Below are 53,124 nucleotides of genomic sequence, written 5' to 3'. Positions count from 1 at the left end.
CTTAGCTTTCCACTGGGCGATAGCGTCCTCATCAATCCAGAAGGTAAGTGAGCCACGATTAATTAAGGCTTGATTGTATTGCTTCCAGTTAGTTGTTTTATAGCGAGGTTTTGACACGATTGATGGGTGAGTTGATAGGCTATGCCGATCAGATCACCAGCTATGGTTTTAGTTCAACTGATTTAGGAAACAAAGCCAGTATAACACTGAATTCATGAAGCATACATTGACATACGTTCTCTATGTATGAGATATCAATGTAAACTGACTTCAATCTAGTCGTTCATGTTAAAAATGAGCATTCCTTCATTAGGTTTGCGGTATAGGAACTTAAGAACTAGAACTCTAAACATCGGTTTAAGCTTAAGATTCAATTTTACAACGTAACAAGCTATTAGATTAATACAGAGGAAAGAGTATGCAAAGAATAAATTGTAACGAATCCACCTCAGTAAGGGTTGGAATGAGAGCTGCCTTGCTGATATTGGAAAAATGGAACTGCAACCAGCAGCAAATTCAGACTTTGCTAAAGTTACCTGAAAAGTATAACAACCTTGATATTGAAAAGGTGAACTTCAGTCAAGACCAAATAGTACGGATCAGCTATATACTGAATATTCACGCTGGGTTAAGTGCGTTTTTTAGTAACCCTGAAAATATTTATGGGTTTATGAACATGGTCAACCATAATGAACCTTTTAATGGCACAAGGCCAATAGATGTCATTTTCAACGGAAATATCAATGACTTCAAGATAGTTATGAGCCATATAGATCAGTTTGTTATACGCTAAATTTACCCTTTCTTCTTTAGCGTTTTCACGAAAACCTAGTCCATCTCAACACTATTAGGCATTTTACATTTAATGTTCTTTAAAATTTCAGAGTGACACTTTAAATCCTACAATCTTAAAAATTTTTTTTGTAACCTTGAAAAACTTTATTCTGTAACCATAGAAAACTTTATTCTGTAACCATAGAAAACTTTATTTTGTAACCTTAAAAAACTTCATCTCACAAAAGCCACAACAAAATAGATAACAGTCCAATTTAATTTTCACAAAGAGTAGAATTCAATGTTAGCAAATTGCCTCTGTAGTTCTAACCAATAAACGCACTCCAACCTATTCCCAAGATAGAACTGATGATTTAAGATGCACAAATACGCTTACCAAAGCCGTACTTATCATCTTATTCTTCTGATGGGCAGGATTTTATGGAATAACGGGATAAATAGTCACCTTACAACCAGAATATAAATAATAAATAGTGTCAACAACTGGAAGCAACATGATTAATGCAACTGCTTAAATGCACTCAATAGGCCAATTAAAAAACTTAAAATTAAAAAAACATAAATAAAAAACTATTCCTGTGACAAAACTAGCTCATGAATTGAAGATATTTACCATTTTTTTGTGATTTAATCTAAAGGCTTGGACGTTGGAGCTTGGTTATGAGTATCGAGAAATCTAAAAAAGTACTGCCCAATTTATTTTCACAGCACCAACACCCAGCACTTGTGAGACTGCGGGCAAATGAAAAGGTTAAACAGTGTGTCCCGCAGAACCGCACCTCCGCCTCTTTTGTTGCACTTCAAGTAGCGTTAAATGAAAGCACTATTCCACATGTCATCAGCACATTAAACACGCTTACACCTTCATTATCTTACCCAAAGTCTGCACGATGCCGTATTACGCAGGCTCATCAAATTCAAGCTGCAAAACAAGCAGAATCCCCAGTTGTATCTAAAATGCAACTAGCTCACTTAACGCAACTCTCTCCCAGTGCGATTCATACCTCAGATATCGGAAAAGGATATGAGTAATGGGAAAGCTACAAGCTAATGCTAAAAGTAATAGACTAAAAAATTCCGGCGGTGTCATGCCCGATAGACTCGGTACTAACACAGCGTTAATGAAGATGTTTTACCAAGCCGAAAAACAGAGTCATGAAACCAACTCAGGCAAATTATTAGTTGTTTTGTTGTATTTGTGGCTTACTCAGCAGTTAGATGACTTTCTCCTGCACGCCAATGAAAAGCCTCTCACAGTAGATGATATTCCCGACTGCCACAAAGTGAAAAACAGTGATACATGCGAAGCACATCGATTCAAAAATCATAAGTTTGAGGATGGCAAGTCCTGGACCTATTACGCGCGTGCAACCATTACTCAAAACGGCGAGAAAAAATTCGAATGGCAACCCATCCCTAATAGCTTAATCCACATTTTCAAACCCTTCGTTAGCAATCACAGCTATAACGTTTCATGGCTAACGGCAGCTGAAAAACAACAATTGCTTAATCTGCTCATGGCCAAATGGCGAAAACCTGCTGAGATCGAACACTTTCCAGCAATAAGAAAGCAATTGTTTTTTAAGTACATAACAAGTTGTATTCGCACAGATAATAAACTGTCTAGTTTAACTAAATCATTATTATTACCTACTGATATACGGCACCATCGCCATGCCGCGGTTTATCAGCAAAAAAACAGTGAACAAGTTCGCGCTGAGCTATTTCACGCACAAGATCGGTATCTCAGTCGATTATTCACTCATGCAAACTCTCTAGGTGTGAGCAAACTGCTGACACTCACATTCTCGTCGAGTTCAAAAGTAGGTAAAGCCACACTTCCCAACATTTCGCTATTAAATGATAACGCCAAAAGAAACATTCCTGCTGACATTACAAGCTCAAAAGTGGGTGTGAGTTTTCATAGTAAATGGGTTGGTGACGACTTAGAAAAATACGCAGACGAGTCTGTGTGCTACGGCAGTAGTCGACTTATACCCGAGAGTGAGATTGTTGCGATTTTTCGTCATCTTCATGACGAGATAACTTCATCTAAGCCTGAAAACAAAGCTGGTCAAGCCGCTTTAATTCATTATCACAATCTCTGCGCTAACCATACTGCGCTGTTATTTATACTGCTTACGGGCATGCGCCCTACCCATGCTATCTCTATCAATAAACAATCACACTATGATTACCGCCGCACGACAGTATCTGATAAAGGCTTTCAACGCGAAATCAGAATTTGTGACTATCTGAGACAACAAATTCTGCATTACACCACGCTGCAACAAAAACTCAGTTTGAAGCTGAATTTGAGCAATGCTCTTCCCTGGGCATGGAGTTTATATGATGCAAATAATCAAGCGACTGCAATATCAGCAAAATCGCTGCGACAATTTTTACATCAAAGAGCCAATGGCATTGTCCCCTATGTGTTGCGTCATCAATTTGCGCAAAGTGCCGCTACCAGCATTATACATAAACTGACAACACACCAAATTGATCGCTTAATGGGACACGCGGAGTACGGTGAACATCTGGGCAGTGACCATACATTTCCAGCAAGCATAAAACAACAAGACTTATTTCTTGATAGTCTGCCGGCTCGATACGGGTTAAAGGAGTTGAAATATGTCTAGTTTATTCAACAAATTAAACCCTGTTGAGATTTACAATTATCACCAACGTCAGGGCTTGTCAAACGCTGGCATAGATGCCATTAGCTGGGTGATCAGCCAGTGGCCGAACCCAACACTCAAAGCCTCAAACCTTTCAGCTCAAAAGCCGACTAACATATCAATCTGCCAACCCCAAAGGCGTGAAATCACTCTTCAAGATTTACAAGTCATCAATAAAATCATTAGCTCGGTTCCTACAGGCAAGCAACGTCACTATAAAAGTGCGCTAGAAGCCATTATTGTCTACCTCAAAGAAGTACTGAAGTGGCAAACTCCTGGAGTTGAAAAGCTGCCTTGGCCAGATCCTGATTTAAGATGGTATGAACGCATCACCGCTCAAGCAAATGATGCATTTAAACTGCAAGCAGAGTATGAAAACGTCAAAGCTCAGTTCTTGCAACAGCGCTCCGCACTGTCAGCTGAGTTTATGGCATTGATTATTGCACTTGAAATTGCGCCACTAACCATTGCACATCTCGTCAACATCATTAACGACAAAGAAAGTATTCAGCATATTGAAAGACAAACATATCTGAATATCAAACACTTAGACAAGTCATCAAACCAAGACGATCTACCGCAATCAAGCCGGTATCACCTGCCCTTATTTGTCTATCAATCATTGATGGAATATCAGGCATATTCGCATAGCAAGCTAACTGAAAAGCAGTTGCTAAAAAGATTAGAAACCTTATTAACGTCATTCTCCATATCAACTCAGGTCTCTCGTCATTACCAGCACCTTTTTCAAGCCGTTTGGCACTATCGCGATCATGTCGTTCCTACATTCTTAAAAGATATTAGTTACCCAGAACGTCATGTCGCAACCCCTTTAGTCTCGGTTGACAAGAAGGACCAACAACGACAATTAGTGAGAATTTATGGCATCGATTATGACGAAATGGCAGTTACCGCAATACCTAAAGCCAATCAAGCCTCGAAGAAATGGCCGCACCTCGAACTGCAAAATAATCGCAATAAGATTACAGAATGTGTCCATGACCTTAGTCATTGGCCTGTAGACAATATCCTGCCAACAATGCTCTATCGATACACGTTAGAACTCATCAATTTCGGTGGGGTAAAAAAGCAAAAACTCGCAGACAGCACCATCAAAAAATACTGCAATATTCAATTAAAACTCACGAGCCCGCTCAGTTATGACCAAGCAATAGACCAAGAACTACTACAACAATGGAGCCACAACATTTATGACAATTTAGCGACTGAAACAGAGCAACTGATCATGCTGTATTTTTTTCGCTTTATGCGTCACCAATCACTCACAGACCATTTAGACATTAGCCAGTTCGAACCACCACTCAGCCCTCCAGGTGTTGATCCATTTCGGATCTCAATAGAACAGTTGCATGAAATCGTCGCAAAGCTCATCGCGCCGCCCTCCGGGGGGTTATTGCAGAGGTTATTTTGCGCAGTCACTGTCATTATCAGCTATTTCGCAATGTTGCGCCGAGGAGAGTTACTGCGTCTTCGTTTAAAGGATGTATTTGTTGATCCAGCGAATAAACAATTGTTTCGTTTCAATATCACAAATACTAAGGAGGGGACGACCAAAAGCAGACATTCACGCGTTGTCTATACCGTCATACCGGAAGAATTCGCAATTCTAGTCAGAATTGTGATAAAAAACAGTGAACTTTGTGAACCTCACCAGCATTTGATCGGCTTCACAGAAGAGCCATACCATTCACGGCAGTTGCAATACTTATTACCTGTCACTAAATGCATCAAAGCAATATGCGGCCAGCAAGCGCGGTTTCATCACCTGCGTCATAGCGGTGTACATTTATTTATGCTGCAAGCACTACACCTTGCATACAATCTGCCGCCAGAGCAAACCACGAATACAGAGCAAATGAAACGCTTACTCCATGATGACGTGCTTGCTGCGCGATTTGACTATTGGCTTGAAGGGCAACCATTTTCACTGTGCAATGATGGGATTTTGTTAGATGAAATGACTCGTCAAATCGGACACGAGTACTATGCAACAACTCGATGGTCCTATCTGCACGATATAGACTGGCTTTACCCATTCTATCGGCCAGGCTTTGGTGAATCACAGCCTCGAGAATTCTCGCATAGTGAATTGCGATATTTGCTGGGGTTAAAAAACGACTCAAATGATCTATCACGTCAACTCGCTTTAATCAGCCCTGATTACCAAGCAAAAGACATTAACCAGAAGCGTCAAAACCACGTCTTACTCACAGAGACAGCACTGAGACAACATCTATTTAAGACGAATAAAAATAGTGTCGCCCAAAAGCCGCTCAGCGATTTTCATACAGTCTCGATTGCACAAGACACCGTCAAGTATCATCAAAAATGGCTTGGTAACGCCAACAAAATTTCTCATGACTTTCTTCAATATCTATTTCTTGAAATGCGAAAAGTAAAAGAGGTTAACTGGCCGTTATTAAGCCAAATCTCGCAATCTCCAGGCAAATATCAATTCTTGCCAATGACCAAAGCGCAAATCACAGCACTCAGTAATTTGCCAGCAATCGTGCTAAGCAACGGCATACATCCAGCATTAACATTAACCTTGGCGTGTAATGTCAAAAATGCACGACATTTTGCAGCAGTATTTCGTCAGCCACTGTGGCGCTGGTTAGCGCCCAGCTTTGTGTTAACCGTGAATAGAAAAACAAAAATCGACATTCTATTAAACAGGTTAAAAGACCATTTTGCTCAATCGGGTGAAACAATAACGCTTCAAAAACAACCTGTTGGTCAAAGCGAACTGACCATCACTCTGACGCCCAAATTGAGTGAAACCAAACTAAACCCTCATAAGCAGCACGCTAAGTTAGTGGATCTGCAATTTGTCATTCAACAAACACAGCTGTTTCTCTCACATTTTCAACAGACTAACTAGGAGTATTATGTCAAAATTAATAATTTCGAAAAGCAAATCCCCCTTGTTTATCAACATGATAAATGCACTAGACAAACATCATTCGGATGCATGTATCAGTGTGTTTATCGACAGCGATAACAGCCGTATGCTCCTTATTGGTGGTGCCCCTGGTCAATACGGACAAATCGAAATACCTCTCGAAAAAGGCCATGGTTTGAAGAACGCCGAATTTTCGATCCCTTTCGATTTTTTCATGTGCATGAAAGAGCAGCAGCAAGAGTTTAATACCCTAGCCAATCAGTATATTTTTGAACTCAGGTACAAAAATGGTAAATACATCAATATCGAGTATTGTTTATTACTCAGAGACGACAAAAAGATTGATGATTCGATACATTTCCCAATGTCCCGTTTTGAATTAGACGATGCTCATGAAAATCATATTCAATATCAGGTGGCCAATACTCAACGTGCTTATCATGAGCTGAACAGACGCTCGATTGTTGACATTATCAATTCAACCAATTCACTCATACCCTTTGATTTTGTTGAATTTAGAAAAAATGAAAAAGAGATCCGCTTTCAGAAAAATGGTGAAGTCACGACCAAACGATTACAAGACAATATCGACTTACCTCATACCCTCCCCTTGACTGAGGCCGCGAGCCAAACACTTAAAACGCTGTATATGAACTCTGAAACAGGCAGCATAGCGTTTTGTTTAGAGGGTGAACTACTCACGTTTAAAACTGACCAACACACGCAAAGTATTTCTCTGGAAGGCATAGATCAATTTCATCAAAAAATAACGCAGGAGAGCAGGTTACTCCTTGAATTTGCGTCTAATTTATACGATTTCAAACAGTTAAATAACATGATCTTAAAAGAAACCAGCGTTAGATCGCTCAATACTGCGATGCTACTGTTTGACAAAAACAAACTATTCTCATGCATGCTCCCAGGTCGTCGGGAATTCATACGAGAAGTGAGTGTCAAGCACCTCCATAATCACAACGCATTATTGTTTTCTTATTCGCCTCGCACTCTCAAAGACATGAAATTGAAAATTTTTGCTAAAGGAGGCGAGATCCGCATTACGTTAACGCAAAATCAAACCGGTGAACTGAAACTTAATTTCTTTGATAAGCCAGAGGATACCTCACCGTTTGATAGCCTTAACTTAGTATCAGAACAATCACTGTTAGCAGATTATCTAAAATTAAAAAACGAATACCTAAACACTTACGATGACCGGTACATTTTGCCGCCATCGCGCCAAGGAGAATTTGATTTATTTGCCGAACAACCAAGCGATGTGCCAGCAGAAATTGATGCCCCTGTTAATGAAATGGAGTCGCATGCGCAATACACCGACACGACAGAAACCCAAACAGAAGATAAACTCAAGAACGCTCGTGTTTATTCGCCAACGACTCATCCTGATTTAGCACCTAAACCGCACAATAAGCATTCTGAAAACATCACAGATAAAAGTAGCAATTTAGCCAATATCGATGAATATGGGTTTGCCGATGATTAAGTAAGCTCTCAAACAGTAAACTGAATACGGTTACGTGTGGTTGTGTGTGTGGTGGGGTAAATGACGGCAACAAACTTACGCTAAATTGCCCAACAATTTTCATTGGCAAATGGTCAATTTAAAAAGCGGAGCAATTTAAAACAAAGTACTGGACAAATAAACAGTATTAGTTATATTGATAGGTGTGTTTTTAACCAATAGTTGGCAAGCTGCAACTATTGGGAAAGGGACATTTCAGGTTGAGTTGCGCGATGTAAAAGTGCAGTTAACCTAATAAATAAGCAGTTGGGAGAGAGCGGCGGCAACCACTCTCCCCCGTACCGGCTGCGAACCGCTATTAACAGACCCCCAGCCGATGGCGAAATTCTAACGAATTCCATCGGATAGGGACAGTGCTATTTGATGGAGGCCACCTATGGCTCATATTCGTGTACGTCCAAATGGGCGTATTCAGTTCGACATGCATCTTTATGGCTGCCGTTTTCGTGAAGGCACAAAAATGCTGGCCACACCTAAAAACCTTGCTACTGCCAAAACTACGCTCAAAAAAATGAACGCTGAGATAGATTTAGGCTGCTTTCAATACCGTGACTATTTTCCCAAAAGTAAAAAAGTCGCTCAATTTGAGCAGTTGCAGCGTGACAAACATCCTGATCGTGAATATCCATTTTTCAATGATTTTGCTTATCAGTGGTTTGAACGCAAAAAGGCGACGTGGAAAAATAGCTATAGAAACACCATGCAAAACGTTTTAGATAAGTATCTGATCCCACAATTTGGCAATACATTGATGAATGAGATCACCCTATCGCAGGTTGATTTTTATCGCCAGCAGTTAATGCAAATGCTGAAAGCAGATAATACCCGTCAATTATCTAATCGACGCATTAATAACTTACTGTGGCCCATCGTCTCAATGGTGAGCCTCGCTGCAGAAGAATATAAATTTGAATACCCATTGAGACGCTATCGCTCACTTAAAGAAGAAAAGGCTGAGTCTCATCCCATGACCATAAAGGAGGTTAAACTTTTTCTATCCCACATTCCTCAGGAATGGAAAGATTACTTCATCATTCGCTTTTGGACCGGCATGCGCAGCTGTGAAATACATGGATTAGAGTGGCAACATGTTGATTTTAGTCACCGCTTAATTCGCATACGGCAAAACTGGGTGAATGGGGAAGTGTGTGATGTGAAAACACCAAAATCTCGGCGTGATCTTAAGATGTGTGACACGGTATACGATGCCTTTAAACGCATTAAAAATTTGGCACTGTCAGAATCAGGCTTTGTGTTTACGGGCAAATCAGATGCGCCACTGGATACCCATTTTGTTAGCAAAAAATTATGGTACCCGACACTCATTAAAGCGGGACTGAAACGTCGACGAGCTTATGAAACTCGCCACACCGCGGCAGTGCTGCATATCGCAGCGCTAGAAAATCCACTGTATATCTCACAAATGCTTGGCCACAGTGATACACGGTTATTATTTGATGTCTACGCACCTTATGTTGCAAACGCATCCCGAAACGATGGCAGCGCGTTTGATAAACTCATGCGCAACGAAAACATGCTGTAAAACATTCTGAGCCATAAGTAAGTATTCACATGTTGGATGAAATCCCGAAATCATCGGTAGCAGTCGGTGATCACAACGCTAAAATCGATTAACAGATGTGGTCACCGAAATACCAGAAAAGCAATTTGAATTGACGCCAAGACGATTATTTTACATCAAATGAGTAACAGCGTTACCGCTCCACAGAGCTAAACCAAATTACCAGATAAGTAACTTAGTGAAGACCTAAGGCTGAACTCGTACAAGGCATAGGTCTTCAGATGATTACCTTATAAGTAACAATCTGTAGACCTATTAGTTCGAGTAACCGTCGATCTCGTCTATTGTAAGCTGGCCAGATAGCGAACGATCGTATGGTCAATGTTGTGCCACACAAAATCTGACATTCCCCCTCAGTGGTAATCAAATGCAGGAGATAGAACACTTGATAAAGAAGAGTACAGGTGCTGTCATCGATGCGGGGATCCCACTTTTATACCGTCATTCGTAAACTGTGAGTTACGTAGTGACGCCCCATAGCCGCTTTTAACCTGCTGTAATCCTTAGCAAAGCGGCATCCAAAGGACACTAGAGCACTTCGCCGCTAGAGTCTAGTTCCTAGAGCCACGTAGTGGCGTTCTAGAGCGATTGTGTGCGTCCTGAAGCGTTTTTTGCAGCGGCATAGCCGTTACGAAGCAGCCCCCTTGCGCTATTTGTATTGCCAAAATTCATCAAAAGTTTCGTCATTAAACATAGCAAGATCAAAAATGTCGTTAAAACTCCCCCGTCGGCTACGTTGGTTTAATTCCTTTTGTATCGCTTGTACTGTTTTGATCTTAGTCACTTTTGCGAGTAACTCTTCAGTTTCAATCGTGAGATGATCACCATATTGGGCCAACTCCCTAGCGCGTGATGCTTTTGAACCACTACCAAAACGTTGCCAAATCATACTTTTAATATCATTACCATTCTGCATTGATTGATAATCTTGATTTAATAAACTAATTTTAACCTGCAACGCAGCCTCAATACGTTTAACCATATCTGCATCGGCTTCAAGCTTATACTCTGGTAGATATTCAAGGGCCAACATCAGCAAAGCGACAGCATCCTTGCTTTTCTTGGCTTGAGACAGTTGCTGCATCAACTCTTTTTTCAGCGCCTTTTTAGCGGGCTCAGGCTCTTTATCGGGATGAAATTGATTCGCCAATTGTCGATACAATTTGGTCATGGTTTTATCGCTAAATAACTCAAGGCTTAATGCTTGCTCTGGTTGACTCGATTCAAAGAAAAAATCATCCTCTTGGGCATCATACTCAGCCTCATCTTGCTCAAACGCATTGTCAGCGTCGCCGTCATCAAAAGCTTTATTGTGCTGCTCAGCCAATTTTTGCTCAAAAAATGCCTGGAACTTCGCCGGTTCATCAATGAGTTCAGACAGTTGCGCATCGTCTATATCCAACTCAAAGCCAAACATAGATTCTAACTCTTCACGAAAAGCATCAAGCTCGTGCTGACCAATGTCTTGCTTAGGCAAGGTTGCTTGATAAGCCATAAGCAAGCTAGTGAAGCTATCGCGTATTTCGTGAGTATTGATAGGATTAAACGGGTTCGATTCAATAATACTTATTTCTTCGTCAATCCATTCTAGCAGCGCCTCCCTTTGGCGACCTTTAATGGATTTACGCGGCACAAAAGTCAATAAATGACGCACCCATTGGGCTGAGGCATCACATACGGCCTGCTCTTTTTCAAGTAATTGTGAGGTGAACTCGCGATAAAAACCCTCTAATTTTGTTTGATAACGTTTATTTCTTAATTGTTTTTTTTCGTAGTCTTGCCACAATTTTTCGAGTGTTTGCGAGCGGTTACGTGATTGACTTGAAGCCGAAGTATTGATGATGCTCATTAATGACATAAATATTTTCTTTTGATGAAATGTTTACAAACCCGAGTGACCCAAAGTACAAAACTCGCATACCAAAATAGCGAAAAACGTGACGACATCCTTAGCAAAGCGACGTTCGAAGAACGCTAGAGCGCTTCGCAGCTAGAGTCTAAAGCCAGCTTGTGAGTATCCTAGATTCTCGTGACTAAAGACCGTCCTCGATTCTCACTGCCGCAAGCAATTACTTATAAACCAAGCAATGATTGATCAGTTGATTCTGTATGCTTTGTCGTTGGTTCAAAAAAAGTAGCACAGTAACAAGAGACTCATCATTAATGTAGCTAACCTCGTACAGTATTCTAAAATCCTCTTTTATCGCGTGCCTTACTTGAGTAATGCCAAGTTCAACTAACTCTTGACATAATGCATGGCTCAAAGGATTTTGCGTCACAGATGCTTCAAATGCCTCAATAACTGCCTCAACTCTCTCAATAATAGTGATCTCGTCATGCCATTGGGAATAGTGAGATATAGCACTATCTACGGTATCTTCAAATGTCTTGGTATATTCAAGTTTTACCACAGACATACTACTTATTATCCTTTAAAGCCATTTTACGACCCGCCAAGCGTTCCTTGAATGCACTTGATGACATAGTGCGGCCATTTTGTTGATCGCTTTTTGCAAAACTGACTAGCTTGAGTAAAGCTATCGCCTCATCACGTCGATTTCTATCCGCTACCGACTCGATAACGTAAGCAGGTACACCATTTTGAGTAATAATCATCGGTTCATCGAGGGTTAAGCTCGCGGCATTTTTCTTCAAAAAACTGATTGTTTCTATGTTCATAGGTTGATGCCTAGTTGATTAATTGAAAATAAGAAAACCCATTCACTAAGCCAAAATCATATCATGCGATAGATTAAAGACCAAAAAAAGACTAAAAAAAGACTATAAAAAAGACTAAAAAAAGACTAAAGACATCAAAACGCTCAACGCCGTGCTGACGGTTGACAGATTACGAATTACGGAACGCTCCAAGCTCAACTCACCGTCAGGGCACAGCCCGTTCCGTAACCTGTAATCGCAAAAAGCGGCATTCCTAGCCCCTAGCAGCGAGCTTGCGAGCGTCCTAGCAGTTGCGCAGCAACGTCCTAAATTCTCGCGCCACGCAGTGACGTTCCGTAGCCGCAAAGGGGCGTAGAAGCTAGAGCGAGCTTGCGAGCGTCCTAGGGCCGAAGGCCTCCTAGCAGCAGCGCTTTTTGCTGCGTTCTAGCAGTTGCGAAGCAACGCCCTAGAGTCTTGCGGCCGAAGGCCGTCCTAAATTCTCGCTCCTCGCTTATGCCGCTTTGACTGCCTGTGCGATATATTCAGCTTGTTGTTGGGTCAAGGCAATGTCCGTGGATTCAACCATCACTCGAATTAAGGGTTCAGTGCCAGATTTACGTAATAATACTCGCCCTTTATCTTCTAAAACTTCCTCAGCGGTTAGCACAGCTTGTTTAACACTGTCTTTAGCCAAAATGCTATCGGCACTGCCAGATGATAAACGCACATTAATAAGTACCTGTGGCAACTTTGTCATGCCCGCTTTAATGTCGGCTAAACGTTTGCCTGACTCTAAAATGGCTTTAAGTACCTGCAGGGACGCCACAATACCATCACCCGTTGAAGCATGCTTTAAACTCAAAATATGCCCAGAACCTTCGCCGCCCAGTTGCCAACCCGTTTCTTTAAGCTGCTCAACCACATAACGATCGCCCACCTTTGCACGTACAAAGGGAATGTCCATTTGCTTAAGGGCCAGTTCTAAACCAAGGTTTGACATTAAAGTACCAACCACACCGCCGACCATTTCACCTTTTTGGAACGCAGCTTGTGCCAGAATAAATAAAATTTCATCACCATCAACCACATGGCCATTATGATCAACAAACATGACTCGGTCGGCATCACCATCGAGCGCAATACCTAAATCCGCTTCATTGATCATTACCGCAGATTGCAAGCTATCTAAATGTGTTGCACCACAATGATCGTTAATGTTCACGCCGTTGGGTTTGTCGTTAATGCTAATCACCTCGGCCCCTAACTCGCGATACACATTGGGTGCAATATGGTAGGCCGCGCCATGGGCGCTATCGACGACAATCTTTAGTCCCGCCAAGCTTAAATGATTCGGGAAGGTGCCTTTACAAAACTCAATATAACGACCGGCAGCATCATCAATGCGACGCACTTTACCCAGTTTTTCAGAAGCTACACATTGCAATGCATTATGCTTAAGCGCTTGCTCTAATAGCGCTTCAATTTCAAGCTCTTGCGCATCATTTAACTTAGTACCCGTGTTTGAAAAAAACTTAATACCGTTATCATAAAAAGGATTATGGGAAGCACTGATCACCACGCCAGCATCGGCCCTAAAAGTAGATGCTAAATATGCCACCGCAGGCGTTGGCATAGGGCCAATCAAAGCCACATTGACACCAGCGGCTGAAAAACCCGCTTCCATAGCAGATTCCAGCATATAACCACTAATGCGGGTATCTTTACCAATCAACACTTCTTTAGTGCCAGTGGACGCCAGCACAGTGCCAGCCGCCCAACCTAACTTCATCGCAAAATCAGGCGTTATAGGGAATGTACCCACCTTGCCACGCACACCATCGGTACCAAAATACTTCCTAGACATACAGCATCCTTAAAAAGTCTTAAAAACAAAAATGCCAATTCAGTTGAATTGGCATTTAAAAATAGAATTAAATCAATTAGCTAAAAGCTAGTCCTTACGTACCCAAGTCAAAATTTGCCATACGTTCGATAAAGCCCAATTATAACTGATAAATATAGCCAAAAAAGCGGTAAACATTATCCATTCAGGAACTTGTACCATCTCAGCACCCACACCAATGATGGCAAGCAAAAACGAGGCTATGGAAATTCTAATCAAGGTTTGCTTACGGTTATAACCCGCACGCTCAAAAATATGGTGTAAATGATCACGGTCAGGCTTAAAAGGTGACATGCCCTTTTTCACCCTTCTATACATAATTGCCGCCATATCCATAAGTGGAATAGCAATTAAATACAATGCAGTAACAGGGGAAAATACTGCGCCACCTTGCATAAGATGACTCCCTGTTTGTGTGCCAATCACTAGCAACCAAACAACGGTTAAGCCAATCAACATACTGCCAGCATCACCCATAAAGATCTTATCGAAAGACTGAAATGGCCATCTCAAGTTGAACAATAAATATCCAACAATTGCACCAATAAACAACAAAGGCAGCATAAACCAATCATTACCAGCCCAATAAAACAGGATGGCTAAAGCTGCAAAAGTCACTAGGCTTAACATACCCGCTAGGCCATCAATTCCATCGACCATATTAAATGCATTTATCGCACCGATAACGGCTAAAACCGTAACAAAAATACCAACATAGCCAAGCTTAAATTCAAAAAAGTATAAAATGTTACCAAAGGACGTTAAGTAAAGACCTGCACCGAAAATTAAAATAGATGCGGTAATCACCTGCGCCGCCATTCGAACGCGAACGGACAGATCATACTTATCATCGAGTACACCAAGAAAAAGGATTAAAGCTGCGGATATCAAATAAAGGTTAAAGATTTGGCTTTGCTCTATCACAATGCTCGAAACCAATAGCACACTGCAATAGATAGAAACGCCACCAATCAAAGGGATAGCACCGACATGCAACTTACGTTCATTGGGTAAATCGACTAAACCAACACGTTGAGCGATAGGATTTAAGACTTTAATTGCAACACAAGTTAAACAAAAAACACTCAAAAGCGGTATGAGGTATTCCATCACTCTCTTCCTTTACTAGCAACTGATGCCAAACGACTTTAAAAAAAGTCTATTTCAAAAATATGACAATGGAGTATAGCAGGAGGCGATTTGCTAGATAAGCAGTAAATCAACATTTTTTAACCGCCCGAAAAGTCTAAACTGAACGCATAAACTTAACATGACGATTTAAAAAAGCTGTAATACGCCAAATATTACTCAATACAGTAAAATACGCTGCAAAACTCAATAAAAATGCAAAAAACATAATATATTCATCAACTTTAGCCAGCTCAGACCAAATGCCAACTCCCGCCATCAAGGTGGCAGCAGCACAAATAGCCAATAAGGATTGAAAAGATGACAAACCTATACGTTGGCAGATATGGTGTAAATGCTCGCGATCCGGCTTAAATGGCGATTGGCCCTTACGAATACGACGGATCATAATGCACGCCATATCCATCAGCGGTAGTGCAATCAACCATAGCGCAGTCACAGGGCGGATCGCTGTTGCTCTCTCACCTTGGCTTGCAACAATCAGCAACCAAATTACCGTAAAACCGATAAAAATACTCCCAGCATCGCCCATAAACACCTTAAAACGCCGCCCAAACGGAAAACCTAAATTGAGCATGATATAAGGCAACATGGCGGTGACTAACAGGGCACAAAACAAGGCAAAGTTAGCCATGCCATGCCAATAAAACAGCAAACCCAAGCCGCCAAAAGTGACGGATGCTAAGCCGCCCAATAAGCCATCAATCCCATCGACCATATTAAAGGCATTAATAGCACCAATAACCGCCACCACGGTTAGCACATAGCTAGCAAGTTCAGGTATTTGTAACGCCTCGCTCCCCATCAAATACCCAAGATTATGTAAACTACGTTCACCCAGCACTATCATTGCAATTGACACCAAGGCTTGTATCACCAAACGCAGCTTAAAACTGATGTCATAGCGGTCATCAATGGCCCCCACTATCACCAGCGCCAACGCACACCCCATATACAAATATGGCAAAGTCAACAATTCAGGTAACCACAGTAAGGCAAGCAGCATAGTCACAAAAACCGAAATCCCACCTACTAAGGGAATTTGTCCAGTGTGTTGCTTACGTTCATTAGGTTTATCAACTAAGCCAGTACGTTGAGCAACCTTACGAAATACAAACAAACAGATAAAAGAAAAGAAAAAAACGAATAAAACAACGAAAATTACAGACATAAAACTACTCAATAATTATTCAGTATAAAAAATACTAAAGTACTAAAGTACTAAAGTACTAAAGTACTAAAGTACTAAAGTACTAAAGTACTAAAGTACTAAAGTACTAAAGTACTAAAGTACTAAGAGCCTCATAATTGAACTGCCATGCCTGACTCAAGGCATTTAGTAAACATCACTTGCAGCTAATCATGTGACAACCACTAATCAGAATGCAAGCAAGACTTAATTGATAACAGAATGTAACAAAAAAACAAACCAGCTTAAAACAGATATTATAAGTTACTTATTCAAAAAATGAGAACATCGCGTGAAATAATTCTGACTAAGGAGTCGCACCACAATAACAGCGATAAATTTTATGCGCTCATTAATTCAAATCCGAAGTGCACCATTCAGTAAATTAAGCAGCACAGCGTATTTCATTTTGGCATACTAACTAAACCTTTTATTCGATAAAAAGTCAAAAATCGTAAATAATATTTGCCACAACAGGAGGTATATAAATTCAAAGTAAAATGGAATGATACACATTAAGAAAAAACATTTTAGGAAAATCCCACTGCATATTACCTTACAAAACGAATTAGGCCATTGCAAACCGAATTTCTTTACAAAATAAAAAGGTATATATGACAAAGCATATAAAGATGAAAAAATTATAATTACCAGTACGTGTTCCAGATTATGAATAAACAGAAATGGTTTAAGAAAATATAATAAAAAATACGTCACAACCCTATACTTCTCAGATAACCGATTGTGTAAATAAAAAGTTACTGCAATAAAAATACAGGCTCCAATGGTATAGTTGAAAGTGAGTCCAAAAATAAAAAAACCTAACAAAGAAAGTAAAATAGCATAGAAGAAAACTTGTCCTAACGTTACAAATCTACCGTCTCTTTTTGTTACAGCTCCAGGTTCATTATCGTTTACACAACAAAAGTAATCATATATTGAGAAGTAAAGTAGCATACTAATAAGATAAAATAAAATAAAATAGCAAGCCGTATATTCTAAATCAAAATATATTTGATTAAAAATTATTATTGTACCCCAGTATTTTGCAAGGTATATAATAAAAGATGAAAAATTTGAGTTATAACGACTTGTGAAATAATACTCGCCAGGAAACGTCATGACACCACTCTTCCTTCCTTTACAAACCTTGAGCTTATTGCGTATTCAACAAGATCGCGATCAGCATCAAAGTCATCAGTGAAAAACTCGTCTATAACAATATTAGGAAAATTTTCTAGCAGCACTTTAACCTTGCCCTTATCTGGGATATACAAACTATACCGCCCTAAAGTTTCAAAGTTATTTACGAGTAAACTTGAACCTATCACTGTATATTTAAGACCTTTGAAGTCAAGAAAATCTTGTATGACAAACTGAAGAGAGTTAGATACTATTATGGCTTGTCCGGTTGGCGAAGAAATCAGCTCTCCAAATATCTCCTCATTTATATTATCATTTAAAATAGATGCAAATTCACGCGAAAAACTCTTCAAGTCGACCAAACAAAAACCTTTCAAGACCGAAATTCTAAGCTTAGAGTGTTTATTGTTATCAATAAATTTCAGTTTTAATAAGATTTTTGAAAAAAATTTTATTAAAAACAACTTAATCTTTTGAACAACTCCACTTTTATATACACAATAATCTACAAAACTGTATGTAGTATTCATATTGACAAGTGTAAAACAAAAATCAAAACAACGCATTATAGATATACCTTAAAATAAAAATAGGATACTTTGTAATAACCTTCTTGCGAACATGTTTCGCAAAAACTAGTCTATAAAGCCACCTTAGCTCAAGCTTATCTATAAGCTTAGGATAATAATCATTACTTTGATGTTGCGAGAAAAAACCTCCACAGGTTATAGCAAGTTTTAGCTGACTAAATTCTGTATGGGATTTCTTTAAATGTAACAAAAATTCTTCCTGGAGAGGAAACCCCATACCAGCAATTAAAATATCGCTTAATAAAGAATCCTCTATTATCTGCTGCCTATTTCCGTCATTAATGAAACCTGTTGATACAAATGAAAGATTAATGTTAGGGAATTTTCTTTTTATAAATTGAGAAAAATTTTTTATTTCATCCTCAGTGGCACCAACCAAAGCTACATTAAGTTGCTTATCAGCGCAGAAATTAAAAAAAGGATAAGCTAAAGAGGTAGAGTCAAAACTAATTCTATCTACCTTACTAGAGTGAAAAAAATTATTCAACTTAGTAAGTAAAATTCCATCTGAAAAAAAATAATCAATTTCATTAATCATCTCATCAGAAAGATCGTAATATGAAAATGCATTAACAAAAGTACTTAAGATAAGCTTATTTCCATTTTCAATATGGTTATATAGCTCATCAACATGTCGAGTTGTTGATAATTCAATCAAAGCGAATCCACCTTAAATATAAATCAAATCAATAGGTTCCTATCGAGCCATTAACTTTAAGCCTTGCATCTTTAAATGCTTTTAAAATTAGTTTAACTCTAATTAAACGTTCTGGAAATAATATTAAATATATAAAAGGCTCAATTAGCCATGTAAATATAAATCTTAACCTATATTTAAAAGGTACGTAGCTTGCTTTAAATAGCTTCAAAGAATCTCTGATTCTATAATATTCTCTTATAGGGGAGTATTTAGGGAAAGATAACTTTCCAATATTAACAGCAGAATCCCCTAAAGCGTGTTCTAAAGTAACTCTAGTATCTAAAACCAAAATATAATTTCTTTGTTGTATTCTCCAACATATATCCCAATCAGCATAATCAAGAAAAATGAATTCATTCCACCCATCTATCTCCTCAATTACATCATATTTTACCAACAAAGATGATGTAATAAGAGTCTTAACTGAATATAAGTTATCATTTAGAGAAACTCTATCTTTATTTTTAATGAGTTTTTTAGAATTTTTATCATAATATGAAGGACCAATGCATCCTACTTTATATTTTTTAGATAAAACCTCGAAATCTTCAATCAATCTTTCTATATGTCCGTTAGATATAGTTGAATCTTGATCAAAGAAGATCACAAACTCACTAGGTTTATCTCGAACATAACGAAGACCTACGTTAAATGCAGATGAAAGCCCAAGATTACCATCATTAAATATATACTCAACATTCAATCCTGAAAACAATTCTGAATTATCTTTGATTGGAGTGTTGTCCAATAAAATAACCCGATCTACTTGAAGTAGCAACTTTCTAACATTGTCAACAATTGACAGCCTTGGGTGGAATAATGTAACAAGTGCAGTAACTTTCATTGGGGATTAATTCGCCTTATTATTACATGGAAACTTACTATTTTGATGTGATAACATATTTATTGCAGATGAGAAAAAAAACAATGCACAAAACCCTATACTGCCAAGTAAAAAAGGATTTGTACTAGCCACTAAAATGTATATAAGCAAACCAACGCCTAAAAACACAGTGTCAATTTTTAATCTCCCATAAAAAGATCTAAAAATTGGTGGTAACCAAATAAAAAATAATATTAAAATTGTTGCTGTTAGCCCATATCTTCGAACAGTCTCATATAGGGTCAACTCTGTGAGCATAGTAAATTCATTAAAACCTTGAGTGAAGAATGAAGACCCAGCGGCCCAACCAAATACTATCATCCTAAAATAATCTGAACTAAATTCATTAAGATATGATTCTTTATGTAAAGCTTTAACAGCTAAGGAACCTTCAGTCACATCAGATAAAAGTAGATACATGATTATGATGCTACCTATTGATGATAAAAAAGCAAAAAAAATACTGACAATTATTCGACCGCGTAGATAATTAATAGCCATGACATATAAGAAAACTAATATAGATGCAGCTAACATATTTGCTCTGGCCGCAGTAAAAACAAGCCCTAAAAAAAGAATAACACAAGTGCCTTTGTTGATATTCGAGTTTTTACGAATCGAATTAGATAAATAATATGCTAACGCAGGAATTAAACAGGGCGCAGTTGAATAATATACACCAGGGACCCACCAATCCAATATTTTCCTATCCCTAATCATAAAAATAAAAGCTACCTTGTCATTTTCTATAGACTCAAAAAATGTAATCAAAATCCATTTAACATCATTCCAAATAAAACATACAATCCAAACAACTATAATGAACAAAGCAACTATTTTTGCTGAAATTAAATACGCATCAATAGTTACATTTCTATAGCGCTGATTATCAAAGACAAGAAGAAGTAAATATAAAAAACCTAAAGAAAAAAACAAACCATGGAAAACATCTACATTGCTTCCCGGAAAAATGAGATTAAATAAAAGACTAGAAAAATAAATAATAAGCATCATAAGTAATTGTGCTATTTTTTTATAATCACCAAAAACAAAGCCCGTAAATATAAGCAATATAAAAAAAATCTCTTTAGTTCTAAAGAAATTACCACCATTAACATTGATAGATAAAATCAAAAGTACCAAAAACACTTTTGATAAATTTAATAGGTTAAACTTATTTTTAAAAATCAAACCATCACCTATATTATTAATATATCACATATTTATTATATTTAAACTATAAAAAAACGAACTAAAAACTTAACTCCAAAATAATGGCAACAGGCTTCCAGTGTCCCTTAATGATGCAAATAATCACAGTCTAGCCTACTGTAAATAGACTATATAATCATCTAAGTTGAATGCGCTTACGCAAGAAAAAGCTTCTCATCCATTACGAGCACAAGCATCAGAAAACCAGTATTCGCTCCAAGGTTTAACCCCATATCGAATATTTAAATGTCAATTAGATTGGTAAAAGCTAGATATAATGAACTAGCTAAAAACGATGGTCAGTTAGCGCTGTTAACCACCTCGTCAACCTAGATCGAGTCTAACAAATGATATGGGCAGGCAAGATCTACCTAATATAAGAAAATTGGGCTGAAACAGAGTTTAAATTAACAACGAAGAGCATCAATAGCTTATAAGCTGCCCTATGTAAATCATCGAAGACAACTGCAAGTTGTTGCATTCCCAGACAATCCCTTGGTCGTGCATTTAGTGCTCGTTCAATGTTAGCAATCTTCTTATCCGTTATCATGCATAAATCTGTTCCCTTGTTTATGTACTGCAACAACAAGCCATTAAATGCTTATATAACCCAGGCTCAAAGGATACAAATTTTTTAGCACACACTGAACTAATTACACTAGATATCCCTCTTACCAATAAACCGTATCGGCTTCCCAACCAATAGCTTATCTCTATTTTTCATCAACGCTCGATGAATCCAGGCTGATGTATACCCCCTCAGTGATAAGCAGTGTGCAAGCTTTGGCAGGATGACATTTGTTAAGCAAAATCGATAAATTATTTTGTTCTATTTCTAATCACGTATATTACGCAATCAATACCCAACTTAAAGCATCACCAATTTTTACACTCCAGCGACAACTTGCTCACCCAAAAAAGCATTGGAGCTAAAACCAAAAATTAACACCACAATCTAAAAAGACTTATAACTTAATGTGAGTTTTTTGTACATTTTTTTAAATAGATAAATTGAAATCGCTTTGGAACTACACACTTTGCAAAGAGATAGTGTAAGATGCATTTTTATTGGTATGCTAGTGACTCTCCAATTTGGTTTTAGTTCTGGCAATATAGAATCACCATTATTGTAACTACAACTTGAAAATGATTTTACAAAATTTAATTTTACAGCATTATAACCATGTTTTTTTTCAACATTCTCTTTCATTAGTTGAATGTCTTTCTCGCATAATGAATCGATCATACTCAAAACATCTTTAACGTTATCCTTTTTAAAGGATTCAAGGGGTGTATAACCAGAATATTTACTTTTTAAGCCAACGCATAACCTGCCTTGCAGAAATTGTTCAGCAAAAGCTGTTCCTCCGGGGAAAGGATGACTATCTATATATAATTTTGCAGAACTTGTTACTTTTAGATACTCCTCATATGGCAAAGAATTTGATAAATTTAACCGCTTCCAGTATTTTAATTTCATCTTCCACCACCAATAATTGGTAGTCAAATTCACGCCTATGACCTGAAGCTTTGACTTATCATATTTATCTAACAAAGCGCTAATCAATGGCATAATACTCTGCTTATGTTCTGGTCTGTATTTGAAGGCAGAAGCAGCTGTCAGAATTAAATCTCCATTTTTAAATTTATAGTTCTCTATTAGTGTTGGCTTAGGAATTTCTATTGGTATTCCTAAAAAACATTTTTTTGAATTTAATCCGCGCATCGCATCAACTGCAATTCCATACGCACTAATTTCATACCATACATCTGAAATTGAACTCCCATAGCTAAACGTATGATCTGCATGATTAACATAATGAATTTTAATATTTTTATTTATTTTTCTTGCTAAACCACATGCCACAATTGCATATATGTCTTCTTGGTGTGTATTTAAGATAATAACTTTGTATCGCAATAAAACCTTTACGATGATGAATATCATTTCTAAAACTGAAGAGTAACTTTTACGGCTACACATTACAGTAGAAAAAAACTTTTTTTCTCTTTGTATAATATCGTCAGGAGAATTCTTAGTTATAAATAAATCAGGCACAGAATCTAGAAAAGTGGCAAGCCTTTCCATCAATCTCGTATGCCCCCCTGAATGATAAAGTTCTGAGGCTAAAAATATAATTCCTTGTTGCTCGATGCTTTCAAATAACTCCCCCCCCTTTAACAACTCTGCATAAACTATGTCTATTAAATATTCCTCTATGTCATTTAGAGAATATATACCTACATCATTGTCTCGCAGAAACAAACCCAATAGTTCAGCTTGCTCTAATGCTTTATCAAGAGGAAAATGATAGATAGTAGTCTTAAAATTGTTAATATACTCTTCTATCTTAGGGTTGACAGTCATTTGCATATTTAAAAGCTCAACTAATTGAAAAACTGGATATCCGCTTAATATTAAAAAAAACCAATATAAAATAAAGCATATAATTTATTGCATAAGCAATCGTTACTCCTACAACCCCATACTGTTTTACTAGTACATAGGTTAAAACTATTAGACTTATAGAGAAGAATATTTCAGAGCTAACAAACCATTTAGTGGCGCCACGAGATAACATAGGATAAGCGTACAACCAGCTAGCAATTTTAATCACATCTCCTGTTAATTGAATTGCAAATAGTTCACGAGCGCTACGAAATTCTTCAGTGAACAACAGTGAAATCGCCACATCCCGTAATAAATATACACAGAGCGCCATAGCTGCGACAATCGGGAGAATCACACGTACAGTTTTATTAACTTCACTGACTATAGCATCAACACTAGTTAATGATGCCAAGCGCGGCAGATAATAGCTACCCAACGCCATGGTAATCACCCCTAAATAGACTTCTGAAATTTTATACACCGCCTGCCACTGGCCTGCGGCATCCCAGCCAACTTGGTCAATTAAGATACTCCGCACAAAAATTAATGAGATCGGCACGGTTAAGGCACTGGTGATCGCCATCAGCATATACCCACTAATTTGTTTGCGCGCCTTAGGCTCTACCGCGCCCCACCAATAACGCAACTTAAACCAAGGCTGGCGAATGTTGGCAAATAGCATAACTAAGCCAATCAAGGCAGATTGTACAGACGCAGCTAGTAACGCCCCCTCAATATTATGCAGAACTATCATAACCAGCATCACGCTGCCCGAAATAAGCGCCGAGAGCATCCCAAGGCCGACATAACGCCGATATAACTGTTGGCCATTAATGACGGAATTGCAAAGAGTGCCAATTGCAGCAAAGGGCAATACGCACACTATCACCATCACTACCCAATCAAGATTTGCATCTTTAAATAAACTGTTGGCAATGGGTTTAGCTAATATAAACCCGAGTGGAATGGCAATTGCCGAAATGATTAATATCCATTGTAAGGCCGCGCGCCACCAAGGAGTGCACGCGTCAAACCCTTGTTCCTTATGCTCTGCAGTAAAACGCACCACACCGCTACCAGCGGGCGCGTTAATAATGCCGTTCAAACTGCTGACTAAGCTTTGTACTTGGCCAAGTATCGCCAAACCAGTAGGGCCAGTATAGATGGCAATTACCTTAGCAATCACAAATCCCATCGCCATGCGTAGTAGGGTTAATAACCCGGTCATGGCGGTGACTTTGAGCAAACGCTTCATCCAGCAAACTCATTCATTGCGACAATGACTTGCTTAACCGCCGCATCACTCATGGTAGGATCAAGCGGAATAGAAAGCACCTGTTGATGAATTTGCTCAGTCAAAGGCAAATGCATCTCGGCATATTGCTGATAAGCCAGCTGTTTATGCGGCGGAATAGGATAATGAATTAACGTTTGAATGCCTCTATCAGCCAAATGCTGCTGCAAAGCTTCGCGGTTTTGACAACGCACAACAAACAAATGCCAAACATGAGCAAGTTCTTCAGTCACTTGTGGCAGTATAATCAATGGGTTACTGATATGATCGCGGTAAGTTTGAGCAATATGCTGACGACGAGCGGTTTCTGCCTCTAAATGGCGCAACTTAACGCGCAACATTGCAGCTTGAATTTCATCGAGGCGGCTATTTACGCCTTGATACAGATTTTCATACTTTTTATGAGAACCATAGTTGCGCAAGGCTTTGAGGGTTTGTGCCAATTCGTCATTGTTGGTGGTAATAGCACCGGCATCGCCAAGGGCTCCGAGGTTTTTGCCCGGATAAAAGCTAAAAGCAGCAGCATCACCCCAGTTACCGGCACGTTTGCCGTTAATCTCTGCGCCATGCGCTTGGGCGCAATCTTCCAACACCAATAAGTTATGCGCTTTGGCAATCGCCATAATGTCTGACATCGGGCACAACTGGCCATATAAATGCACTGGCAGAATGGCTTTGGTTTTCGGGGTAATGGCAGCAACCAGCGTGGCAGGGTCGAGGTTATAGCTGGCTGGGTTTGGCTCAACCAACACTGGCACCAAGTCATTTTCTGTAATGGCCAGCACAGAAGCGATATAAGTGTTGGCCTGAACAATCACTTCGTCACCGGCTTGCAGTTTACCCAGTTCCTTCCAAGCGCGCAGGGTGAGAATTAATGCATCCAGCCCATTGGCCACGCCAATCGCATGTTTGGTACCACAATAAGCAGCAAACTCGGTTTCAAATTGGGTCAATTCATTACCCATAATATACCAGCCGGAATCAATGACACGGGCACAGGCATCTTTGAGTTCTTGTTGGTATTGGTTGTTGATGGCTTTTAAATCTAAGAAGTTGATCATTTTCGTTCCAAAAAATTATGATAAATACAAACCGCCATTAATTTCGTAATTTGCGCCCGTCACATAAGCAGCATGCTCGCTAGTCAAATAAAGAGTTAGATCTGCGATTTCTTCTGGCTTACATAATCGTTTTAACGGTATTGCATCAATTATTTTATCTAAAATCTCAGGCTTAATTTCTTTCATCATTTTTGTATCTGTATATCCTGGAGAAATGGTATTAACTGTCACTCCATATCTAGCACCTTCTAAGGCAAGCGCTTTTGTAAACCCCTGTATCCCAGCCTTAGCCGCACAGTAATTTACTTGACCGATCTGCCCCTTATTTGCGTTAACTGATGATATGTTGACTATTCGACCATAGCCCTGAATTTTCATCATATTAAAAACTGGTTGAGTCAGGTTAAATAGTGACAGTAAATTTACATTTATTACATGATACCAATCTTCATATTTCATCTTATGGAACATACTGTCACGCACAATGCCAGCATTATTAATTAAAATATCTGGCTTTATGTTTAACCCTGCCAATTCTTCAAGAAAATTATGACACGCTAAATGATCTGTTACATCTAATTTTCTATAAATAACATCTGCATGTTCATATGTAGGGCTTGAAGAATTGTAAGTAGCTATGACCTTTATCCCAGAACCACTTAAAAGCTTGACTATTTCAAGACCAATCCCAGTTGAGCTGCCAGTGACAAGTGCTATTCTATGCATAATAATCCTTAAACTTTTCTTTGAAATGTTCTACAGATTCTTTTGAGATTTCAAAGTAATAATTTTGTTCATCCTCACCTGTTTGTATTGCTCCAAATTTCTTATGGAAATTAATTACTTTTTCATTACCCTTCATTACATCAAAGTGACTTTTATTATATTTCATTTCGTTAAATCCAAAATCATAAACTAATAAAGCACTTTCTATCGCAGCATATCTAGTTTTATCTTCGTTAAGTATCCAACTACCCCAACAAAATGAATCATTTCTAATATCGTAAATTCTTACGGTGCCACAAGGTACGCCATCATTTCTTACAATTATAAAATAAAATTGTTTTTTATTATGCTCATCAATTTTATAGTTTCTAATCCACTTCTTTTGACCATTTAGATCAGCATCGACTTTAGATAAAAAGTTGTTATATCTAGGATCTAATCGCAGTCTTAAGACAAATTCCGCATCTGACTCTTCGATTAGGCGCATGCTTATTGTTTTAGATTTCAACATTTTCAACCTCTGCTTTGAACAGCCCATAATCCCTAATATAATCCGACTCATCATAAAGCTGATCAGCCAACACCATCAGCACGCAATCCTCAGAAAAGTCGTACATCTCCCGCCACATAAAAGATTCAATCAACAAACCTTGGGCGGGATTATCAAGCAACACTTCAACTCGTTCACAACCGTCATCAAGCACAAAGCGGCAAGAGCCACGCACAGCAATAGCAACTTGCTTTAGTGTTTTATGGGCATGAAAACCACGGCTCACACCTTCTTTGGTTTTAAAAAGGTAGTAGACCCGCTTAACTGAAAATGGAATGTTTTTCCCCTCTTCTAAGGCAATAAGCGAGCCACGATCATCGCCATGAGCTTGAAGAGGGATAAGCTTAATTTGCATGTTCAACTGCCTGTTTGAATTGTAAAAATGATTGAGCATTTTGATCTTTTTCCGAAAGCAATACACTCTCAACAGGCCATTGAATATTAATATCGAGATCATTCCATGCAATTGCACCTTCACTTTCGCGATGATAATAATAAGTGGTCTTATACAAAAACTCTGCCGTATCACTTAAGGTCACAAAGCCATGTGCAAAGCCTTCCGGGATCCACAGTTGGCGCTTGTTTTCAGCAGATAGATGCACGCCCACCCATTGGCCAAAGTTAGGCGAATTTTTGCGAATATCTACCGCCACGTCGAATACTTCACCGACCACGCAGCGCACTAATTTGCCCTGGGCATGGGGGGCGAGCTGGTAATGCAAGCCGCGCAACACGCCTTTGCTCGATTTAGAGTGGTTGTCTTGCACAAAGTTAACCGGGTAGCCGACGGCGGCTTCAAATTGCTGTTGGTTAAAACTTTCAAAGAAAAAGCCGCGCTCATCGCCGAAGACTTTAGGTTCGATGATTTTTACGGCGGGGATTTTGGTGTCGATTATCATCATATTAATGTTGAGTGCATAGAGTTGAATGTTGAATTTATTTACTGGTAGCTTGCCAATTGGTTTAGTGCAGCCAGCCAATCGCTAGGCTTAATACCGAAGGTTTGCTCAATCTTACTACAATCCAGTTTGGAGTTTGCAGGACGCTTAGCTGGAGTTGGGTATTGATCCGAGGTTATGGCGTTTACCTGGATATCTTTACTAAACAGCTTCTGTGCCTTGGCCTGCTTAAAGATCTGACTGGCAAATTGATACCAACTAACATGGGGTTTACCTGCAAAATGATAAATCCCGAAGTAGGTATTGCCGGCATGCAACGCTTTGGCTATTTCAATAAGCGCATGGGCTATATCACCAGCGTAGGTTGGGCCACCAAATTGATCAGCTACAACGCCAAGTTCATCACGGGATTGCGCTAATCGAAGCATGGTTTTTACAAAGTTATTGCCCGTTTCACAAAACACCCAAGCAGTACGCAGAATAATATGCCTCGGGCAGGCCGCAGCAACGGCCTGTTCGCCCGCAAGCTTACTGTGACCATACACCCCTTGAGGTGCAACAGCATCGGTTTCAACATACGCCCCCTCTTTATCACCTGCAAACACATAGTCAGTGGAGATATGCAGTATGCTTGCACCAACACTGTTAGCCGCTTGTGCTAAATATTCAGGCCCATAGCGATTAATGGCGTAAGAAAGCTCAACCTCTTGTTCGGCTTTATCTACTGCGGTATGGGCTGCTGCGTTGATAATGGCATCCGGCTTAAATTCATTAACGAGCTTATTGACTGCATCACGATCAGTAATATCCAATTGGTCGCGATCAACTGCCAAACATTCAATTTCAGACAGTTCAGTTAATTGCTTTACCAGGCAACTGCCTACTTGGCCATTACTTCCAGTAACAAGGATTTTCATTTTTTATCCGCCAATTGTGCCAGATACTGACCGTACTCATTTTTAAGCATCGGCTTGGCAATATTTTTAAGCTCATCAGCGCTTAGCCAGCCATTGCGAAAAGCGATTTCTTCCAAACAGGCCACTTTCAAGCCTTGTACATGCTCAATGGTTTGGACAAAGGATGAGGCTTCATGCAGGCTCTCATGGGTGCCGGTATCAAGCCAAGCAAAGCCACGGCCTAATAATTCGACATTAAGTTCACCGGCTTTTAAGTACATGTCATTAAGGGTGGTGATCTCAAGCTCGCCACGATGTGACGGTTTAACTTCTTTTGCCAGTTCCACCACCTTGCTATCGTAAAAATACAGACCCGTGACTGCATAGTTAGACTTAGGCTTAGCTGGCTTTTCTTCAATAGAAACAGCCTTCATGTCTGCATCAAACTCCACAACGCCAAAACGCTCAGGGTCTTTTACTTGATAGCCAAATACAGTAGCGCCCGTCGGGCGGCTCGCTGCATTTTTAAGAGTCTTGGAAAAAGATTGCCCATAAAAAATATTGTCACCAAGCACTAAGCAAACATTTGAGTCACCGATAAATTCTTCACCAATTATAAAGGCTTGAGCTAAGCCATCTGGTGAAGGTTGTACTGCATAGCTTAAGTTGATACCAAAATCTGAGCCATTACCTAATAACCGTTTAAAGCTATCGTTATCTTCAGGAGTTGTAATAACCAATATATCTCGAATTCCGGCTAGCATGAGCGTAGATAAAGGATAGTAAATCATTGGTTTATCATAAATTGGTAATAGTTGTTTTGACACACCTCGAGTAAGTGGATACAACCGTGTACCAGAGCCGCCAGCGAGAATAATTCCTTTCATTTAAATCAAGTTCCTAGATAAATAGGCCCTAGGTAAAAACTAGGACTTTAAAATAAAGTTGTTACAGAGATTAAATGCCTAAACGCTCTCGCTGATAGGTGCCATCTTGAACATGCTGACACCATTCTTGGTTTGCTAAGTACCACTCAACTGTTTTACGTAGGCCAGTTTCAAAGGTTTCTTGTGGTTGCCAATCAAGCTCAGCACTCATTTTGCTTGCATCAATGGCATAACGGCGATCGTGGCCAGGTCTATCGGTTACATAGGTAATTTGCTCAGCATAAGGCGTATCTTTAGGTACTAATGAGTCCAATATGCTACAAATAGTTTGTACCACTTCTAGGTTTTGTTTCTCGTTATGCCCACCAATATTGTAGGTTTCGCCAACATTCCCCTCTGTAACCACTTTGTATAGTGCACGAGCATGGTCTTCAACATAGAGCCAATCGCGGATCTGATCGCCTTTGCCATAAATTGGTAATGGCTTGCCTTCAAGGGCATTGAGGATAACCAGAGGGATTAACTTTTCAGGGAAGTGAAACGGGCCGTAGTTGTTGGAACAATTAGTCACAATCGTCGGTAAACCATAGGTACGTAGCCATGCACGTACTAGATGGTCGCTCGAAGCTTTAGACGCTGAATAAGGGCTGCTTGGTGCATAAAGCGTGGTTTCGGTAAACAGTGGCAAGAGCTGGTTACTTGTTAATGGTGAATCGTGATTAGCGTCCACCATGACTTCGTCTGGGTGAGGTAAATCACCATACACTTCATCAGTTGAAATATGGTGGAAACGAAAAGCTGATTTACGCTCAGCATCGAGCTCGGTCCAATATTGACGGGCGGCTTCGAGTAGCGTGTAAGTCCCTACTATATTCGTTTGAATAAAATCAGCTGGGCCAGTAATTGAACGGTCTACATGGGATTCTGCCGCCAAATGCATAACGACATCAGGTTGATGCTTAGCAAATACTCTATCTAATTCAGCTCGGTCGCAAATATCTACTTGCTCAAATGCATAACGCTCACTTGCCGCCACGCTTACAAGTGATTCTAAATTGCCTGCATAAGTCAGTTTATCAAGGTTAACAACGCTATCTTGAGTATTGTTGATAATATGACGAACGACTGCTGAGCCAATAAAACCAGCGCCGCCAGTAACGAGTATTTTCATTATTTACTACCAATAATTGTTGAACGTAACCATTTTGATGGTCAATTAAGGGGGACAAACACAAAAATTTTCACTTTTTTCATCTCAGCCTTCCAAACCAGACTGAGACACTTTTCATCCATTTTGAGACAGCTGTATCTTTGCTATCCCACGTAAAGCCTAGGTTTTACTGTTTTTCTAAAAACTGTCCCAATAGGCAACGAAAAAAAGCAAATTTAAAACCTAACACCCTCGTAAAAAATCTGTTGCTTTATCGCAAAATCCGCTTAGGGTTTGATAGCGGCCTTGCGCCACTATTAAGCGGATGATATTCACATCGATGTTTAAATAATCGTGTACCAAGCCATTACGCATCCCGATGATCTGCCGCCATTGGGCTAATTCATCTGCAGTGATAAATCCATGCTGATGCAATTGACTAAACGTCTGGTAAGCATCAGCAGCGGCATTAAGTTGGTATTTCTTTAAACAATGCTTAGCTAAACCGATGCATAGCTCGGTTAAAACTTGCAATAAACGTTCAATCGCCAAATAATCACGTCGACGTAGTTCACCTTGTGATAAATCGTGACGTAATTCATCAAGCTGTTGGCAATAATCTTGTTTATGTTTGGTTGCTTCAGTTAAGTACAACTGCAACCCCGCAGCTTGCTCATTATTCATTCTTTTGCCTCACGCTGCTGGTATTCAAATAAGCTATTGATACGCGATATTTCTTGCCACGCTCTAGCGCTACCATCGCTATAAATTAGCTGTCCAGTGTCGATAATTTGATACGCCAAATAGATTGGGGCTTGGTTAATATCTACCAAAGAGACTTGCTGCTCCGGCAACTGTAATTTGCCAGCCCAATCGAGCGCCAAACTATGTGGGCGCACATAACGTGCTAAGGCATCGAGCGAAAAATCATTAAACGCAATAGCTAAGTCATAATCGCTATCTTGCCTAGCTCGCCCTTGCGCTCGTGAACCATACAACCAAACAGCAGAAATGTCAGAATTTTGCTCGGCGAGTTGTTTAATGTAAGGCAGTAAATCGTTCGAAGCCATTATGAATTTATCTTATTGTTGATAGGGCTTAGAGCATGCGGTTATAGATTCTAGGTCCTAGAGCGAGCTTGCGAGCGTCCTAGCAGCGCTTTTTGCTGCCTCCTAGAGGCCGAAGGCCGTTCTAGATTCTAGTTTTGCTCTTTTCTCATAAAATGCCTTACCAGCACTAACATCACCCCTAACATACCGCCGAGCATGGTGCCTAAAACACAAATTAATGCGCGTTTGGGTTTGGCCTTTTCTTCAGGCGCTAATGCGGGATCAATGGTTTTAAATACGTATTCATCGCGTACTTCGGCAAACATAATGGTTTTTGCCTGCTCTTCAATCAATTTGTAAAGTACGGTTTTAATATCGGCGACATTGGTTAAAGCGATTTGTTGATTTAAAAACTCAGTACTGCGGTGTGCTTCAGCGACATCGCGATCTTTCATCACTTTATTAATATCTTGGATTAACCAAGTGACCCATTGCTGAGCAACGGTTGGCGATAAATGCTCTACTGAAATGGTTACCATGCCAGATTCTTTATCTTTATTAGCTGCAAAAATCTTACTGAATTCTTTATAGGCTTCCTGCATTGAAGGTTCAGGCTTAAATGGTGGTTCGACATCGCGCACCCAAGTATTGGTTTGTTCGTTATATAGCTCAGAGTCATAAATAATTTTATCCGTATCCCTATCCCATTTTTTTGCGGCCATTAAATCAGTAAGGATGTTGTGCTTTTGAATAAATTCACTGGTAAATTGGCGGGATTTTAATACTTCAATCGCCAGCTGGGTTTTATCAATACCACCTTTACCACCGAGATTAACCCCTGCAAGGCTGGCTAAACCACCAAACTGCGATGCCAAGGCACTTAAGCCACCGCCCTGCTCCTCTGATGCTGGCGCCAACAACGCTTCGGATTTATAGATATTGGGTTGCAAAATAGCAAAGGCCACAGAGGCAATCGCAAAAACAGCGGTTATGGCAATAATGAGCCATTTGCCTTGCCAGATAACGGCAAAAAGCTCACGAAGATCGATTTCGTCGTCTTGCACTTGAGGAAACCTGGCGTCGGATTGGTATGTATTTGGATTTTGAGTAATTTGTGTATTCATTGATTCTTCAGATTCTAGATTCTAGTACGCTGCGCGGCGAGAGCGCTGCGCTTCTATAAAGGCAAAAAGCTTAAAGCAGAGCGGGCTGCGCCCTTATAGAAAGAGCAGAGCGTCGCTTCGCGACTTCTAGATTCTAAAGCCACGTAGTGGCGTTCTAGAGGCCGAAGGCCATTCTAGAGCAGTGCTCTTTGCTGCGTTCTTCTTAGCTTTTACTCTTACTTTGCTTTTGTTTGATAATTGCACCTAAGATTTTGGCTAATTCTTTTGCTTCTTGAACCATAAGTAACGTGGGTTCCTTTGCCAAATATCCAACTTCAATACCTATATAAAGTTGGGTGACTAGCTCTCCTAGAGAGCCTTTGGCATAGTACAAAAAGCGAATTTGATCTTTTAGTGTTTCACGCTCTTCACCCTCAGCAATATTTGAAGGGACAGATAATCCTGAACGGGTTATTTGATCTTTAAAACCCCAATTACTTACTGATTCTGTCACTTGATATATTTGACAAGATAATCTCGAAGCTCGTTTCCAAACATCCAGTTGTTCGAATCGCATGAGAGCTCCTTTCAGTCGCGAGAATAGAGGAAAAGCAGAGCGGCGCTACGCGACTTCTAGATTCTAGAGCCACGCAGTGGCGTTCTAGAGGCCGAAGGCCGTCCTAGATTCTAGGGCCTATGGCCTGCGTTCTATCTCTTAAATCCCCGATATCGCGGCTACAGCCACAGCGGTGTTATAGATAATGCCAGTCACTTGCGTCCATAGCGTGAGGTTATCTTTGTATTCAGTATTTAATGGCACGACGATTGTGTCGCCTGGCTCCATTGAGCTGCCACCAGTAAACCACATTGAAGATTCTGGCACTTGTACTGAACCATCCGCTTTTAGTATGTAAGTACGTGATTCATCAGCACGTTTACGCGGGCCACCAGATAAGGCCAAATACTGCTCATAGGTTAAACCCGGTTTAAAGCGATGAGTACTTGGGTGTTGTACTTGGCCCATAACTGATACGGTTTGATTAGTTGCCGGAATATAAAGAGCATCGGCGTCTTCTAACATCAAATTGGCACTTTCGATGCCTAATTCAATAGCATTAATATCAACCACTAAGCGGCCAACAGTTTTCACATTTTCCAACTGATTTAACATCATTTGTGCATCGTTATACCCCACCGTTGGAGTATCTTTAGTCAAGGCTTTTGCGGCTATCTCACGGCGCAATTCGTCAGCAAGTTTTGAAAGCTCTTGCTGTTCTTTTTGTTGAATAGATTTACGTAAAAAGACTGCACTGCGAGGTGCTGCATCATGCGTCATGCCACCGGCACGATCCAACACCTGTTTTAAGGTTTCGCCGCGCTGGATACTGTAAGTACCAGGGAATTTAACTTCTCCCTTGATAGTCACCCAGCGAGTTTCTTGCCAGTCAGGTAACGTACGTACCGTTAAGATGTCACGGCTTTGCAGTTTGATATTGGCAGCAGGATCATTTTGCATCACGCGATCTAAGCTCAACTGCACATGCTCAACTTTAACCCCATTTTGCTCAGACACTTGTTGGCGAGTCAGTTCCGCAGATAAGGTGTATGCGCCTTCTTCTAGTCCACCAGCTGCAATGAGTAATTCTTTAACATCGGCATTAACCGTTATTGGATACTGCCCAGGGAAACGAACATTACCATTGATATTGACCAGTTTGGCTGCATCACCAAAACGGCTTTGCTCTTTTAGCTTTTTAATAATGGGTTTAAGCAACTCTTCACGATCGGCATAGTCAAATACAATCACGGAATCACGAGGCTTTAGCTTAGGATTGTAATGTGATTTTGGCTCACCAATGGCACGGCCAAGATTAATGCGCTCGACTTCAATATCACCCCGTTGGTTGATTTCTCGAACGAGTAAGCTGTAATCCAAGTCGGCGGAGATGGTTAAATCCCCCCAAATTGAAGGCAATAAGTCGGCAACGGTTAAGCCGTTAGTCCATTGATATTTACCAGGGCGAATTACCGCACCAGCAAGGGTGATAGCATTATCAATACGGCTTGAGGCTGAGCGCACATTGAGTAGATCGCCATTTTTAGCCAGCGTGCTTAGGCCAGAGTTTTCAGTTAAATCAACGGTAACAACAGTTTTTACCGCGTCACGACTATAGCGCTCAATAGTACTGGCTTTAGGATAAGCACCAGGATTTAAGCCACTGGCCATGTTAATCACATCTGCCATGGTCTCGTTATTTTTAAGCTCGTAAATCGCAGGGCGACGCACTTCACCAATCACGCTAACTGTGCCACCCGCTGATGGAATAAAAACCACATCGCCAGATTGCAAGCGCATATCACCCGAAGCATCGCCGCGGAGCAATAAATCATACAAGTCTAAACGGCCAATAGTTTTACCGGAGCGCTTTAGTTGAATATCACGCAAACTACCGATTTGGTTTACACCGCCGGAGATAAACAAGGCTTGAGTAATAGTTGATAGACTCGATACGGTGTAAGAACCTGGTTTGTATGCGTCACCGGCCACAAAAATTCGGATTGAACGCAATTCACCCATAGTGATATTGGACTCAATACCTATCATACTTTGGCTGATTTTTTGTTGTAATAACTCACGTGTTTCAGCAAAGGTTAACCCGACCAGTGAAATTGGGCCCAGATTCGGGAATTGCACTGCGCCATCGCGGCCAACAGTTAATGTAAACTGATTGTTTTCTTTGCCAAAAAGTTGCACGTTTAAGGTATCACCAGGGCCCATCATATATTCGGCGGGCACTGGCACATCTGAAACAGGGGCAAAGGTGCTTGGCGAGCCCGCAAAAAGATCATACCCGAAACGCTTGAGTTGATTTACTTTTTTATCTTCAATTGCTTCAACTTTCGCTTCAGTTTTAGTTGCCTGATTAAGCTTATCGTCTTCAGATTGATCAACCACATTATTTGTTGCTGCACGTGGGGTAACCACCACTGGGTTTTCAATAACTGTCGAGGTCGCCGAGGCTCCCGTGATCATTGACGGATCGATACCGTACTGGCGAGCTAAACGTTCTTGCTCTGACTTAGGTAATTGCTTGAATTGTTCAATCATCTGCGGAGAGGGCGTAACGGCTTGCGCCTGCGCGCCCATCAATATCGTGGCGCTAAGGCCAACTATGATGAATTTTTTGATTTGTTGTAACACCAGATATCTCCGATTGGGTTAAAGATGGAAAACAATGATACAGCAGAGCGTCGCTACGCTCCTTCTAGATTCTAGATTCTAGGGCCTAGGTCCTAGAGCAGCGCTCTTTGCTGCGTCCTATCAGTTGCGAAGCAACGTCCTTCTTTTCTTTCAGACACGCTACCGCCCATAGATTGCGGCCTCTATATTGCCCTTCGCGCTGCGAATATTCTAATTTTTCAAAAGGTTAAATATTTTAGAATGACGAGATTTTTACCTGCCATCAATCTAAAGTCATTAAAGTCTAAAGCCATCAAAGTTTACGATTTACACATCTAGAACCCTATGTGCTTCGATGAACCAATGACCAATACTTAATGAAAATCTAAAACCTCATACTTCTGCTACATATAAACCAAGTAAAACTTTAGTTGTACAATCAGGTTTTGGCGACTTAAATGATCCGCAAATTGTACTGCTAAACCACTACATTGCTTGTTTAATAAACGGGCACATAAATTATTTTTGATTACTTATTGTGCAAAATTTATTTTGATAAACAATGTAATAACAAAAAATCATGTAACACACTGAAATACTATAAAGTTTTTCTTTAAGCTTAATATTGCTTAAAATCAAAAAACTCAATCTATAGCAAATGTCCTACACGTCTCTAAGCAAAGATCCTACTTAGCAAAGTGAACTCATTAACAAATCACACTCGTTCAACTGAGTGTTCAGGTACAGATAAGGTATTGATCTGCCCCATAATATTAAATAAAACATGGCAACGTTTGTTTGGGCATTTTTCTTGAAAAATACCTTCTAAATCAACAAATGGGCCGTCTTTAAAGCGGATTTTTTCCCCTGTTTTTAGTTCAAATTCGCTGTCTAAAACAGATTGGGAAGGGGTTAATTCTTTCATGCGAATGGCGTGAATGACTCGGTCATCAATGGGTGTCATTCTTTCCTGACAATTGACAATACGACTCACACCGCGAGTAGAGTGGACTTGCTTAACGCTAGTTTGGCTTGGGTCAAAATTGATAAACAAATAATTTGGAAATAAAGGCACACGACAGATCCGCTTCTGACCGCGTTGAGATTTTTCTTCAGAGACCATTGGCAAATATGTCTCTAAATTTTGAAGAGCTAAATTTTGTTGTGCCCTCGCTTCACTACGAGGTTTACAGTACAAAAGGTACCATGCCTTCATCGATTAATCTCACTACCCTATGTTAAGTGACGTCCATTCACGGGTCGCAATCATAACAGAGTTGTCAAGACGGATGGAAGCAGTTTTTTGCCTTAAAACCCTTGCTGTTCGGTATCTAAACAAAGTGCCGATATATTAGGAAAATCAACATAAATCGATATTTGGTGGCGAGTTGCAGATAATCTCACCAGTTAGCAAGTCAAAATTGACTTTAGTGACTTTTAAAGGGTATATAAGGTGGGAATTTTAGCGAAAATATCCTAATTAACGCTTAAAATATTACTTTTATTATAATAACGTAACAATAACTCATACTTAAATCTCAGCAATTCAACAATTTACTCATGCTTTTAAGCTAGAGCTAAATATCGAATTGACTCAAGATAAATGAGAAGAGCAACAATCATTTTTCTGTGGTGACATCATCCTGTTTCAGGGGCGCCACAGGCAATCACGAGCTTAAGGTGGAAACTTCATGAGCGTAGCAAAACCACAAGGGACAATGCTTGGCCATCCCAAAGGTCTGTTCCTACTGTTTACAACAGAACTCTGGGAACGTTTTAGTTATTATGCAATGCGTGCCATTTTGGTACTGTACTTAGTTGATAAAGTGCAAAGCGAAGGTGGACACGGTTTAGGTTGGAGCCAAGCCGATGCCATTTCGTTATATGGCACCTTCACTGGGCTTGTTTATTTGACCCCACTTCTAGGTGGTTGGTTAGCAGATACCTTTCTAGGCCAACGCCGCGCCATTATGATTGGCGGTACTTTAATGGCGGCTGGTCAATTTATTTTAGGTACGCCCCATGCGTGGGTACCTGGGATGGAAACCGAAGTATTCTACGTCGGCTTAGGCACGTTAATCTTAGGTAACGGCCTGTTTAAACCAAATATTTCTACTATGGTGGGCGATCTGTACCAAGAAGGAGATCACCGCCGTGACGGTGCTTTCACTATTTTCTATATGGGGATCAACGTTGGTGCTTTCCTCTCTGGTATTATCGTAGGCTCAGTAGTTGCCGCTTATGATGGTAATTTCCAAGCTGGTTTTATCTGCGCAGGTATCGGTATGATCCTGTCGTTAATTATCCAACTTGTGTTTGCACAAAAGTTACTTGGTGATATCGGTAGAACTCCTGCTGCTAAGCTTGAAAAGCAAAAAGCAGCAGAAAAAGGAGAAGTCCGTAAAGAACCACTGACGAAGGTTGAACGTGACCGTATTAAAGTCATCATGGTGATGGGTTTATTTACCATTATTTTCTGGGCGGGCTTCGAGCAAGCGGGCGGCCTGATGAACTTGTTCACTAACGACTTTACCGACCGCATGATCGGTACATGGGAAGTACCAACCACTTGGTTCCAATCCTTAAACGCAATGTTTATCGTTATTTTTGCTCCTGTTGTTGCTTCGATTTGGGTACGTTTAGGTAAGAACGAACCTAACTCCCCGATTAAGTTTGCTTTAGGCTTAGTGCTGTTAGCCGTTGGCTTCTTATTTATGATCGGTGCCGTTGTCGAAATGGGCGGTGACGCTACTGCTAAATCAAGCATGTGGTGGTTGGTTGGCGCTTATTTCTTCCATACCATGGGTGAACTTTGCTTATCGCCTATTGGTTTATCTATGGTCACTAAGTTAGCTCCACTTCGCATCGCTTCGTTAATGATGGGTTCTTGGTTCCTCTTTGTGGCTGCAGCTAACAAAATTGGTGGTGTGGTGGGTTCCTTTATTGGCCATGGTGGCGAAAAAGAAGAACAACTTGCCAATGCAATGGCTATCTTCTCGGGTATTGCGATTACCGCAGCACTTTCTGGTGTGATCTTATACTTTATGGCTGACAAATTAGTCGATTGGATGCACGGTGCGGAAAGCAAGCATCACAATGAAGCCGAAGCATTAGAAGATGAAATTGCGGTAACCGCTGAACACGAAGCCATTAAAAGATAACGCAGCTAGAAGCTAGGACGCAGCCAAATGCGCTGCTCTAGGTGACTTAGCTGCAAGAAAAAGCAGATCGGGCTTCGTCCTGATAGGGCGCTTCTACCATCCTGAATAATTTATATTCGATAAAAACGCTGCAGAAATGCAGCGTTTTTTATTGCTTTGCTCCCAAAGCACGTTGAGATTAGAGATGGGATGTTTCGCACACAGACAAATTAGAATATGGGGACTAGATGCTAGAGTCTAGCTTCTCGAGCCACGTAATGGCGTTCTAGCAGCGCTTTTGGCTGCGTCCTAGCATCTTATCTTCTTATAAACTTAATTGAATAAAACCACCCGCAGGCAAGTTTGAATTGTAGACTAATCCTTTAAATTGATTATCTAATAACTGCTGCTTATGTTCAGGCTCATTGGTTGCGATACAAAGTTGCTCCTGGGGCAGAATCGTTCGAAACTGAACACTCGGTTTACCCGAATCTAATACCCCTAGTGGTAAACTTTCTGAAATAGCCAATGGACTTAACCCTTTGTCATTACGTAAATAGCACCTCAGACCCTTGCCTGCTAGGGCAATGGCTGCACGATAACGTGTTAATTCGATTGCGACATAAACAATATCTACGGTGATATCTAAACCGGACTTGACTAAACGCTCATTCAAGTAGCTCAGCATATTGAACGGCTCGATAATGGTTTTACTCTGACCACTTCGATAACTTTTCAGCTTTTGGTTGACAAAACTGCGTAGCAAAACACAAGCAAACGCCGCGCGATTGTCTTCGGGATAGAGGTGAGCCATATACATGATCAAATGATCACTGCCCACCATTGTTGAGTCAATAAAGTAGCTACTGATATCACTGCTTTTAAATAAGCTGTAATCAACTTTGGCGGCGGGATAACTGATATTTGAGGCTGGGAAAAGTTGCTGCTGAACTTGTTTGGCCGCTTCAACACTTTGCTCTAATAAGGCTAAATTATCATTCAACTCTTGGTGAGATAAAGCATCAAAGTCTGCCTGAGTAATATCATCGGGGTGATTTCGCTGCAGCCCTTGTTGAATGGCTTGCTCGATAATAAAGAGATCGGCAACAGGTTTAACCAAATAATCACTCGCACCGATGCGCAGCGCCTCGACAACATCCGCCATAACATTATTACCTGAAATAACAATAGAAGGCACTAATGGCTCTAACCTGCTCATTTCCTTAAGCATATCTAAGCCACCAAGCTTTGGCATACTCAAATCGGCAAGTATGATATCGAAACGTTGTTGCTTGAAATGAATCAGCCCCTGCTCTCCATCGCCAGCCTGCACTACCTGTGCACCGCGACCATTTAGAAAGGTAGCAACGATTTGCCTGAATACTGGGTCATCTTCAACCCACAGAATTGAAACACCATTTAACGCCATAAAGATTCCCGCGTAACGTTTACTGCAACAGCAATCATTCGATGATGACATGGGAAGAATCATTTATACGGCATGGGCTTGGCTGCATATTCATGCCTGCAGCCAAGTTAGCGCATGAGCTTACTCAAGTTCCTGCATGTACTGGTCGAGTAACTCATCATCTTCTTGTTTTTGAGGAACATTGCCATCATAGACCTTATAGTCCATGTGTTGTAAGTACGCATCTTTCACGAAGGCATAGGGATCGAGCGCATTATCAACAAGTCTTTCCTGGTCAATTGCCGAGGCTCTAGCATGTAAGCTTTTAAGGCCCCATTTAACCACGGATTGCCACACTGTGAGTTCAGATAGTGGAAAGTATAGACCATCAACCCAATCTGATGCGAGTTCACGAACAACATATGGACCAGCAAAGGGTGCCATAAAATAGGGACCATTAGGTACACCGTAATAGCCCAACACTTCGTTAAACTCGTCCTGCTTACGTGGCATTCCCATCATATCAGCCACATCAATAACGCCTAGTAACCCTATCGTCGTGTTAACCGTAAAACGACCACCCGCATTCGCCGCCCAACCCCATTTGCCTTGCAATAAGTTGTTTACCACGCTGCTGGGTTCTTCCAAGTTTTGCACAAAGTTATTAATCCCTGTTTTAGCAGGCAACGGGATATAATCGTTATACCCATGTGCAACTGGCCGGTATAGGTACCTATCGAGAAACAGATAGTTAAAGTCCCACATGGCGCGGTTGAACCCTTCAAAGGGATCTCTTGGATCTTCGTAAGTAATTTTTACAGCTGAAGCCCCGTCCTTTGGAGTGCTATCGGGTACGGCTACCTCTGCGCCATAAACCTTGGGCAGTAATGCAAAGCCTAAAAGTACCCCTATCCATTTCAACTTCATATTGCTCTCTTAAATAAATGTACTGCCGAGTTCACGAGTTTTCGTTAAAGTGACCATCAACAAGTGACGATAAAAGATTAGTCATCCGAGTCGTATACTAAGTATGACAGACAAAATGCCACTGACTTTACAAAGTGCATAAGCATACTTGGCAAAACAGTTTGGTCAATTGTTAATTTTTTAAATAACGCACCGCGAGTTATTCCAACAAAGGTTTAGTATGGAGTCGATTCCACTTAGTCAGATTACCAACGCACCATTAATCACTTCAGGGACTCAAAACACTGCCCTGAGCACCAATGCGCGTCCTATTCCCGCTGAAGTCCAACTATCTCCTGAAGGCGATAGTATTATTCTAAACGGTACAGAATATAATTTAAAGCTCGTTAATGCTCAGCAGCGCCAAGCATTAATTATTGCTAGTCAATTTTTAGTCAATCAAGTCGTGAATAGCCCCTCTGAATCGAGTGCTATGATCCAAACCTCGCAACTGATTGCCTTGGGTTCGACAGTCAACCTTAAGCTCCCAGAAGCGATCACATTACTTGCCCAACAAAATGGGATTTCAGAGACAAAATTATACGCTCTCTCTGCCCGCCCACAGGGCTACCCCCTCCCTAATGTCATTGTTACTGCAAAAGAATTCCAATTTACTAATGGAACTGTTGTGCCACAGGATCCAGGAACACGACTTAATGCGGGTGAATATCAAGCAAAAATTACCCTTTTACAAGGGAAACCTATTTTAGTGTTGACCCCAATACTGAGCAAACTCGAAATCCAAATTGGCGCTCCGATAAATGAAACTCAGCTTCCCATTATTGACAAGCAAGCGAGTCATGTTGTGATAAGCAAAATGGAACCCGTTCAGATTATTGCGAGTTTTTTACGGAAACTTGAGGGCTTAGTCCCCCAAACGGATAGCACTGCTGCAAAAGTCAATACGTCTAGCACCCAAGGTGGATCAATTTCCGACATAAAAATATCCCAGACTCAAACGGGTTCGATTGCGGATGAAGTGACATCCGTAAAAAACTCACCATCCAAGATTGCTATTAGCGTAAATTTACAATCTACCACTGAAGCAAAGCTGACGACTGGACAAACTACCAATCAACAAATTGATCCCAAAACGGCTATTCCTGAACCTAAGGCACTGACTAAAGATGCAAGCGCATCGGATGTAAAAAATACCGTAACGGTGTCAACTGCTTTGCAAAGTCAACATGCAAAATCGGACTTTAGCAGCTTACAGACTAAACCACAGGTCCCCGCTAATGAGTTAGCGATGACCAAAAATTTTTCCACTAATGAAACACAGCTAAATCTTAAAACCCCATCAGACTCGTTAGGTGCTGACAAACAAAATAAACTCAACGAAGCCAATATCAATGTTAATCAAGTGCTTCAAAAAGCCTTTACCAAGGCCGGTGCTCTCCCCATCGAGCAGATGGTCTCTCGAGCTAGCACAAACTTAGCTGCCGAGCTGTTAAAACATTTGCCTCATCTAGGCCCACATCCTTTAGGCCAATTAAGCGATCCAAACGAACTAAAAGACAGCATCCTTGGTCTCGCAACCTTAAATTTAGCAACGCCGCAGCTCGCTCAAGCCTCAATGCTATTAAATGCGGGAGCCATTAGCTCATTGTTTCAGTTGTTATTGGGGTTTAGGGCAAATAATGCCAATAGTAAAATGAGTGCTAAATTGGCCGATTACTTAGAGCAACTCCAAACTAAAATCGGATTATCTAACCACCAGCTGGGACAATTTAGTAAAGCTGGCGGCCTAGAAAGCATGGTACAACTAGCTTCAAGCCTACAGCTTTATCAACAAGCCAGTAGTGAAAATAATGGCAATTTAGTGTGGTTTTTTGCCCTTCCCTATGGGATTAATCAACGTCATGAACAATTAGAAGGTAAATTCGAGCGAGAAGCCGATAGCGATGAACAGCAACATCATAAAGGCTGGAATTTACAATTGAAGTTTAATCTCGCCCAGGGTCCATTACTGATATCGGCACGTTTTCACCAACAAGTACTAGATATTCAGTTCAAAGGTGACAGTCAGTCATTACTTCGCCGAGTAGATAACTTTTTGGCTCCACTGGGACAAAAACTATCGCAATTAGGATTTACACCGGGTGAATTATCCACCCAATTAGCACCAGTTCCAGCAACGTTGCTGCCTGGTGATCATTTTCATGTGAAAACAAGAGCATAATTAAAGAGTCTATCTATGGCGGAAGAATACAAAACCCAGCAAGCAGTTGCCTTGAGTTATGACGGAAAACATGCGCCTAAAGTAGTCGCATCGGGTGAAGGGCTAATCGCTGACGAAATTATCGCTCTAGCAAAGGCCTCAGGCGTTTATATTCACCAAGATCCGCACCTGAGTAACTTTCTTCGATTGCTTGAATTAGGCGAAGAAATTCCAAGAGAGCTGTATCTGCTCATCGCCGAATTAATCGCATTTGTGTATATGTTGGACGGAAAATTCCCAGAACAATGGAACAATATGCATAAGAAGATTGTTGATAAGGCTTAAAGCAAAAGTGGCTAGCTCCTAGAGCCACAACGTGGCGTTCTAGAGCAGCAGGCCGAGAGTCACGAAGTGCGTCCCAAATTATTCGCCTATTTACGGTGTAAACGAATTAACAACTCAGCTTCAGCTTTAGGCAATTCACACTCTTTGATTAGCTCATCTACACCAGCTCCGAGGGCAACCATCTTCATCGCACGCGTATAAAGCTTTGCTTGGGGATCCTGTTGAGTAGATTCTTCAATGCGTTCAGATTGTTGATGTAAGCGTTTTTCAAGCTCAATCACACGACGTCCCATACCAATGGTACCGCTTCGAAGCTCCTGCATTTCACGCTTAAAGCCCTCGCGCTGACGATCGCCTTCTTTCACTAATACGGTTAACGCTTCAACTTTACTGCGCAACTTACTTAATTGTTTCTGAAGGTAAAGAACTAGACCTAAACACGCAATCACATAAACTAAGGCTGCGATTAAAAATTCATCGCCCATTCATCATCCCTACGCATCACAATCAGCTGAAATTAGCACCGACTCATCAAGTGGCATTCTAAAACTAAAGGAGTAAATTAAAGCCAAATGAATCGTTCGCATAACAAAAAGCAAAGCGGCAGATAGACACTATCTGCCGCCTCCGATGAATATTTAGAGTTGATTTAACTCAGCCCACTCTTCATCAGATAATAGTTTGTCTAAATCAACTAAGATCAACAACTCATTATCACGATTGCTGACGCCTTGAATAAACTTCGCACTCTCTTCTGTACCAACGTTAGGCGCGTTATCAATTTCAGAACGGCGTAAGTAAACGACTTCAGCAACACTATCGACCAAAATACCAATAACTTGCTTTTCTGCCTCGATGATCACAATACGTGTCGAATCATCCACTTCCGCTGATTGCAACCCAAAACGTGAGCGGGTATCAATAACAGTAACCACATTACCGCGTAAATTGATAATCCCTAAAACATAGTGTGGTGCACCAGGTACGGGAGCAATTTCGGTGTAACGCAGCACTTCTTGCACTTGCATGACATTAATACCATAAGTTTCGTTGTCTAACTTAAAGGTAACCCATTGCAATACTGCATCATCTTTACTTGCAGCCACGGCTGCGACATTTCTTGTATCTTTCATGTTTACCTCAACCAATGGAGTCCTGACAGCCTAAACCCGCATCAAGCATTTCAACTAAGGCTTGTACGTGCAAAATGCCACACATTTGTTCTTTAACCACACCAGCTAGCCAAGGACGTTTCCCTGCTTTGCTGCGCCAATTTACTTGCGATTTGGTAATTTTTACTGCATTAAGCAGGGACTCACAAGCTAATCCCCAATTACTGCCCTCTAATAATACAAGATATTGATAATTTACCGATTGCGCCAGTTTATCTGTGTATTTTTCTGGCATAACCCACGCACAGGTATCCACTAGATTTAACTGTTCTTCTCGATGAGTTTGTACACCAAGGAACCAAGAAGGACGACCAATAATATGATTAATCCGTTCTACTTTGACGATACCACCGAGACTGACTAATGGAACCGCTAACGTCAACCCGGCTACCTTAAAGAATAGTACTTGAAACTCATCATCGAGTACTTCTTGCAGATCTTTTGTCACACTTGGAGGCGCAAAGCCGACTTGAGTGTCGGGCACAGTCGATAAGTTATCGACTTGCGTCGGCGCAACATTCGCAGTCTCATCGACATCAGCCACCGTTATTACTACAGGTTGCTTGGGTGCTGGTAAAGGTTGCTCGATAACCTCCGTTGGCTTATCAACAACTGTAGCTTCCGCTTTTAGGACTGGCGCAAGCAGGCGCTCTAGCGACTGTTTATTCACTAACGGCTCAGCACTCTCCTTAGAGGAGACAGTAACAATGCTTTTTGCCCGAATAGGTTGTACTTCAGGTTCTAGAGTAGCTTTAACATCCGCTTTAGACCGCTCATGCTCTGCCAAAATGGCATTATTGAGCTGCTGAGTTTCCGTTTTTTTACTGCTATCAAAAGCGGTCGCAACATTTTCTTGAGATTTAATTGGGGAAGCACCAAAGGCACTATCATCTTCGTGCAATAATAATTCAAAAAAATCAAAAACAGTTTCATCAACCGATTTTGACATGGCCAAACTCCCCAGCTAAAAGAAAATCTAATAATCTTTCATAGGCCTTCACACCACGACAACCGCTTGCATAATGGGAGGCGGGTAAATGCGCTAAACTTGCATCTCTAAACTTAGTATCTACAGGAATAACATCACGCCATAGACTCTCACCATACTGTTCACTCAACACCTGCAACGCAGCAGGAGATGCCTTAGTACGCTTATCAAACATGGTTGGGACTACGGTATAACTGTAACGAGTCTTCTTTGACCGCCCCATGATTTCCATAGTTTTGACCATGCGCTCAAGCCCTTTAATCGCTAAGAACTCTGTTTGCACAGGAATGACAATATGTTGGCTTGCGGCTAACGCATTCACCATCAGCACACCTAAGACAGGCGGGCAGTCGACGATGGCAACATCATATTCATCAGCAACAAGGGCAAGCAAATTACGTAAGACAAGTCCCATGCCTTCTTGATGGCCTAAAGCTCTATCCAGTGTTGCTAGCGCCATAGTCGACGGTAATAAATCTAAACCATCCACCAAAGTTGGTACGATATGCGATTTAACCAGCTCTTTTGTAAGATGATTGTGCGCAACAAATACATCAAAAAGAGAACCGGGCACCTCTTCTGAGTCAACCCCAAGGTAGTAACCGAGTGAAGCATGAGGATCGGTATCAATCATCAAGACGCGCTTACCCCGTTTAGCGAGTGCTCCCGCTAAACTTGCTACCGAAGTGGTTTTACCGACGCCACCTTTTTGATTCGCTATGGTCCAGACTTTCAAAGCACTGACCTCTTAAATGTTGATTCTGTGCCATTTACAAGTGGAATGATTACGCGGCCCACCACGTTACTCTTCTTCCCTTGTCGTGACTCTTATGCCACCGTTAGGCAGACTTATCACCTTAACACCGTCGGCATTTTCCGAAATCACCACAGGAACTTGAGTCGACTCCTGTCGAACCTCTGTTGTCAATGCTGCTTCATTTTGCAAACGCAAAGAGACTGATGATTCAGCAGGTGACTGAGAGGATAACTGTTGTTTATCCATCTCAGGCACTTTTTCAAGTAAAGGCGGAATATTATTACCATCCGCCGCTGGCATTTCAGGCCCAAGAGTCACCGCATTATGTTCACCAGGCGCCACCATTTTTAGCATAGCCTTAGTTTGTTCTGGGTGTGTGGCAAGCCAATCAGCAATGACCTTAGCTTGTTCATCAGGCACCATGAGCACGACTTGGGTCGATGCTAAGCGTTTAACATCAGCAAGCAATTTTATGTTTTTTCGATGATAATCGAAACTTAAGGCACCAAGACAAACTATCGTCATCATCATTAGCACCATAATAAGCACAATATTTGTGCTTATCTGTGACTTGCTACTAGCCACGAGCAGACTCTTTTAAAATCGATTCAGCCATGTGCTCCAGTGAAATGGATTGAGTGGCAATTCCCGCACTGGCCACTGCTTGAGGCATGCCATAAACGACGCAACTCGCTTCATCCTGCGCCCAAATGGTCGCACCGGCAGCTTTAAGCATGCGTGCTCCTTCTCGGCCGTCAGCTCCCATTCCAGTTAACACTACAGCAAGCACATCTCCACCGTAGGCTTTTGAGGCTGAAGCAAAAGTGATATCGACACAAGGCTTATAATTCATTTCAGCACTACCGGCGAGCACTTTTATTCGGCCTGTGACGCCTGTACGCTCTACCATCATCTGCATTCCACCTGGCGCTAGATACGCACAACCTGGACGCAAAATATCGCCATTTGCCGCTTCTTTTACCTCGATTTTACATAAACCATTTAAACGATTTGCAAATGCTGGGGTAAAAGCGGCTGGCATGTGTTGGATCAGCAAAATAGGATGCGGATAATTTGCGGGAAACTGAGTCAAAATTTTCTGTAAGGCGACAGGCCCCCCCGTCGACGTACCGATTAACAATAATTTGTATTGCTTACCACTAGCACGAATAGACGATACAGGTGACGTACGCACTGGCGCAGGTGCACTTTGAACAGGAGTGGCCACATTCCCTAATACCGAGCCAGAGCTTGGTCTTGGGGTAATTGGGGCAACGCTAGGACGCGCCACTGGACGGAAAATTCGACGACGACCAAGAGCCTTGACTCTTTGCTGCAATAACAAAATCGCTTCATCTTTATTGGTCGCGATATCTTCAAAACGTTTAGGTAAAAAATCTAACGCACCCGCATCTAGGGCGTCTAAGGTGGCCTTAGCGCCATCATGGGTTAATGATGAAAACATCAGAATCGGGGTTGGACACTTTGCCATGATTTCACGGACGGCGGTGATACCGTCCATGACAGGCATTTCAATGTCCATAGTGATTACTTGGGGATTAAGCTCAGCAGCCATCTTCACCGCTTCAGCCCCGTTAGCAGCCGTCGCGATCACTTCCAGTTCAGGATCTTGATTGACTATTTCACTAACACGTCGTCTAAAAAAGCTTGAGTCATCAACGACTAATACTTTAATGGCCATTCCATTCCTTAACTTGGGAACTAACTTTTATTTTTCGCATAATGCTTTAATAACCCAGGAACATCCAAAATGAGCGCAATACCACCATCGGATGTAATCGTTGCCCCAGCCATACCTGGCGTACCGTGCAACAAGGCTCCCAGTGGCTTAATCACTACCTCTTCTTGGCCAATCAATGCATCCACAACAAAACCTATCTGCATCATACCTAACTGCACTATCACAACATGACCATGTTTCTTGTCACCATGTTTGAAGGTAGTTTTATTTCGATGCAACCAATGCTCTAGATAGAAGAGCGGCACGGCCTTGTTGCGAACGATGACAGTGAGTTGTCCGTCAACAATGTTGGTTTTGGTAAGATCGAGATGAAAAATCTCATTAACACTGGATAAAGGTAATGCAAAAACTTGTTTCGCAACATCAACCATAAGCGTTGGCATAATTGCCAAGGTTAACGGCACTTTAATCTCAAGTATGGTGCCTTTGCCTTTCATCGAGTCAATATGCACAGTACCGTTGAGTTGGGTGATACGGGTTTTAACCACGTCCATCCCCACGCCACGACCAGAGATATCTGAAATCTCGACCTTAGTCGAAAAGCCTGGGGCAAAGATCAAGTTATAAGCTTCATTGTCCGTCATACGCGCAGCGGAATCTTCATCCAGCACGCCACGTTTAATGGCAATTTGTTTTAACTTTTCGGGATCCATACCTGCGCCATCATCTTCGATTTTTAGCAGAATATGGTCACCCTCTTGGCTTGCCGATAGAGTAATCGTCCCCGTCCTTGGTTTGCCAGAGGCTTCACGGTCATTTGGCATTTCAATACCATGGTCGACCGAGTTACGAACCAAGTGCACTAAAGGATCCGCAAGCGCCTCAACCAAGTTTTTATCAAGGTCAGTTTCTTCACCGACCAACACTAAATCAATTTCTTTATTGAGCGTACGGGCTAAATCACGAACAACGCGAGGGAAACGGCCAAAAACCTTTTTGATAGGCTGCATACGGGTTTTCATGACCGCACCTTGCAAGTCAGCAGTCACTAAATCTAGATTCGCGAGTGCCTTAGACATCTCTTCGTCATCACGACTAATGCCCAAACTTACCAAACGGTTACGTACTAATACTAGCTCTCCCACCATATTCATGATTTGGTCGAGTCGTGCAGTATCTACGCGAACGGTCGTTTCACCTTGAGGAACATTTGCAGATGAGGCTGCGGCCGCTTTAACAGGAGCCTTCTCGGCGAGCGCAACTTCGGCCTGAGGTTTAACCGCTGGAGGGGTTACCGGAGTAACACTAGCTTTAGGCGCAGCAGGAGCCGCAGCAGATGTGGCAGGAGTGGGAGTCGGTTTCGCAGATTCCACTTTTGCAACAGCTTTGGCTGGTGCCCCACCTTTTCCATGAAGTTCGTCGAGTAAACGCTCAAATTCATCGTCAGTAATTTCGTCTGAATCGACAGCAACAGCAGTTGGTGTTGACACTGGCACAGCAACAGTTTCAACCTTAGGCTGAGGTGATATAGGTGTATCTACTTTTCCATTAAATTTTCCTGAACCATGAAGCTCATCAAGCAGGGCTTCAAACTCATCGTCAGTGATATCATCACCCGAGCTGGTTGCTTGTTGTACTTTAGGCTTAGCTGTATTTGATACAGAGGGAGTTGACGCAGTGGGTGCTGCCACAACATCAGCATGAGTAGTGTTAGTCACACCGGGACCTTTTCCACTACCGTGCAGTGCATCAAGCAAAGCCTCAAACTCCGCTTCATTAATCTCATCAATACTTGAGTTTGAAGAACTCACAGCCTCAACAGGCATCTCTTCAACTGCGACAACGTCAACAACAGTTTCAATAACGGGCTCGGGTTCGGGCTCAGCAATAGATTCAGGCTCTGACGCAGTTTGTCCTAATTCTGACGGCAGAGGCTCACCAGAACTAAGTAACTTTAATTTTGCAAGTAATGCAGCATCAGCAGGATCTTGTTGCTCTCCCTGCTGGGTTTGAGCAAACATGGTGTTAATTGCATCAACAGCCTGAAGAATAATATCCATTAATTCTGCTGTGACACTGCGCTTGCCAGTACGCAATAAATCGAATGTGTTTTCTGCCTCATGGCAGACATCAACCATGGGAGTCAAACTTAGGAAACCTGCGCCGCCCTTTACGGTGTGAAACCCCCTAAAAATGGCATTTAGCAAGTCAGTATCATCAGGATTATTCTCAAGGGCAACAAGCTGCTCTTGAAGCAACTCTAATATTTCCCCCGCCTCGATTAAAAAGTCCTGGAGTATCTCTTCATCTACATCAAAGGCCATCAAATTGACTCCCAGTTAGAAACCCAGACTCGATAGCAGATCATCCACTTCGTCTTGACCTGTTACTACATCTTGACGAAGCTCGGCATTCATTATCGGCCCTTCAGCTTCAATATTATTTTTCTGAGTAATCTGACTCTCAATCATTGGCTGCTCACCAAACACCGTCAGCATAGACACCAGATTACTTTCAACTTCCATCACTAGATCGATTACCCTGCGGATCATTTGTCCAGTCAGGTCTTGAAAATCCTGCGCCATCAATATTTGGTTGAGCAATTCGCGTAATCGGTTTGAGTCCAATTCACTTCGCGACATCAAATGCTGAACGTTATGGCAAAGCACCTTAAAATCACTGAGGGCAATTTCACGACGCATTAATTTGTCCCACGATGGCATCACTTGTTGGATGTTCGCGGTTAATGCATTCGCTAACGGCAAGCACTCCTCAACAGCATCCATAGTCTTATTTGCAGCTTGTTCAGTCATGTCAATGACATAACTTAGCCGTTCCTTAGCATCGGGTATTTCTGTATTGGCTAACTCAACTAACCGATTATCGATTTGGAAATCCATAAGAGCGCTATGCAATTGGCGAGTGAGTTTGCCCACCTCATCAAAAAGTTCCCTCTGAAGAGGAGCTGCCAGTTCTCTTAATAAATCATCAGCTTGATTTTGTTCATTCGCGCTTAACAGTTCGACTAAACGCTGAGCATGCTCGAGCGTGATGAGCCCTGATGTATGTGGCTTCATAGCTCATCCCTGCTTAAGCGAGTCGTTCAAATATTTTATCTAGCTTCTCTTTCAATGTTGCTGCGGTAAAAGGCTTTACCACATACCCATTCACACCCGCTTGTGCTGCAGCAATAATTTGTTCACGTTTTGCCTCGGCAGTGACCATTAATACCGGTAAATGCTTCAAGGAGTCATCGGCCCTAATGGCTTTAAGTAAATCGATACCCTGCATGCCTGGCATATTCCAGTCTGTAACGACAAAATCAAAATCGCCTTTTTGCAACATTGGCAAGGCGGTTGAGCCATCGTCCGCTTCCTGGGTGTTGTTAAAGCCCAAGTCTCGCAACAAGTTCTTGATGATACGTCTCATTGTCGAAAAGTCATCAACGATGAGAATCTTCATATTCTTGTCCAAGGTTTCCTCCGGTGAGCTGACATTCAGTGCTCAATTAATAATTATACTTATGTCCAATGCTTGAGTTTGCCTTTGAGTCGCAACATTGCCTGACTTAATATCTGGCTAACACGCGATTCGCTTACCTCAAGAATGGCGCCAATCTCTTTTAAATTCAATGCTTCATCGTAGTATAACGATAGCACTAGCGCGTCCCTTTCGGGCAATAATTTTATCGCCTCAACAAGTGCAGAATGAAACTGGGTTTCTGCCAAGACCTCAAACGTACCATCGCTAATATCATCGCTTGTAGTGAGTATATCCTGTGATACGCCTAAGTCTTCTATCCCTATGATTTTACCAACAGAAACATCGTTAAGAATATGATGGTACTCATCGAGCGTCATATCAAGTTTTTCTGCAATTTCTGTGTCGCGCGCATCACGACCTAGCACTTGCTCTAATTCATCAATAGCTTGGGCAACTCGACGATTATTTCGGTGGACAGAACGAGGAACCCAATCGCCACGACGGATTTCATCCAACATGGCGCCACGGATCCTTATGCCGGCGAAGGTTTCAAACTTTGCACCTTTACCGCCATCAAACTTAGATGATGCTTCTAATAATCCCATCATCCCCGCCTGTAGCAGGTCATCTAACTGCACAGAGGCAGGTAATCTGGCGAGCAAGTGATGTGCAATTCTTTTAACCAACGGTGCATACTGTTCAACGATTGACGTTTTATTGTCTAAACAAGTATACGCTGCGGCTTTATTCACTCGTTTTTTCCTCTTGAAAATCTGGTCGTTGAACTAAGCGCTCAACGAAAAACTCCAAATGCCCACCAGGTTGCTGTGGTACTGGCCAGCTCATAATTTTATTCGCTAGGCCTT

General features: G+C 41.2%; 48 protein-coding genes and 1 pseudogene (1 of these 49 cut by a window edge). 9 read left to right on the top strand and 40 right to left on the bottom strand.

Annotated features, from left to right (window positions below; translation table 11 throughout):
• Positions 1-117: pseudogene (locus AEA42_RS22225) on the bottom strand (IS5/IS1182 family transposase); the annotation flags it as partial.
• Between the two features lie 301 nt (positions 118-418).
• On the opposite strand from AEA42_RS22225, the gene AEA42_RS08485 reads away from it, so the two are divergent.
• From AEA42_RS08485 to AEA42_RS08460, 6 genes are all read left to right on the top strand, one after another.
• Positions 419-793: a hypothetical protein gene (locus AEA42_RS08485; protein ID WP_055647504.1), complete on the top strand. Its 375-nt coding sequence runs from the start codon at positions 419-421 to the stop codon at positions 791-793.
• Between the two features lie 662 nt (positions 794-1,455).
• A complete protein-coding gene (locus tag AEA42_RS08480; protein WP_055647503.1) occupies positions 1,456-1,827 on the top strand; it encodes a hypothetical protein in 372 nt (123 codons plus the stop codon).
• Positions 1,827-3,437 (top strand): site-specific integrase, encoded by a 1,611-nt coding sequence (locus AEA42_RS08475; protein WP_055647502.1) that lies wholly within the window; start codon positions 1,827-1,829, stop codon positions 3,435-3,437. Before AEA42_RS08480 ends, AEA42_RS08475 begins: the two co-directional genes overlap by 1 nt.
• Positions 3,430-6,378, top strand: coding sequence for a hypothetical protein (locus AEA42_RS08470; protein ID WP_055647501.1), 2,949 nt, complete (start codon positions 3,430-3,432; stop codon positions 6,376-6,378). Before AEA42_RS08475 ends, AEA42_RS08470 begins: the two co-directional genes overlap by 8 nt.
• 7 nt (positions 6,379-6,385) lie before the next feature.
• Entirely contained in the window at positions 6,386-7,900 is a 1,515-nt protein-coding gene (locus tag AEA42_RS08465) for a hypothetical protein (RefSeq protein ID WP_055647500.1), read from the top strand.
• 415 nt (positions 7,901-8,315) lie between these two features.
• Positions 8,316-9,482, top strand: a complete 1,167-nt coding sequence (locus tag AEA42_RS08460; protein WP_055647499.1) for a DUF3596 domain-containing protein — start codon at positions 8,316-8,318, stop codon at positions 9,480-9,482.
• Positions 9,483-10,170: 688 nt separating this feature from the next.
• On the opposite strand, the gene AEA42_RS08455 is transcribed toward AEA42_RS08460, so the two are convergent.
• The 26 genes from AEA42_RS08455 to rfaH form a co-directional block, all read right to left on the bottom strand.
• A complete protein-coding gene (locus AEA42_RS08455) occupies positions 10,171-11,379 on the bottom strand; it encodes a J domain-containing protein (RefSeq protein ID WP_055647498.1) in 1,209 nt (402 codons plus the stop codon).
• Between the two features lie 211 nt (positions 11,380-11,590).
• Positions 11,591-11,938 (bottom strand): type II toxin-antitoxin system RelE/ParE family toxin, encoded by a 348-nt coding sequence (locus AEA42_RS08450; protein ID WP_055647497.1) that lies wholly within the window; start codon positions 11,936-11,938, stop codon positions 11,591-11,593.
• Between the two features lies 1 nt (position 11,939).
• Complete coding sequence (locus tag AEA42_RS08445; RefSeq protein WP_055647496.1) at positions 11,940-12,200, bottom strand: type II toxin-antitoxin system Phd/YefM family antitoxin; 261 nt, start codon at positions 12,198-12,200, stop codon at positions 11,940-11,942.
• 490 nt (positions 12,201-12,690) lie between these two features.
• Positions 12,691-14,043: a phosphoglucosamine mutase gene (gene glmM / locus AEA42_RS08440; RefSeq protein ID WP_055647495.1), complete on the bottom strand. Its 1,353-nt coding sequence runs from the start codon at positions 14,041-14,043 to the stop codon at positions 12,691-12,693.
• Between the two features lie 87 nt (positions 14,044-14,130).
• Complete coding sequence (gene wecA, locus AEA42_RS08435; protein ID WP_055647494.1) at positions 14,131-15,192, bottom strand: UDP-N-acetylglucosamine--undecaprenyl-phosphate N-acetylglucosaminephosphotransferase; 1,062 nt, start codon at positions 15,190-15,192, stop codon at positions 14,131-14,133.
• Positions 15,193-15,328: 136 nt separating this feature from the next.
• Positions 15,329-16,402: a UDP-N-acetylglucosamine--undecaprenyl-phosphate N-acetylglucosaminephosphotransferase gene (wecA, locus tag AEA42_RS08430; RefSeq protein ID WP_055647493.1), complete on the bottom strand. Its 1,074-nt coding sequence runs from the start codon at positions 16,400-16,402 to the stop codon at positions 15,329-15,331.
• 1,136 nt (positions 16,403-17,538) lie between these two features.
• Positions 17,539-18,129, bottom strand: a complete 591-nt coding sequence (locus AEA42_RS08420; protein WP_055647491.1) for a haloacid dehalogenase-like hydrolase — start codon at positions 18,127-18,129, stop codon at positions 17,539-17,541.
• Positions 18,116-18,811 carry a WecB/TagA/CpsF family glycosyltransferase gene (locus AEA42_RS08415; RefSeq protein WP_055647490.1) on the bottom strand — a complete coding sequence of 232 codons (696 nt, stop codon included), beginning with the start codon at positions 18,809-18,811 and terminating at the stop codon, positions 18,116-18,118. Before AEA42_RS08415 ends, AEA42_RS08420 begins: the two co-directional genes overlap by 14 nt.
• A 28-nt stretch (positions 18,812-18,839) precedes the next feature.
• Complete coding sequence (locus tag AEA42_RS08410; RefSeq protein ID WP_055647489.1) at positions 18,840-19,697, bottom strand: glycosyltransferase; 858 nt, start codon at positions 19,695-19,697, stop codon at positions 18,840-18,842.
• Positions 19,698-19,703: 6 nt separating this feature from the next.
• On the bottom strand, positions 19,704-20,927 hold the full coding sequence (locus AEA42_RS08405) for a hypothetical protein (RefSeq protein ID WP_055647488.1): 1,224 nt from the start codon (positions 20,925-20,927) through the stop codon (positions 19,704-19,706).
• Between the two features lie 976 nt (positions 20,928-21,903).
• The gene (locus tag AEA42_RS08395) at positions 21,904-23,322 is read right to left on the bottom strand and encodes a hypothetical protein (RefSeq protein ID WP_055647486.1); all 1,419 of its coding nucleotides are present in this window, start codon (positions 23,320-23,322) and stop codon (positions 21,904-21,906) included.
• Positions 23,323-23,332: 10 nt separating this feature from the next.
• Complete coding sequence (locus AEA42_RS08390; RefSeq protein ID WP_055647485.1) at positions 23,333-24,595, bottom strand: O-antigen translocase; 1,263 nt, start codon at positions 24,593-24,595, stop codon at positions 23,333-23,335.
• The gene (locus AEA42_RS08385) at positions 24,592-25,695 is read right to left on the bottom strand and encodes a DegT/DnrJ/EryC1/StrS family aminotransferase (protein ID WP_055647484.1); all 1,104 of its coding nucleotides are present in this window, start codon (positions 25,693-25,695) and stop codon (positions 24,592-24,594) included. Before AEA42_RS08385 ends, AEA42_RS08390 begins: the two co-directional genes overlap by 4 nt.
• 15 nt (positions 25,696-25,710) lie before the next feature.
• Entirely contained in the window at positions 25,711-26,421 is a 711-nt protein-coding gene (locus AEA42_RS08380) for a 3-oxoacyl-ACP reductase (RefSeq protein WP_055647483.1), read from the bottom strand.
• Positions 26,414-26,932: a GNAT family N-acetyltransferase gene (locus AEA42_RS08375; RefSeq protein ID WP_055647482.1), complete on the bottom strand. Its 519-nt coding sequence runs from the start codon at positions 26,930-26,932 to the stop codon at positions 26,414-26,416. The genes AEA42_RS08380 and AEA42_RS08375 overlap by 8 nt, the downstream gene beginning before the upstream one ends.
• Positions 26,919-27,326, bottom strand: a complete 408-nt coding sequence (locus AEA42_RS08370; RefSeq protein WP_055647481.1) for an FdtA/QdtA family cupin domain-containing protein — start codon at positions 27,324-27,326, stop codon at positions 26,919-26,921. Before AEA42_RS08370 ends, AEA42_RS08375 begins: the two co-directional genes overlap by 14 nt.
• Positions 27,316-27,873, bottom strand: coding sequence for a dTDP-4-dehydrorhamnose 3,5-epimerase (gene rfbC / locus AEA42_RS08365; RefSeq protein WP_055647506.1), 558 nt, complete (start codon positions 27,871-27,873; stop codon positions 27,316-27,318). Before rfbC ends, AEA42_RS08370 begins: the two co-directional genes overlap by 11 nt.
• A gap of 38 nt (positions 27,874-27,911) precedes the next feature.
• Positions 27,912-28,787: a dTDP-4-dehydrorhamnose reductase gene (gene rfbD, locus AEA42_RS08360; protein ID WP_055647480.1), complete on the bottom strand. Its 876-nt coding sequence runs from the start codon at positions 28,785-28,787 to the stop codon at positions 27,912-27,914.
• Positions 28,784-29,653 carry a glucose-1-phosphate thymidylyltransferase RfbA gene (gene rfbA / locus AEA42_RS08355; RefSeq protein WP_055647479.1) on the bottom strand — a complete coding sequence of 290 codons (870 nt, stop codon included), beginning with the start codon at positions 29,651-29,653 and terminating at the stop codon, positions 28,784-28,786. The genes rfbD and rfbA overlap by 4 nt, the downstream gene beginning before the upstream one ends.
• Positions 29,654-29,723: 70 nt before the next feature.
• Complete coding sequence (gene rfbB, locus AEA42_RS08350; protein ID WP_055647478.1) at positions 29,724-30,824, bottom strand: dTDP-glucose 4,6-dehydratase; 1,101 nt, start codon at positions 30,822-30,824, stop codon at positions 29,724-29,726.
• Positions 30,825-31,046: 222 nt separating this feature from the next.
• On the bottom strand, positions 31,047-31,487 hold the full coding sequence (locus AEA42_RS08345; RefSeq protein WP_037424711.1) for a DUF86 domain-containing protein: 441 nt from the start codon (positions 31,485-31,487) through the stop codon (positions 31,047-31,049).
• Positions 31,484-31,873: a nucleotidyltransferase domain-containing protein gene (locus AEA42_RS08340; protein WP_037424713.1), complete on the bottom strand. Its 390-nt coding sequence runs from the start codon at positions 31,871-31,873 to the stop codon at positions 31,484-31,486. The genes AEA42_RS08345 and AEA42_RS08340 overlap by 4 nt, the downstream gene beginning before the upstream one ends.
• 128 nt (positions 31,874-32,001) lie before the next feature.
• The gene (locus AEA42_RS08335; RefSeq protein WP_055647477.1) at positions 32,002-32,976 is read right to left on the bottom strand and encodes a Wzz/FepE/Etk N-terminal domain-containing protein; all 975 of its coding nucleotides are present in this window, start codon (positions 32,974-32,976) and stop codon (positions 32,002-32,004) included.
• 202 nt (positions 32,977-33,178) lie between these two features.
• Positions 33,179-33,532 carry a four helix bundle protein gene (locus AEA42_RS08330; protein ID WP_037424719.1) on the bottom strand — a complete coding sequence of 118 codons (354 nt, stop codon included), beginning with the start codon at positions 33,530-33,532 and terminating at the stop codon, positions 33,179-33,181.
• 138 nt (positions 33,533-33,670) lie between these two features.
• Complete coding sequence (locus AEA42_RS08325; RefSeq protein ID WP_055647476.1) at positions 33,671-36,157, bottom strand: SLBB domain-containing protein; 2,487 nt, start codon at positions 36,155-36,157, stop codon at positions 33,671-33,673.
• Positions 36,158-36,851: 694 nt separating this feature from the next.
• Positions 36,852-37,352, bottom strand: a complete 501-nt coding sequence (rfaH, locus tag AEA42_RS08320; protein ID WP_037424726.1) for a transcription/translation regulatory transformer protein RfaH — start codon at positions 37,350-37,352, stop codon at positions 36,852-36,854.
• A 475-nt stretch (positions 37,353-37,827) separates the two neighbouring features.
• On the opposite strand from rfaH, the gene AEA42_RS08315 reads away from it, so the two are divergent.
• Positions 37,828-39,297, top strand: a complete 1,470-nt coding sequence (locus tag AEA42_RS08315; protein ID WP_037420415.1) for a peptide MFS transporter — start codon at positions 37,828-37,830, stop codon at positions 39,295-39,297.
• Positions 39,298-39,601: 304 nt separating this feature from the next.
• On the opposite strand, the gene AEA42_RS08310 is transcribed toward AEA42_RS08315, so the two are convergent.
• Positions 39,602-40,705, bottom strand: a complete 1,104-nt coding sequence (locus tag AEA42_RS08310; protein WP_055647475.1) for a response regulator — start codon at positions 40,703-40,705, stop codon at positions 39,602-39,604.
• Between the two features lie 120 nt (positions 40,706-40,825).
• Positions 40,826-41,611 carry a VacJ family lipoprotein gene (locus tag AEA42_RS08305; protein WP_037420409.1) on the bottom strand — a complete coding sequence of 262 codons (786 nt, stop codon included), beginning with the start codon at positions 41,609-41,611 and terminating at the stop codon, positions 40,826-40,828.
• Positions 41,612-41,831: 220 nt separating this feature from the next.
• Here AEA42_RS08305 and AEA42_RS08300 point away from each other — a divergent pair, with 220 nt between their 5' ends.
• Complete coding sequence (locus tag AEA42_RS08300; RefSeq protein WP_055647474.1) at positions 41,832-43,832, top strand: flagellar hook-length control protein FliK; 2,001 nt, start codon at positions 41,832-41,834, stop codon at positions 43,830-43,832.
• A 15-nt stretch (positions 43,833-43,847) separates the two neighbouring features.
• Positions 43,848-44,156 carry an EscU/YscU/HrcU family type III secretion system export apparatus switch protein gene (locus tag AEA42_RS08295; protein WP_037420403.1) on the top strand — a complete coding sequence of 103 codons (309 nt, stop codon included), beginning with the start codon at positions 43,848-43,850 and terminating at the stop codon, positions 44,154-44,156.
• A gap of 86 nt (positions 44,157-44,242) precedes the next feature.
• Here AEA42_RS08295 and AEA42_RS08290 read toward each other — a convergent pair whose 3' ends face one another.
• The 11 genes from AEA42_RS08290 to AEA42_RS08240 all read right to left on the bottom strand — a co-directional run.
• On the bottom strand, positions 44,243-44,641 hold the full coding sequence (locus tag AEA42_RS08290; protein WP_037420401.1) for a DUF2802 domain-containing protein: 399 nt from the start codon (positions 44,639-44,641) through the stop codon (positions 44,243-44,245).
• Between the two features lie 153 nt (positions 44,642-44,794).
• Entirely contained in the window at positions 44,795-45,289 is a 495-nt protein-coding gene (locus tag AEA42_RS08285) for a chemotaxis protein CheW (protein WP_011073088.1), read from the bottom strand.
• A 7-nt stretch (positions 45,290-45,296) separates the two neighbouring features.
• A complete protein-coding gene (locus AEA42_RS08280) occupies positions 45,297-46,277 on the bottom strand; it encodes a chemotaxis protein CheW (protein WP_055647473.1) in 981 nt (326 codons plus the stop codon).
• Positions 46,261-47,052 carry a ParA family protein gene (locus AEA42_RS08275; RefSeq protein WP_037420395.1) on the bottom strand — a complete coding sequence of 264 codons (792 nt, stop codon included), beginning with the start codon at positions 47,050-47,052 and terminating at the stop codon, positions 46,261-46,263. The genes AEA42_RS08280 and AEA42_RS08275 overlap by 17 nt, the downstream gene beginning before the upstream one ends.
• Positions 47,053-47,118: 66 nt before the next feature.
• Positions 47,119-47,637, bottom strand: a complete 519-nt coding sequence (locus AEA42_RS08270; protein WP_047540461.1) for a hypothetical protein — start codon at positions 47,635-47,637, stop codon at positions 47,119-47,121.
• A gap of 13 nt (positions 47,638-47,650) precedes the next feature.
• Complete coding sequence (locus tag AEA42_RS08265; protein ID WP_055647472.1) at positions 47,651-48,775, bottom strand: chemotaxis response regulator protein-glutamate methylesterase; 1,125 nt, start codon at positions 48,773-48,775, stop codon at positions 47,651-47,653.
• A 20-nt stretch (positions 48,776-48,795) separates the two neighbouring features.
• Positions 48,796-51,099: a chemotaxis protein CheA gene (locus AEA42_RS08260; protein ID WP_055647471.1), complete on the bottom strand. Its 2,304-nt coding sequence runs from the start codon at positions 51,097-51,099 to the stop codon at positions 48,796-48,798.
• A 15-nt stretch (positions 51,100-51,114) separates the two neighbouring features.
• Complete coding sequence (locus AEA42_RS08255) at positions 51,115-51,852, bottom strand: protein phosphatase CheZ (RefSeq protein ID WP_055647470.1); 738 nt, start codon at positions 51,850-51,852, stop codon at positions 51,115-51,117.
• Between the two features lie 13 nt (positions 51,853-51,865).
• Positions 51,866-52,249 carry a chemotaxis response regulator CheY gene (cheY, locus tag AEA42_RS08250; protein WP_007649667.1) on the bottom strand — a complete coding sequence of 128 codons (384 nt, stop codon included), beginning with the start codon at positions 52,247-52,249 and terminating at the stop codon, positions 51,866-51,868.
• A 47-nt stretch (positions 52,250-52,296) separates the two neighbouring features.
• The gene (locus AEA42_RS08245) at positions 52,297-53,010 is read right to left on the bottom strand and encodes an RNA polymerase sigma factor FliA (protein WP_047539533.1); all 714 of its coding nucleotides are present in this window, start codon (positions 53,008-53,010) and stop codon (positions 52,297-52,299) included.
• Positions 53,003-53,124: the 3' portion of a MinD/ParA family protein gene (locus AEA42_RS08240; RefSeq protein ID WP_037420384.1), read on the bottom strand. The gene runs 760 nt beyond the window's last position; only the last 122 of its 882 coding nucleotides appear in the window; its start codon lies off the right edge, out of view; the stop codon is at positions 53,003-53,005. The genes AEA42_RS08245 and AEA42_RS08240 overlap by 8 nt, the downstream gene beginning before the upstream one ends.

This window comes from Shewanella sp. Sh95 (genome assembly GCF_001308045.1).
In the GTDB taxonomy this organism is placed as follows: Bacteria; Pseudomonadota; Gammaproteobacteria; order Enterobacterales; family Shewanellaceae; genus Shewanella; species Shewanella xiamenensis.
Note: the sequence above shows the minus strand (reverse complement) of the source record. Positions and strands in the feature narration are given on the sequence as shown.

Bases quoted from the DNA above. Each gene is read 5' to 3' on its own strand.
- AEA42_RS08385 (WP_055647484.1), bottom strand. From the start codon at position 25,695: ATGATCAACTTCTTAGATTTAAAAGCCATCAACAACCAATACCAACAA.
- AEA42_RS08290 (WP_037420401.1), bottom strand. From the start codon at position 44,641: ATGGGCGATGAATTTTTAATCGCAGCCTTAGTTTATGTGATTGCGTGT.
- AEA42_RS08280 (WP_055647473.1), bottom strand. From the start codon at position 46,277: ATGTCAAAATCGGTTGATGAAACTGTTTTTGATTTTTTTGAATTATTA.
- AEA42_RS08335 (WP_055647477.1), bottom strand. From the start codon at position 32,976: ATGAATACACAAATTACTCAAAATCCAAATACATACCAATCCGACGCC.
- AEA42_RS08420 (WP_055647491.1), bottom strand. From the start codon at position 18,129: ATGCGTTGTTTTGATTTTTGTTTTACACTTGTCAATATGAATACTACA.
- glmM (WP_055647495.1), bottom strand. From the start codon at position 14,043: ATGTCTAGGAAGTATTTTGGTACCGATGGTGTGCGTGGCAAGGTGGGT.
- wecA (WP_055647494.1), bottom strand. From the start codon at position 15,192: ATGGAATACCTCATACCGCTTTTGAGTGTTTTTTGTTTAACTTGTGTT.
- AEA42_RS08445 (WP_055647496.1), bottom strand. From the start codon at position 12,200: ATGAACATAGAAACAATCAGTTTTTTGAAGAAAAATGCCGCGAGCTTA.
- AEA42_RS08255 (WP_055647470.1), bottom strand. From the start codon at position 51,852: ATGAAGCCACATACATCAGGGCTCATCACGCTCGAGCATGCTCAGCGT.
- AEA42_RS08485 (WP_055647504.1), top strand. From the start codon at position 419: ATGCAAAGAATAAATTGTAACGAATCCACCTCAGTAAGGGTTGGAATG.
- AEA42_RS08470 (WP_055647501.1), top strand. From the start codon at position 3,430: ATGTCTAGTTTATTCAACAAATTAAACCCTGTTGAGATTTACAATTAT.
- AEA42_RS08465 (WP_055647500.1), top strand. From the start codon at position 6,386: ATGTCAAAATTAATAATTTCGAAAAGCAAATCCCCCTTGTTTATCAAC.
- rfaH (WP_037424726.1), bottom strand. From the start codon at position 37,352: ATGAAGGCATGGTACCTTTTGTACTGTAAACCTCGTAGTGAAGCGAGG.
- AEA42_RS08450 (WP_055647497.1), bottom strand. From the start codon at position 11,938: ATGTCTGTGGTAAAACTTGAATATACCAAGACATTTGAAGATACCGTA.
- AEA42_RS08305 (WP_037420409.1), bottom strand. From the start codon at position 41,611: ATGAAGTTGAAATGGATAGGGGTACTTTTAGGCTTTGCATTACTGCCC.
- AEA42_RS08390 (WP_055647485.1), bottom strand. From the start codon at position 24,595: ATGAAGCGTTTGCTCAAAGTCACCGCCATGACCGGGTTATTAACCCTA.
- wecA (WP_055647493.1), bottom strand. From the start codon at position 16,402: ATGTCTGTAATTTTCGTTGTTTTATTCGTTTTTTTCTTTTCTTTTATC.
- AEA42_RS08285 (WP_011073088.1), bottom strand. From the start codon at position 45,289: ATGAAAGATACAAGAAATGTCGCAGCCGTGGCTGCAAGTAAAGATGAT.
- rfbD (WP_055647480.1), bottom strand. From the start codon at position 28,787: ATGAAAATCCTTGTTACTGGAAGTAATGGCCAAGTAGGCAGTTGCCTG.
- AEA42_RS08455 (WP_055647498.1), bottom strand. From the start codon at position 11,379: ATGTCATTAATGAGCATCATCAATACTTCGGCTTCAAGTCAATCACGT.
- AEA42_RS08375 (WP_055647482.1), bottom strand. From the start codon at position 26,932: ATGTTGAAATCTAAAACAATAAGCATGCGCCTAATCGAAGAGTCAGAT.
- AEA42_RS08475 (WP_055647502.1), top strand. From the start codon at position 1,827: ATGGGAAAGCTACAAGCTAATGCTAAAAGTAATAGACTAAAAAATTCC.
- AEA42_RS08260 (WP_055647471.1), bottom strand. From the start codon at position 51,099: ATGGCCTTTGATGTAGATGAAGAGATACTCCAGGACTTTTTAATCGAG.
- AEA42_RS08315 (WP_037420415.1), top strand. From the start codon at position 37,828: ATGAGCGTAGCAAAACCACAAGGGACAATGCTTGGCCATCCCAAAGGT.
- AEA42_RS08345 (WP_037424711.1), bottom strand. From the start codon at position 31,487: ATGAATAATGAGCAAGCTGCGGGGTTGCAGTTGTACTTAACTGAAGCA.
- AEA42_RS08300 (WP_055647474.1), top strand. From the start codon at position 41,832: ATGGAGTCGATTCCACTTAGTCAGATTACCAACGCACCATTAATCACT.
- AEA42_RS08480 (WP_055647503.1), top strand. From the start codon at position 1,456: ATGAGTATCGAGAAATCTAAAAAAGTACTGCCCAATTTATTTTCACAG.
- AEA42_RS08410 (WP_055647489.1), bottom strand. From the start codon at position 19,697: ATGAAAGTTACTGCACTTGTTACATTATTCCACCCAAGGCTGTCAATT.
- AEA42_RS08395 (WP_055647486.1), bottom strand. From the start codon at position 23,322: ATGCAAATGACTGTCAACCCTAAGATAGAAGAGTATATTAACAATTTT.
- AEA42_RS08370 (WP_055647481.1), bottom strand. From the start codon at position 27,326: ATGCAAATTAAGCTTATCCCTCTTCAAGCTCATGGCGATGATCGTGGC.
- AEA42_RS08330 (WP_037424719.1), bottom strand. From the start codon at position 33,532: ATGCGATTCGAACAACTGGATGTTTGGAAACGAGCTTCGAGATTATCT.
- rfbC (WP_055647506.1), bottom strand. From the start codon at position 27,873: ATGATGATAATCGACACCAAAATCCCCGCCGTAAAAATCATCGAACCT.
- rfbB (WP_055647478.1), bottom strand. From the start codon at position 30,824: ATGAAAATACTCGTTACTGGCGGCGCTGGTTTTATTGGCTCAGCAGTC.
- AEA42_RS08310 (WP_055647475.1), bottom strand. From the start codon at position 40,705: ATGGCGTTAAATGGTGTTTCAATTCTGTGGGTTGAAGATGACCCAGTA.
- AEA42_RS08295 (WP_037420403.1), top strand. From the start codon at position 43,848: ATGGCGGAAGAATACAAAACCCAGCAAGCAGTTGCCTTGAGTTATGAC.
- AEA42_RS08265 (WP_055647472.1), bottom strand. From the start codon at position 48,775: ATGGCCATTAAAGTATTAGTCGTTGATGACTCAAGCTTTTTTAGACGA.
- AEA42_RS08380 (WP_055647483.1), bottom strand. From the start codon at position 26,421: ATGCATAGAATAGCACTTGTCACTGGCAGCTCAACTGGGATTGGTCTT.
- rfbA (WP_055647479.1), bottom strand. From the start codon at position 29,653: ATGAAAGGAATTATTCTCGCTGGCGGCTCTGGTACACGGTTGTATCCA.
- AEA42_RS08460 (WP_055647499.1), top strand. From the start codon at position 8,316: ATGGCTCATATTCGTGTACGTCCAAATGGGCGTATTCAGTTCGACATG.
- AEA42_RS08340 (WP_037424713.1), bottom strand. From the start codon at position 31,873: ATGGCTTCGAACGATTTACTGCCTTACATTAAACAACTCGCCGAGCAA.